The sequence below is a fragment of the Desulfofundulus australicus DSM 11792 genome (genome assembly GCF_900129285.1).
GTDB classification, from domain to species: domain Bacteria; phylum Bacillota; class Desulfotomaculia; order Desulfotomaculales; family Desulfovirgulaceae; genus Desulfofundulus; species Desulfofundulus australicus.
Genome location: NZ_FQUW01000007.1, coordinates 57,672 through 115,342, shown reverse-complemented (window position 1 = coordinate 115,342; position 57,671 = coordinate 57,672). Strand labels below are relative to the sequence as shown.

Genomic DNA, 57,671 nt, shown 5'->3' with positions numbered 1-57,671 from the left:
GAGGTGGATGCCCTCCCGGTGGTACGCCCCGTGGAGGAGGGCGACAAGACCAAAGAGCTGGAAGTCATCGGTCGCCTGAGTAAAACCAACATTACTCGCCTCTTTGTTGAGCTGGGAGAAGGAAACTAAGGGGGAGGTAACCATTACCACGACCAGTAATACACACCCGGTGATTTATATCATCTCCGATTCCATAGGTGAAACGGCGGAGCTGGTGGCCCGGGCGGCGGCCAGCCAGTTCAACTCCGGTGTAGGAGATATCCACCGGGTGCCATTCGTGCATGATGTGGAAGAAATCGTTGAAATCGTGCAGGAGGCCAGCACAAGGCCCAGTGTCATAGCCTATACCCTGGTTGTTCCAGAACTTCGGGAAGCACTGGAAAGGGAGGCACGTAAATACAACATACCTGCGGTAGACATATTGACTCCCATGCTGGATGCCTTAACCCGGGTGGGTGGTCAAAGGCCGAAAATGGAACCCGGGCTGGTTCGCCGCGTCGACGAGGATTACTTCCGGAAAGTAGAAGCAGTGGAGTTTGCTGTTAAGTACGATGACGGCAAGGATCCCCGGGGAATTTTGCGGGCCGATGTGGTGGTTATTGGTGTCAGCCGGACCTCTAAAACTCCTTTGTGTATGTACCTGGCTCACAAGGCCATAAAGGCGGCAAATGTTCCCCTGGTGCCGGAGGTGGCGCCGCCGGAAGAAATCTTTAAGTTACCACCTCACCGGATTATCGGCCTGACCATCCAGCCACAGCAGCTTAATGAAATTCGCCGGGAACGTCTTAAGGCTCTGGGGCTTGCATCCAGGGCAAATTACGCCAGCATGGAACGCATATTACAGGAGCTGGAATATGCCGAAGGTATTATGCGTCAGGTAAAATGCTCAATAATTGATGTTACCAACAAAGCGGTGGAAGAGACGGCCAGCCGCGTGCTGGAAATCTATTACAGGGGGGAAAGGCATGTCAAATAAAAAGTATGTCTACCTGTTTGAAGAAGGCCGTGCCGATATGAAAAATCTCCTTGGTGGTAAAGGGGCGAACCTGGCGGAGATGACCAATATCGGCCTGCCTGTCCCGCCCGGTATGATTATTACCACAGAGGCCTGCAAGGAGTTCTACCTTGGCGGCCGGCAATTCCCGCCCGGGATGGAAGAACAGGTGCGGGAAAAAATGCGGGTTCTGGAGGAAAAAACGGGCCGGCGGTTTGGCGATCCTGCCAATCCCCTGCTGGTTAGCGTGCGCTCGGGGGCACCTGTGTCCATGCCCGGAATGATGGATACAGTGCTCAACCTGGGGTTAAACGACCAGACGGTAGAAGGCCTGGGCCGGGCTGCCGGCAGGCGGTTTGCTTTTGACTGCTATCGCCGGTTCCTGAACATGTTTGGTGATGTGGTTCTGGGTATTGAACATGCCAGGTTTGAGCGCATTCTGGAAAAATGCAAGGAGCGCCGGGGAGTAAATCTTGATCAGGAATTGCCGGTTGAGGATCTGGAGCAGGTGGCTGCTGAATATAAGGCCCTGATAGAAAGGGAAACCGGGCGACCTTTCCCCCAGGATCCTGTTGAGCAGCTATTTATGGCTATTTATGCCGTATTTAACTCCTGGAATAATGACCGGGCCATAGTCTATCGCCGGATCAATAAGATCCCCGACGACCTTGGTACTGCCGTTAACATTCAGGTAATGGTTTTTGGTAACCTGGGAGATGACTGCGGTACCGGGGTGGCCTTCACCCGGGATCCGGCAACCGGTGCCCGGCAGCTTTACGGGGAATACCTGATCAACGCCCAGGGTGAAGACGTGGTGGCGGGTATTCGTACTCCACGGCCAATTTCTGACTTGGAGGTGGAAATGCCCGCAGTTTACCAGCAGTTTGTCTCCATATGCGAGCAGTTGGAGAAGCATTACCGGAACATGCAGGATATAGAGTTTACCATTGAACGGGGAAAGCTGTACATCCTGCAGACCCGGACCGGTAAACGTACCGCCCAGGCAGCCGTTAAAATTGCTGTTGATATGGTTCATGAAGGATTGATTAGTAAAGAAGAGGCCATCATGCGGGTTGAACCTGCCCAGCTGGATCAGCTGTTGCACCGTCGTATCGATCCCCGGAGCAGCGTGGAGGTGATTGCCAGGGGCCTGCCTGCTTCGCCCGGTGCAGCCAGCGGTAAAGTGGTTTTTGATGCCGATGAGGCGGAAATACTGGGCAACCAGGGGGAGAAGGTTATCCTGGTTCGTACAGAGACTACTCCTGACGACATACATGGTATAGTTGCTTCCCAGGGGGTGCTTACCTCCCGGGGAGGGATGACCAGCCACGCTGCAGTGGTGGCCCGGGGAATGGGCAAGCCCTGCGTTTGCGGTTGTGAGGCCATACGCATAGATTATGAGGCAGGCGAATTCCGCGTTAATGACCTGGTGATAAAAAAGGGAGATGTCATTTCCATTGACGGCTCCACCGGCCAGGTAATTCTCGGCGAGGTACCCCTAATTGATCCCGAGCTATCGCCCGAGTTTCTCGAATTGCTTCAATGGGCCGATGAAATTCGTACCCTGGGCGTAAGGGCCAATGCGGATACGCCGGAAGATGCAGCCAGGGCGCGTGCTTTTGGGGCAGAGGGGATCGGTCTCACCCGTACGGAACACATGTTTATGGCTCCCGACCGGTTGCCCATAGTTCAGGAAATGATCCTGGCCACCAGCACCCGGGAAAGGCAGGCCGCCCTGGATAAGCTATTACCCATGCAGCAGGGTGACTTTTACGGTATTTTAAAGGCCATGGAGGGTTTACCGGTAACCATCCGCCTGCTGGATCCCCCTCTCCATGAATTCCTGCCCAACGCGGAAGAGCTGGCGGTGGAAATTACCCGTCTCCGCCTCACCGGCGGCAATGATGAGGAGCTGCAGAAAAAAGAAGAATTGTTAAAGAAAGTAAGGGTGCTTGCTGAATTTAACCCTATGCTGGGCCACCGGGGTTGCCGCCTGGGTATAACTTTCCCGGAAGTTTACGCCATGCAGGCCAGGGCCATTTTCCAGGCTACGGCCCAGCTGGTGAAGGAGGGCGTGAGGGTTTTCCCGGAGGTGGAAATCCCTCTGGTTGGTGATGTGAAGGAGCTGGCTTTGCTCCGTCAACTGGTCAACGAAGTAGCCGAACAGGTAATGAAAGAGACAGGTGTAAATTTTGAGTACAGTGTGGGAACCATGATTGAAATACCCCGTGCGGCCCTGCTGGCCGATGAAATTGCCCGGGAAGCGGATTTCTTCTCCTTTGGTACCAATGACCTGACTCAGACTACCTTTGGTTTTTCCCGGGATGATGCCGAGGGCAAGTTCCTGCATGAATATGTAGAGAAAAAAATTCTGCCGGAAAACCCCTTCATCGTTCTGGATCAGACCGGCGTGGGTAAGTTAATGAAAATATGTGTCGATCTGGGCCGCCAGACCAAACCCGATCTGGTGATTGGTATCTGTGGTGAGCACGGCGGCGAGCCCAGCTCCATTGAATTCTGCCACCGTATAGGGCTGAATTATGTCAGCTGCTCTCCCTTCCGTGTTCCCATAGCCCGCCTGGCAGCAGCTCAGGCCAGGATAAAGAATGGCTAACAGTAACTTGCCCAAATTATTGAGCTAAACCTGAACCCAGATTGATGACAAACTCCCCATGTGCCCTGGTTTTAAAGGAGGAGCGACCTGGAGTGAGCGCTGCCGGGCCAGGCCCGTGCCGCGGACAGGATGTCCGCGGAGGCCACCTGAACACAGGATGTGTGAATGTGGCCGGTACCCGCCGAAGACCGGAGCCGGGGCCTTTTGGCCCGGCCAGCGATACGACCGGGAGCGACGACTAAAACCAGGGCACATCCCGGAAATACTTTGTCTACAAGCTGGAACCCTCCTTTATTGGGAGGGTTCATAATTTGCAGGACAGTTTACAGGAAAAAGGCGAAAAAGAGAGAAAATTAATAGCAGTCCTTTAACAGAAAGGGGACGCGGTATGGATGATGAAGGGGTATCTCTGGAAGAGCAGGTCTTGAACAACCTGCCCTGTCCGGTGCTGGTTATTGACCGCAGGGGGTATTTAATCTATTTTAACAGGGCATCAGAAAGGGAACTGGGAATAAATAAAGAAGAAGCCGCTTACCGTCCCCTGATCGACATCCTTTTTCAGGGCAAAAAATTTGATCGCAGGGGCAGGTATACCAGTGCCTTGATTGAAACCCTGGAAACAGGCCGGGAGTTTTCTTTACGCCTGGAAGAAATAAAAACAGGGTCACACATGCTACCCAAATTTTTCCTGGCTGATACTTCCCTTATAACTAACCGCAGCAAGAAGATATTGGGGGCCTGCGCTGTATATTACAATTTCTTCCAGAACCGGAATCTGCTGAAGAAAACAATTAGCAACCGTTTGACCACCATTTCGGAACAGTTTGAAACCATCTATGCTTTCGCCGAAGCCATTGGAGCACGGGATCAGTACACAATGGGCCATAGTGAAAAGGTGGCGGAATATGCCCGCATGATTGCGGAGGCTCTGGGTCTGGATGAGAAAGAAGTTGATCTGGCTTACATATGCGGCATTGTACACGACGTGGGTAAAATCGGTGTACCGGAAAATATTCTTAACAAGGCGGGAGCTTTGAGCGCAGATGAATTCAAGCTGATTACCAAACACCCTGAAATGGGGGCTGCCATCTTATCCCATATAAGCTGGCTGGGGGATGTAGTTCCGGTAGTCCTGGCCCATCATGAACGCTTTGATGGGAAGGGTTACCCGCAGGGGTTGCGGGGAGAGGAAATCCCCCTGTTAAGCCGGATTCTGGCTGTGGCCGACGCCTTTGATGCCATGACCTCCGATCGCCGTTACCGCCCGGCGTTGCCGTTACCGGAAGCCATCGAGGAGTTGAAGCGCAATGCCGGGAGCCAGTTTGACCCCCGGGTGGTTAAAGCCTTTTTACGCATGCTTGGTGAATATAGCGAGGAAGAGGAGGGAAGAGATGGGTAAAACCTTAAGGCTTTTCTGGGCCATAAATCTTCCCGATGAGATTAAAGACCGGCTCTGGGAGATTCAAAAGCAGCTGCGGGGAACAGGGGTGGATGCCAAATGGGTGGGAAGGGAAAACCTGCATTTAACTGTTCACTTTTTAGGTGAAGTGGATGTGGCTATAATTGACGCTCTCATTTCAGCGGTGCAGGGGGCTCTGCTTGACCGGAAATTTTTTACCCTGCAACTGGGTGGTCTGGGTGTATTCCCGGATGCCCGGCATCCCCGGGTACTCTGGGCGGGGGTTGCTGGCGGGGAGAATGAGTTGTGGGAAATTCACCGGTTGGTGGCCGGGGCGATGCTGCCATTCGGGATACCGCTACCGGGGCGGTCTTTTTCACCCCACCTGACCCTGGCCAGGTTGCGCTCACTCCGGGGGGCACCGGAATTGATGACCATGGTGCGCCAGCTTGGCCCTGACTATGATAATCTGGGCTGGATGCAGGTGGGTTCAGTGGACCTTATGCAAAGCAAGCTTACTCCCGGTGGTCCTATCTATACTTTAATGGCTCAAGTTCGCCTTAGAAGCCCTTAAAAGGTCTAAATTTATTTCACCGGGAATAATTTTTTTTAAAATTTTAAGGAAGGAAATTTTTTTTACAGGTAAAATAACATTGTTTAAGTTTTTTAAGAGAGGGTTTGAAGATGCTGGTTCTGGCTATTAACGGCAGTCCTCGCCGCACAGGCAGTACTGCCCAGATGCTGCTGGCCACCAGGGAAGTGGTGGAAGCTGCGGGTGCAAGATTTAACTTTTGTCAGGTTTCCGAGGTTCTGGCAGAATTAAAGGTTCCTTACTGTACTGTTTGCTCGGATCCCTGTACCGGGAAATGTTTTTCCGGAACCCGTCTGGAAGAGATTTTCAATTTAATGCGCCAGGCCGATGGTATCATTATGGGAAGCCCTGTTTATTTCAGCACTGTTTCCTCTCATTTAAAAGCTTTCTGGGATCGCACCCGTCTTTTGCGCCGGGAAAAAGCCCTTATTAATGTTGTCGGCGGGGCATTAACGGTAGGTGGCTCCCGCTTTGGCGGTCAGGAGACTGCCCTTAGAACAATGCACGATATGATGCTCTGCCAGGGAATGACCGTGGTGGGGGACGGTTACCTGGAGTATGATGCCGGGCATCAGGGCGCCTGCGCCCAGGATCCCGCCAGTGAGGATATCCTGGGATTGCAGCGGGCAAAAATTCTGGCCCGGCGGGTGGTGGAAGTGGCTCTGGCTACCCGGGATTTGCGTAAAAGGTCCCGGGCAGCGGGCGGATAGAGTCAATACCCCCGGTTTTTTAATACGGCCCCGGGGGTTTTTCGTCGGGGTGATAAAATGAACATTCGAGAACGTACCGAAAGGCTGGAGGAACAGCAGTTATCTCCCTATGCCTGTTGCAGCTCGGCCAGTGCCGGTCGTCTGTACCCCGAGGAACCCTGCCAGGTACGCACCGCTTTTCAGCGGGATAGGGATAGGATTATCCATTCCAAAAGTTTTCGCCGTTTAAAAGGAAAAACTCAAGTATTTATCATCCCTGAAGGCGATCATTACCGCACCCGGCTTACCCATACTCTTGAAGTGGCTCAAATTTCCCGCACGGTGGCCAAGGCGTTGCGCTTAAATGAAGACCTTACCGAAGCCATTGCCCTGGGACATGACCTGGGGCATACCCCTTTTGGTCATATTGGGGAAGAAGCTTTAAATGAAGTCTACCCCCCTGGCTTTCGCCATAACGAGCAGAGCTTGCGAATCGTGGATGAACTGGAAGGGGGAAAGGGTCTCAACCTTACCCGGGAAGTACGGGATGGGATTTTGAACCATACTGGCCCCGGCAGACCGGTTACTCTGGAAGGACAGGTGGTGAGAATTTGTGATCGCGTAGCCTATATTAACCATGACATTGACGATGCCATCCGGAGCGGCATTCTTACTTTAAATGATCTGCCCCGGGCCTGCCTTGATGTCCTGGGGCGTACACACCGGGAGCGCATTAATACCATGGTTCTGGATCTGATCAACAACAGCTGGGATAAACCGGTGATTTCCATGAGCTCCGAGGTCCAGCAGGCTACAGATGAATTGCGTGCCTTCCTTTTTGCTCGCGTTTATGTGGGCTCGGAGGCCAAAAAAGAGGAAGCTAAAGCCAAAAACGTGGTTCAGTACCTGTACTTCTATTTCACCAGGCACCCGGAAGCTTTACCCCCGGAACAACTTAAGAAAGTCGAGGAAATGGGAGTGGAAAGGGTTGTCTGTGATTACATTGCGGGTATGACCGATCATTTCGCTATTGCCCAGTTCTCCCGTCTCTTTATTCCCCGGGCTTTTCCCGTGTCGTAGAAAAATTGTCGAAGGTTTGGGGAGGAAAATCTATAGTGATAGCGAATACCTCTTTCACAGAGGGACGTGACGCTCCTGGGATGGGTTAGAAGGGTGATTCCCATGGGTGGCTTAATCCCTGATGAAGTGGTGGAATCCGTTCGCCAGGCTACTGATATTGTGCAGGTAATTGGTGAATATGTTCGCCTGGAGAAGAAGGGAAAAAATTTTGTCGGTATTTGCCCCTTTCACCAGGAGAGGGATCCGTCCTTTACCGTAAGCCCGGAGAAGCAAATCTTTTACTGTTTTGGCTGCGGGACGGGTGGTAACGTCTTTAAATTTTTAATGCTGCAGGAAAACCTTACTTTTCCCGAGGCGGTATACCGGCTGGCGAGGCAGGCCGGCATTACCGTACCACGTACTGAAAGGCACCGGGAGGGGACACGGGCCTGGCTGGAGGAACAGGCCTGGGAAATTAACGCTATGGTGCGGGACTTTTACCACCATTTTCTCATCCACCGGCCGGAGGCAGAGGAAGCCCGCAGCTACCTGGAAAGGCGGGGAGTGTCCCGGCATACCCGGGAGATATTTCAACTGGGTTATGCTCCTCCCGGGTGGGATACCCTGTTACAGTTTCTTGCCTCCCGCAACTGTTCTTTGCACCGGGCTGTGGATCTGGGTCTTTTAACCAGGGGGGAGCGGGGAAAGCTTTACGACCGGTTTAGAAACCGCCTGATCTTTCCCATATATAATGCCCAGGGAAGGGTAGTTGGTTTCGGGGGACGGGTGCTGGATGACAGCCAGCCAAAGTATTTGAATTCCCCTGAGAGTTCAATCTTCAATAAGGGGAAATTGCTTTTCGGCCTGCATCTGACCAGAGCTGCTATCCGGGAAAAGGGCTATGCCATCATCATGGAAGGGTATATGGATGTGATTACCGCCTACCAGCATGGTGTTCGTAACGTGGTGGCTTCCCTGGGGACCAGTCTTACTGCGGAACAGGGTCATCTTTTGTCCCGTTATACCAGGGATGTGGTAATTGCTTACGATGCGGATACAGCAGGAGTTGCCGCTTCTATCCGGGGACTGGATCTTTTGCAGCAGATTGGCTTTCGTGTGCGCGTGGTTACCATTCCCGAAGGAAAGGATCCGGATGAATATATCAGGCAGCATGGCGGAGAAAAATGGCAGCAACTGGTAGAAACGGCAGCTCCTTTACTGGATTATAAACTAAACCAGGCTGCAAAAAATGGTGGAAGTTCCGCTTCCCTGCTGGCTCAGGTCCTGCCAAACCTGGCGGCCATGCCCGGGGAAGCAGAGCGGGAAGAGGGTATCAGGCGGGTAGCTGCCCGCCTGAGCTTAAGCTGGGAAGCGGTGAGAGATGCTTTACGGCGATTTAATAAAAACCCGGGAAGAAAATGGTTAAATTCGGATAAAATTGCTAAAAATAAGCATAATATATTAGCAAACGCCTATAATAAGGCGGAATTGTTTCTTCTGCAGTTGTTGTTACATTATCCGGCTTATGTGCAGGAAGTACGCCAGCGCCTGGGAGAATCCTTCCCCCGGGAGCCCGGTTTGCGCCGGATTTTTACGCTTGTCTGCCGGGGAGAGAGGGTTGATCCAGCCGCGTGGATGGATGAGCTGAATGAAGAAGAGCAACACTTATTAAGCCGCTTGTTAATGGAAAAAATACCCGGGGGTGACCCGGTTAAAATGATTTCCGACCTGACCCGGGCTGTGGAAAGGAGCTATCTCCAGGAGCAGAGGGAAAGGCTGGTACAGGAGCTGGCCGAAGCAGAGCGGGTTGGTGATCAGGGGCGTATAGTCCGGGTGTTAGGCGACCTGCAGAAATTGTTACAGAAGAGTAAACCCTTGCTGGAAAGGGGGAATGAATAAATTGGGGGATGAATTGAATAAACTCGAGTGCGTCAAGGAATTAATCGAAAAAGGTAAGAAAAGAGGCATCCTGACCTATAGTGAAATTATGGATACCCTGCAAGGGGTTGAGCTAACGCCGGAACAAATTGACGATATTTATGAAAAACTGGCCAGTATGGGCATCGAGGTTGTACCCGAGGTTCCGGATCTGGAACCCATGGACGATGCCGTTATAGAACCTTCAGCGGAGGAAGATGTTGACCTTTCCATTCCCGAAGGTATCGCCATAGACGATCCCGTTAGAATGTACCTGAAAGAAATTGGTCGTATCCCCCTCTTAACACCGGAGGAAGAAATTGAACTGGCCAAGAGAATTGAGCAGGGGGACGAGGAAGCGAAACGGCGGCTGGCAGAAGCCAACCTGCGCCTGGTGGTAAGTATAGCCAAGCGTTATGTAGGCCGGGGGATGCTTTTTCTGGACCTAATCCAGGAAGGTAACCTGGGGCTAATCAAGGCTGTAGAAAAATTTGACTATCGCAAGGGATACAAGTTCAGTACCTATGCTACCTGGTGGATCCGGCAGGCCATTACCCGGGCCATTGCTGATCAGGCCAGGACCATCCGCATACCGGTGCACATGGTGGAAACCATCAACAAGCTGATCCGGGTTTCCCGCCAGCTCCTGCAGGAACTGGGCCGGGAACCAACTCCTGAGGAAATAGCCAAGGAGATGGGTATTTCTGAAGAAAAAGTACGTGAAATTATGAAGATAGCCCAGGAACCCGTTTCCCTGGAAACGCCTATTGGTGAAGAAGAGGATTCTCACCTGGGAGATTTCATTGAAGACCAGGACGCCAGGGCGCCGGCGGAAGAGGCCTCCTATACGCTTTTGCGGGAGCAGCTGGAGGAAGTTTTAAAAACCCTTACCGATCGGGAACAGAAGGTATTACGCCTGCGCTTTGGCCTGGACGACGGCCGTGCCCGGACTCTGGAGGAAGTTGGCCAGAAATTTGGAGTGACCCGGGAACGGATCCGTCAGATTGAAGCGAAAACACTGCGCAAGTTGCGGCATCCGAGCCGCAGCAAGAAACTCAAAGATTACTTAGATTAAAACACCAGCCCCGGGATAATTTTTCTTTACAAAGCCATTGACCGGGGCCGTAATTTTATGTATAATCATTAATGCATGTTATGTGTTTTAGTGCTTTGTGGGCCTATAGCTCAATTGGTAGAGCATCCGGCTCATAACCGGCTGGTTCCAGGTTCGAGTCCTGGTGGGCCCACCAGAATGGAAGTCGGAGGTCGGAAGTTGGAAGTCAGAGATTATCGTTGATTTTTAGGTCATTTTTTTTGGTATGATAGGTACAGGGGGCAATTATTTCTGGCTTCTGACTTCCGCGACTGACGATAGATTATGGCCCCATGGTCAAGTGGTCTAAGACACCGCCCTTTCACGGCGGTAACGCGGGTTCGAATCCCGCTGGGGTCACCATAAGGGCGATTAGCTCAGCTGGGAGAGCACATGCCTTACAAGCATGGGGTCGGCGGTTCAAATCCGTCATCGCCCACCAGTGAAATCAAGGCCTCCGTGAATCGGAGGCTTTCTCTTATAGAAGGTAGCTGGATAGATTGCGAAAAGGCAAATTGCACACTTTCGCACACCGGTAAAACCAGGGTCCCCTTGAAGAGGGGGCTCTTTTTTTCTTTCTAGCGCTTTAAGTCTCTCAAGAATATTAAGAAAAAATTTTTGTTATCACAGCAGGAAAAACCAAATGTCTGTCTAAATAATAACTCATCTATTGGAACCCATTTTATTATTTGGAACAAGGAGGGGAGACAGCATGACGGCGGGGAAAAAAATTAAGTTGCCCCTGGAGGGAATTAAGGTGCTGGATATATCCCGCGTCCTGACAGGACCTTTCTGCACCATGATTCTTGGTGATCTGGGGGCAGAAGTGATCAAGGTGGAAATGCCCGGGGTCGGGGATGAAACCCGGGGCTGGGGTCCACCCTTTGTTAACGGAGAAAGCGCCTATTTCTTAAGCGTCAACAGGAACAAGAAAAGCATTACCGTTAACATGAAATCCCCCAAGGGGCGGGAAATTATCTACAGGCTGGCCAGAGAAGCAGATGTGATGATTGAAAATTTCCTGCCCGGAACGGTGCAGCGCCTGGGTGTGGATTACGAGCGGATTAAAGAAATAAACCCGCAGATTATCTACTGCTCCCTGTCCGGATATGGTCAGGACGGTCCCTATCGCAATCATCCTGCTTATGACCTTCTCATGCAGGGTGAAGGTGGACTGATGTCCATCACGGGGGAAAAGGACGGCGAGCCCGTCCGCATTGGTGTGGCCTTAATTGATATTGGAGCGGGGATGTATGCCGTTATTGGGATCTTAAGCGCCCTGATGGCCCGCAAAGAAACCGGCAAAGGCCAGTACATCGACATCTCCCTTCTGGATACTGAGGTTTCCTGGTTGACCTATATGGCCAGCAACTATTTCGCGTCCGGGAAGGATCCCATCCGCATGGGTTCGGGTCACCCTTCCATCGTGCCGTACAGGGCTTTCCGAGCCAGGGACAAGTATTTCATTCTGGCCGTGGGTAACGACGCCATCTGGCAGCGTTTCTGTGCCGCTTTAGATCTCAAGTTTGTGGATGATCCCCGGTTCGTGACCAATGAGATGAGGGTAAAACACCGGGATGAGCTGGAGAAGCTGCTGGCTGAGATTTTCATCCAGAAAGAGGCCAGCTACTGGGTAAACTTGCTGCACGAGCACAAGGTGCCCTGCGGGATGATCAACGCCATTTCGGAGGTAGTCTCCCATCCCCAGGTTCTGCACCGGGGTATGGTGGTGGAAATGGATCATGAAAAAGCAGGTAAAATCAAAGTGCTCGGCAGTCCATTGAACTTCTCCGAAATGCCCATTGAATACCGCCTGCCGCCTCCCCTTCTCGGCCAGCATACCTGCGAAATTCTTACGAGTTTGGGGTATACTGCGGATGAAATTGAAGAGTTAAAGGCGTGTGGGGCAATCTAAATGGAAGTCGGAGGTGGGAAGTTAGAGGTCGGAAAATTAACTTTAATTTTTATATTTTTGCCGGGTTGCAGGGAAACAGAAAGGAATGTCTAAATAAAAAAAATACGTTTAGCTATTTATCGGAATCAATTTCGATATATGGAATGGTCTGATTCTGATGAGCAACACTCTGCGCAAGGGCCTGATTGTCCTTCAGGCTATTTCGGAAAAAGGATCCGAAAACGGCTTGTCCATAAGGGAGCTTTTTCACCTCACGGGTTTTCCACCCAGTACCATTCATCGTTTTTTGCAAACATTTAAAGAATTTGGGATAGTCGAACAGGATCCTGAAACTAAAAATTACCGCTTGGGTCCCCAGCTGTTAAAAATGGGCCTGCAGGTTAGAGGCACGCTGGATTTGAGGAAGGCAGCCCTGCCCGTTTTAAAGGAGCTTACCCTTTCTACCGGTGAAGATTCCTACCTTACCGTAGCTCAGGGTAAAATGGGTGTTTTCCTGGAAAGGGTTGAAGGACCCTATCCGGTAAAAGTAATGGAACTGGTGGGTAAAGAAGTGCCTTTGCACAGGGGTGCAGCAAGGAAAGCCCTGCTCTCCTTTATGGAAGACGATTTTATTCACCAGTATATCAAGGAAATGTCGGCAAGCCAGGAACTCCAGAATCCAGAAATTCTGCTGGAGGAGATTAAAAAAATCCGGGAACAGGGATACGCCATTACCTACGGCGATTATCTCGACCACGGTATAGGTATTGCCGCGCCGGTTTACGATTTTTCAGGTTCCGTCAGGGCTTCCATAGGGATCATTGGTATAGAAAGTCGCTTTCCCGAAGAACGATTACCGGTATTAATCCGGGAAGTGAAGCGGGCTGCGGAGACGTTATCCCGCAAACTGGGTTATTCCCAAACATAAAGAACCATATTACCCGGGGTACCGGGGAAAAAAGAATAAATCTGCCGGGAGGAGATCGTATGAATTTCGATTTACCGGAAGAATTGCAGGACATTAAAAGGCTGGCACGCGATTTTGCGGTAAGCGAAGTATTACCCACGGTGGACGCCGACGACAAGGCACACCGCTTTCGCCGGGATCTGGTGGAAAAGATGGGGGAACTGGGTTTTCTGGGCTGCGTCATTCCCGAAGAATACGGCGGGAACGGGCTGGGCTACCTGGCACTGGCCATTCTGGCTGAAGAAATAGCCCGGGTGCACAGCTCCCTGCGCATCATATTTGCGGCCAACACCCTTGGCCCGGCCATTACCATCTGGCGTCACGGCAGCGAGGAACTGAAGCAAAAGTACCTGCCGGGACTCACCAGCGGTAAGCTGCTGGGTTGTTTTGCCATGACCGAGCCCAATGCCGGCTCAGATGTGGCCTCCATGAAAGCCCGCGCTGTTTTGGAAGGAGATTATTACATTTTGAACGGCAGCAAGATGTGGATCTCCCTGGCACCCGTAGCCGACATAGCCCTGGTATACGCCTATACGGATCCCTCCCAGCGGGCCAAGGGCATGTCCGCCTTTATCGTGGATATGAAGAGCGAAGGCATTACCGTCGAAGCCATAACTGAAAAACTGGGCAACTGGTCTTCGCCCGTGGGTACCATTACTTTTGAAAACTGCAAGGTGCCCAAAGAAAACCTCCTGGGACGGGAAGGCCAGGGATTTGCCATCTGCATGCAGCAACTGGACAACACCCGCCTGGCCTCGGCCGCGGGCGCGGTGGGAGTGGCCCAGGCCTGCCTCGACGCCGCCATTGAATATGCCAATACCAGGGAGCAATTTGGCCAGCCCATCGGCAGGTTCCAGATGATCCAGGACATGATTGCCCAGATGTGCGTGGACATTGAAGCGGCCCGTCTATTAACCTACCGGGCGGCCTTCCTGAAGGACAAAGGGGTGCCCAATACCCTGGAAACCTCCATGGCCAAGCTTTTTGCCAGTGAAGCTGCCAATAAATGCGCTGACTATGCCCTGAGAATATACAGTGCCTACGGCTACTCCGAAGAATATCCCGTGGCCCGGTTCTTCCGTGACGCCAAATATTATCAGATAGTGGAAGGTACCAGCAACATCCACAAGCTCATTATCTCCCAGGATGCGCTGGGTTATCGCAAAGCCAACCGATCGTCCTGATCACATCTGGAGGAGGAAGCACAAATGGATCGTTACCAGGAACTCAAGGAGAAAAAAGAAAAAATACTGCAAATGGGTGGTTCCAAAGCGGTAGAACAACAGCGCAAAGCTGGCAAATGGACGGCCCGGGAAAGGATAGAATATTTCTTTGACCCCGGCACCTTCACGGAAATCGGCATGTTCGTCAAACACCGCACCACGGCCTTTGGGATGGATAAAAGGGAGGTTCCGGCTGAAGGCGTGGTGGTGGGTTACGGCAAGGTAAATGGCCGGAACGTGATGGTGGCGGCTGAAGACTACACCTCCATGGCCGGTACTTTTGGTGAATACCACGGGAAGAAATTCGCCCAGGCCATAGACATGGCCAAGGAAATGGGCATACCCTTTGTGGGCATGAACGACTCCGGCGGTGCCCGCCTTCAGGAAGGCATGGACACCCTGGAGGCCTATGCCTGGCTTTTTCGCTCCCAAATCCTTGCCTCCGGTATTATTCCCCAGATAGCCCTGTTGATGGGGCCCTGCCTGGGAGGGCAGGCCTATCACCCGGTGATGCAGGACTTCGTCTTCCAGTGCAAGAAGACCGGTTTCATGGGCATAGCCGGGCCGGCCTTTGTAAAGACCCAGCTGGGTGAAGAAATCAGCCTGGAAAATTTATGCGGGGTGCATGTTCACGCCACCAAGACCGGGCAGACCCATGTGGTGGCGGAAGATGACAGGGATTGCCTGGACAAAACCAAAGAGCTCCTGAGCTACCTGCCGCAAAATAACCGGGAGAAGCCGCCCCGGGTGGATACCGGCGACGAAGCAGAAAGGAAAATTCCCGAACTGGATGGCCTGGTACCCGAGGAAGGCCACATACCTTACGACATGCACCAGGTGATCTACAAAATAGTGGACAACGGTGTTTTCTTTGAAATCCTGAAAGATTTTGCTCCCAACGTGATTGTGGGGTTCGGCAGGATTGCCGGCCGGACGGTGGGGCTTGTGGCCAGCCAGCCCCTGTATATGGGCGGCGTGATCAACTGCGATGCTGCCGACAAGGTGGCCAGGTTTGTGCGCTTCTGCGACCTCTTCAACATTCCCCTGGTTAATTTCCACGACACCCCGGGTTACATGATTGGCTCCTACGAAGAACACAGGGGTATCTTAAGGCACGGGGCCAAAATGCTTTACGCCTACATCGACGCCACGGTGCCCAAGGTCACGGTAATCCTGCGCAAATCCTTTGCCGGTGCCTACCTGGGGATGTGCTGCAAGGACACCGGGGCCGATCTGGTCTACGCCTGGCCCATAGCCCAGGTCTCCATTGTGGGTGCGGAAACGGCGGCCAGCGTAATTTTTGCCAAGGAAATTAAAAATGCCGAAGACCCGGCCAGAGTAGCCGCCGAGAGAATCCAGCAATACCGGGAAATGTATGAAAACCCTTACCGCGGTGCGGAGCGCGGCTATATAGACGATATCATCATGCCCAGCGATACCAGGAAGTATATCGCCAGGGCGCTGGATATCCTGGAGAACAAACAGGTAACCAGGCCGTGGCGTAAGTACTCCAACATTAACCTGTAGGTAAAGTTATGACAAGGATGCGGTGCCGTCCTCGCCCAATCCAGTGCTTCGCGTAAAATGCGCACCGCATCCAACCTGGTTCACCGAAGATTTGCGCCTGCAATATAATTGCGCCGCTCTTACGTTTAAGGAGGGGGAAGATGAAGGTAGTAGTATTCACCAAACAAACCTTTGACACGGAAGCCAAAATCACCCTCGACGATCAGGGCAAAATCAACCCGGAAGGCGTCAGCCTGATCATAAACCCCTACGATGAATTTGCCGTGGAAGAAGCCCTGCGCATCAAGGAAAAAACCAAAGGAGAAGTAACCGTGGTCAGCATGGGCGGGCCAAAGGCCCAGGACGTCCTGCGCCAGGCCCTGGCCATGGGCGCCGACCGGGCCGTGCTCATCACCCCCGAACTGGAAGAAATGGACGAATACACCACGGCCACCATCCTGGCCAGAGCCGTATCCCGCATGGAATACGACCTCATTTTGGGCGGCTGGCGGGCCATTGACGACGGCTCCGCCCAGGTGGCCGGGCGGGTGGCGGAAATCCTGGGACTGCCGGTGGTCAACATGGTCATCAAGCTGGAAATAGACGGCGGCAGGGCCCTGGCCACCCGGGAAATTGAAGGGGGCAGCGAAGTGGTGGAAGTGCCCCTGCCCGCGGTGATCACCGCCCAGAAAGGGTTGAACGAACCCCGCTATCCCACCATGAAGGGCATTATGCAGGCCAAAAAGAAGCCCATGGAAAAACTCGCTCTGAGCGACCTGGGACTTACCGCGGAAGAAGTAGTGCCCAAAGTGCGCGCCCTCAAATACTTCCTGCCCTCCCCCAGGGCACAAGGAAAGATCGTACCCGGAGAACCGGCGGAAGCTGCCGCCGCCCTGGTGCGGCTTCTGCGGGAAGAAGCAAAGGTCATCTAAGGAAGGTGGAAGGAAATGGGGAAAGGAATCTGGGTTTACGCCGAACACAAAGACGGTAAGATTAAAAAAGTCACCTATGAAATGCTGGGTGTCGCCCGCCAGCTGGCTGACCAGCTGGCTGAAGAAGTTGCGGCTGTGATCATTGGCAAAGAAGTGGGCGAACTCGCGTCCGCCCTGGGGGAATACGGTGCCGACAAGGTATACGTGCTGGAAAATGACGCCCTGGCCGAATACACCACAGACGGGTACACCAGGGCCCTGGCCAGGCTGGCCTTAGAACACCAGCCCACGGCCATTTTCCTGGGCTGCACCGTACAGGGGCGTGACCTGGCGGCGCAGGTGGCCCAGCGGCTGCAGGCGGGGCTGTGCACCGACTGCACGAAGGTGGAACTGCAGGACGGCCAGATAACCCTGACGCGGCCCATTTACGCGGGCAAGGCCTTTGTCCAGGCGATCTCTCCGGAAGCCCGGCCGGTGATGGCCACCATCAGGCCCAACGTACTGCCGGTGCCCCAACCCCAGGGGGGACGCGCGGCGGAAGTGGTGCAGGTTGACGTGGAACCGGGGGATATCCGCCAGGTCATAAAAGAAGTGGTTCGCCAGGTATCTACCCGTCCCGAACTCACCGAAGCGGACATTATTGTCTCCGGGGGCCGGGGGATGAAATCGGCGGAGAACTTCAGGATACTGGAAGAGCTGGCGGACGTGCTGGGGGCGGCGGTGGGAGCCTCCCGGGCGGCGGTGGATGCGGGATATGCGCCGCACAGCATGCAGGTGGGTCAGACGGGTAAAACCGTATCCCCGCAGCTGTACATTGCCTGCGGCATCTCGGGGGCCATCCAGCACCTGGCGGGGATGGGCTCATCCAAGGTGATTGTGGCCATAAACAAGGACCCGGAAGCCAATATCTTCAAGGTGGCCGATTACGGGATCGTGGGCGACCTCTTTGAAGTGGTGCCCCTGCTTACCCGGGAGTTCAGAAAGCTCCTCGGGAAGGAAAAAGAGTGTTAAAGAGCTAATCCTGTAGATGTAGATAACGAGATGTAGATAACGCGATAGAATCCCATTACACAGGAGGTTTAGTTCCATGAGTGTTCCCGTCAACTCTCCCATGGTGGGCAAACTTATCTCGGTTGATGTCAAAGTAGGCGATCAGGTCAAGGAAAACGATCCCGTGGCTACCATCGAGGCCATGAAAATGTACGTTAAAATTTACGCCCCGGCCAGCGGTGTAGTCAAAGAGATTAAGGCCAACCCGGGCGATGTGGTTAATCCCGATACGGTAATTTTAACTCTAGAATAAGGTAAAGCCAGGGCTTATACAATTGTAACAGACCTGTTGATGTCGCAGTTTAAAAAAGAAGCGGTCATCAATCAAGGAGAGAGGCCTTCTAATTAAGGTTGAGAAGGCCCCTCTCCCGTCCTGTTCCAGGCCTGTTTACCCAGTGGCAGTCCCGATGACTGCACATTAAGAAAAAGCTTTTAAATACTTTAATTTTCAAAAATTAAAAAATATTGCATTGGTTCAGTATGTTTAAAATTTAAAAATCAAGGCAGAAGGGAGGGGAGTTCCAGGGATACCATTTTGCAGTTCTCCGGCGGCCTTAATCACCAAACAATTATTTCAAGGAGGTATTATGGTGGTGCCTTTCAGGAACAGGTTTAGGGTTTTGTTAGCCGTCACGCTGTCCATTTTGCTTGTTCTAGCCGTGGCCGGGTGCGGCGGTCAGGGCGGCGGTAAAGTGCAGCGGTTGTCCATTGCCACCGGCAGTACCGGGGGAACCTACTATCCTTATGGCGGCGCCATGGCGGGAATAATTAACAAGCACGTTCAGGGCGTTGAGGCTACGGCTGAAGTTACCGGTGCCTCCGTGGAAAACGCCCGCCTGCTGGACAGCAACGAGGCACAAATTGCACTGATGATGAACGACGTTGTTTACCACGCCATCAAGGGAGAGCAGGCTTTTAACAAGCCCATCGAGTTGCGTACCCTGTTTGCCATGTACCCCCACTTTTTCCACGTGGTGACGTTGAAAGACAGCAAAGTTAATTCCATGGCCGACTTGAAGGGCAAAAAAGTTTCCGTAGGAGCGCCGGGTAGCGGCACCGAGACCATGGCCAACCAGGTGTTAAACGCCCTCGGCCTGAGTTACGACCAGTTCCAGGTATTCCGTTTGTCCTTTACCGAAAATACTGAAGCCTTGCGGGATAAGGTAATTGACGTGGGCATATGGTCAGTCGGCCCTCCGACGTCCTCCATCATGGATCTCGCCACCACGCACCAGATCAAGCTTTTGAGCTTCAGCAAGGAAGAGATGGCCAAGGTACACGAGAAGTACCCCTATTACGGTGAGATGAAGCTGGAGGCCGGGACCTACAAAGGCGTCGACGAGGAAATAACGGCCCCGTCGGTATGGAACAGCGTGATGGTACACAAGAATATGTCCGAAGACCTGGCCTACAAGATTGTCAAAGCTATTTTTGAAAACAAAGAAGAAATCGTCCAGGTGTACTCCGGCGCCAAGTACACCACCCCCGAAAATTCCATCCAAAACGCTGTGGCACCCCTGCACCCCGGTGCGGTGAAATACTTTAAGGAAATTGGGTTGGAAGTTCCCCAGCATCTCATTCCCCCGGAGATGAAGTAGTTTGATCAAAGCCGGTAAATGTAAGGTTTGGGTGCCCGTGCCAGGCCTCTTCCTGATTTTTGTGTTGCTGGTGCCGGTGTTGGTTCTGCTAGGTTATCATATGGCCTCGCGACCACATGTGCTGCTGGTGCGTGAGGTTAATTCAGGCCGTGAGTTACGGGTGGGCTACATCAACCAGGGGGAGAAGTTTGAGATTCGTTACATACACTCCGTCGACCGCCTGCCCGTGTACGAAGAGTTTCAATTAATCAATGGCGAACTGGTTCTCACCGGCACCAGGTTCCTTTCTTTCGGAGCGGGGTTGGGGTACACTGGCGAGGGACTTTTGCGCGGCGAAGGCAAGTGGAACATCATCGAGGGCATGTACCGGCGAGTGGGTTCCCTGCCGTTGAGAGTAGGTACCATTGCCGACCATACCTTGCTTTACCGCGGGCGGGAAATTCACCTGGGCGACCACTTTGATGGGCAGGCGCTGGTGCGTATCGAAGTAAAATAGTTTTATTTGGAAAGGAGGAGCGCACTATGAGTGATCCCGCATTGAGCCCCAGCGGGGCAAGAAGGAAAAGGGATTTTCTAACTCCCCTTGCCATCACAGCCGTATCCCTGATCCTGACCTTCTTTCACCTTTATACTGCAGGTGTATCCATGCTTACGGCCTGGATACAAAGGGACATCCACCTGGTGTTGGTCCTTATTATAGTATTCCTGGCACTACCGGCACGCAGGGGCGGTGAACGGAACCGGGCCACCATTCTGGACTGGGTTCTTATTGCTTTAGCCCTGGCGTCGGGATCTTATATCGTGGTAAATTACCAGGACATTGTGCAGCGGTTGGGTGCGCCCAACACCGCCGACATTGTTTTTGGTATCATTATGATCGGATTGATTCTGGAAGCCACCCGCCGGGCTACCGGGTGGGTGCTGGTGATCATTGCCGGCACGTTTTTGCTTTATAACTTTATCGGGCCCTATATCCCGGGATTGCTGGGCCATAAGGGCTACTCCGTAAGCCGTGTTGTATCCCAGATGTATTTGACCACCGAGGGGATATTTGGCGTGCCCCTGGGGGTTTCGGCCAGTTATATTTTCCTGTTTATTTTCCTGACCTCCATGCTGGAAAAACTGGGCATGGGCGATTTCCTGCTCAAACTGGCCATGGCCCTGATGGGCCGCTTTGCCGGAGGACCGGCCAAAACGGCTGTGCTGGCCAGCGGGTTCATGGGCTCCATTTCGGGCAGCGCCGTGGCCAACGTGGTGGGTACCGGTACCTTTACCATACCCCTCATGAAGCGCAACGGCTACCAGCCGCACTTTGCCGGGGCGGTGGAAGCCTGTGCCTCCTCCGGCGGGCAGCTCATGCCGCCCGTTATGGGTGCGGCGGCCTTCATCATCGCGGAATTCCTGGGCATTCCCTACATTGACGTGGTGGTGGCGGCGATCATCCCAGCGCTTTTGTATTACCTGTGCGTTCTCTTCGGCGTTCACTTTGAAGCCTGCCGGCTGGGCTTAACCGGGTTACCCAGGGAGCAGTTGCCCAACGTCTGGAAGGTGTTGAGGGAGGGCGGCCATTTCCTGATCCCCCTGGTCGTCCTGGTCTACTTCCTGGCCGTGCTCCAGTACACACCCATCCGCTCCGGATTTTACGCCATTATCGCCATGTTCATTGTCTCCTTCTTTAATAAGGAGACCCGGATAAACTGGTCGCGCTTTAAAGAAGGAGCCGTGGCGGCTGCGCAAAATACGTGTACCGTGGCCCTGGCCTGTGCCGCGGCGGGCCTGGTGATCGGTAGCATCAATATCACGGGTGCCGGGTTGAAGATCTCCTCGTTCATTGTCGCCCTTTCCGCCGGCACCCTGTGGCTTGCGCTTTTGATGACAGCCGTGGTGGCCCTGATCATGGGTATGGGCCTGCCTACCACCGCCGCATATATCGTGACCGGTACCATGGCCGCGCCGGCGCTGATCAAGCTGGGCGTGCTGCCCCTGGCTGCCCACCTGTTTGTATTCTACTTTGCCATTATTTCCGCTATTACCCCGCCGGTGGCCCTGGCGGCCTATGCCGCGGCGGGTATTGCCAAGGACGATCCCATGAGAATAGGTTTCACGGCCTGTAAAATTGGCCTGGCCGCCTTTATCGTGCCCTTCATGTTTGCCTACGAGCCGACCCTGATCGCAGAAGGCGACTTCTGGCATATTGCCTGGGCCGTGCTGACTGCGGTTATCGGGGTAATGGCCCTGGCCGGGAGTACCATTGGCTTTGTGGTGCGGGCGGCCAGCGTACCGGAGAGAGCCTTGCTGCTGGCCGGTTCCCTGATGACCCTTCATCCGGGTATATACACAGATATCATCGGCTTAATCTTGATTGCTTTGGCCCTGGGTGCCAACATTATCAAGGGGAAAAAGCTGGTCGGGAAAGTTTCGGCCCAGAGCTTTATACCGTGATTGTGCGCACAATACCGGCAGGTTGCAAATAAACCGGAGGTTAAAGATTAGGTCCCCCGCCAGTGGGGGCCTTAGTTTTTTTGCCGCCCTTTTCTTGCGGTTGGGTGCTGGTAAATGTTACAATATACCGTAGCATAATGCCAGGGGTTGTCCCTCGTGCTCCGGTACTCCTGGTCGGCCCCCCCGGTTTAAACTTCGGCGTTTTATTTGACGTGACGCTTGTTAAAATAATCAACGAAGAAAGTGGAGGGACCTATTTATTGCGTTTAACCAGGCGCCTTGCAACCATTGCCGGCTATGTCCCCCCCGGTACGGTGGTGGCGGATATCGGGACCGATCACGCCCTGTTGCCTATCTACCTGGTGGTGAAGGGTATCTGTCCCCGGGCAGTGGCTACCGAACTTAATGCCGGGCCTTACCGCAGTGCCCGTACGGCGGTTCACCAGCATGGCCTGGACAGCAAAATCGACGTGCGCCGGGGCGACGGCCTGCAACCCCTTTCTCCCGGAGAAGCGCAGGTAATTGTGCTGGCCGGTCTGGGGGGAAACACCATCCGGGAGATCCTGGCGGCCTCTCCGGAGGTGCTGGCTGCCTCCAGGCGGTTGATCCTGCAGCCCATGGCGGATGAGGGGAATTTACGGTTGTGGCTGGTAGAGAATGGCTGGCGGCTGGTGGATGAAACACTGGTGGAAGATGACGGCCGTCTTTATGTGGTTATGGTGGCCGAGCCGGGTCCGGAAAAAGTAAACGATTCCTTCATACTGGAGATCGGGCCCCGCCTGGTGGAAGAAAAACATCCCCTCCTCCCTGTGTACATACATAAATTAATATCTGAATACCAGCATATTCTAGAGTCCCTGGCCCGGAGTAACAGTCCCAGAACTGAAAATAAGTTCCGGGAAATTACAACCAGACTGGCCCGTTTGCAGGAGGTGTTGAAAAAGTGCCAGTAAGTGGTGCAAGCGTTGCCAATATTATTGAAGAAATGGCTCCCCTGGAGTTGGCGGAACCATGGGACAACTCCGGCTGGCAGTTGGGGGATCCGGGGGCTCCAGTCCGGCGCATACTGCTCTGCCTGGACGTAAATGAGGCGGTATGCCGGGAAGCCCTGGAAAGGGATGTTCAGCTGATTGTGGCTCATCACCCCCTGTTTTTTAAAGAGTTAAAACAAATCCGGACGGACCGGCCCGGCGGGGCGCTGGTGGCCGGTCTCATCCGCGCCGGTATTTCCGTGTATGCCGCCCACACCAACCTGGACCGCTGTCGCGGCGGGGTAAATGACGTTCTCGCCCGGCGCTTGCGGTTGCGGGATGTCCAGGTGCTGAGTCCCGGAAAGGAACAATACTTGAAACTGGTGGTCTTTGTACCCCTGGATCACGTTGAGTCGGTGCGCTCAGCCATCGGGGCTGCCGGGGCTGGATGGATTGGGAATTACAGTGATTGTACCTTCGGGGTGGAGGGGACAGGTACCTTCAGGCCCCTGGAAGGGACCAATCCCTATATCGGCCAGCAGGGCCGCCTTGAGCAGGTAAGGGAGGTCCGGCTGGAAACCATCGTCCCCCAGAGGCTGGTGGAGCGGGTGGTGCGGGCCATGCTGGAGGCCCATCCCTACGAGGAGGTGGCCTACGATCTCTATCCCCTGGCCAATCAGGTTTCCCCTTCCAGCGGTTTGGGCAGGATAGGGACGCTGGAAGAGTCGCTACCCCTGAAGGATTTTGTTGCTTATGTGAAAGGAGTTCTGGATTTGTCTGCAGTGCGCTGGGGGGGAGAACAGGAGCGCCCGGTTAAACGGGTGGCCCTTTGCGGTGGCTCCGGCGGTGATCTCTGGAGCAGAGCCCGGTCACTTAAGGCAGACGTTTTTGTGACTGGAGATGTAGGCTACCATACCGCCCGGGATATGCTTGCGGCGGGGCTGGCTTTTGTGGATGCCGGTCACTTTGGTACCGAAAGGGTAATCCTGCCAGTTCTCCAGGAATATATACTCCAGGCATGCCGGAACAGAGGGCTGGAGGTAGAATGTTTGCTTAGCAGTACGGAGGAAGACTCTTATATCTACTCTTAAACTCCAGGCTAGCCGGTGGGGCAGTTGCCTGTTATCCCCAACGACAATATAGCTGGAATCCGGTAACCATAAATTACCGGATTTTTTTGTTTTTAAAAGCATCTTGTAGATTATGGCCTGTTAATCAAGCTATATTAAGCCCAACGGGAAAAACAGGTCGATTTTTTAACTGTTTAGCTGGATTTATGTATGCTATAATAACGGTAATGACAACCCATAAATAAATGCAAAGTTGTCAGGTATCTTTTAGAAATAATTTTGGGGAGTGATCAAATGAATAACCATTTGTGGGAAAGGTGGCAGGTAACCGAGGAGGAATGGAACGACTGGCGCTGGCACCTGAAGCATCGCATTACCACCGTGGATGAGCTGACCCGGTTTATTAAACTTACTGCCGGTGAAATGAGGGACATTGCAGCCTGCCTGAAAAAATTTCGCATGGCCTTAACGCCCTACTATGCCGGCTTAATGGATCCGGTCGATCATAAATGCCCCATACGGCTCCAGGCCGTACCGCAACCCGAAGAACTGCAAACGGTGCCCGGGGATATGCGTGACCCCCTTCATGAGGAAGTCGATTCACCGGTGCCCGGGCTGACGCACCGTTACCCCGACCGGGTGCTCCTTTTGGTCACCGATCGTTGTTTTATGTACTGCCGGCACTGTACCCGCCGGCGGTTGACCGGCCAGCGGGACCGGCCCTTGCCCAAATCCCACCTCGACAGGGCTATTGCCTATATCCAGAACAATCCGCGCGTTCGAGACGTGGTGATTTCCGGTGGGGACCCTCTCACCTTAACGGATGAGCAGCTGGAATACGTTCTGCGCAATTTGCGGGCCATTCATCACGTGGAAATCATCCGCATTGGTACCCGCGCTCCCGTGGTTCTGCCCCAGCGCATAACTCCGGAACTCTGTGCCATGCTGGAAAAATATCACCCCCTGTGGATTAATACCCATTTCAATCACCCCCGCGAAGTTACCCCCCAGGCAGCCAGGGCCTGTGCCCGCCTGGCCGGTGCCGGTATCCCCCTGGGCAACCAGTCGGTACTTTTAAGGGGGGTAAACGACCGGCCGGACGTCATGCTCCAATTGGTGCATAAGTTGCTGCAAATCAGGGTGCGCCCCTATTACCTGTACCAGTGCGATCTCTCCGAAGGAATAGGCCATTTCCGCACGCCGGTAAACACCGGGATAGAAATTATTGAAAGTCTGCGCGGTCATACCAGCGGGCTGGCCGTCCCCACCTTTGTCATTGACGCTCCGGGAGGAGGTGGCAAAATACCCCTGGGGCCGAACTACGTCTTATCCCAGGGGCAGGGGAAGATAGTCCTGCGCAACTTTGAAGGAAACATCCACGTCTACACGGAACCTGGCTGGGAGGAAAAGAGATACGCCGGCAAGGGCGCGGGAGTAGCCGGATTATTACAGGGAAAGGCGGTTACCTTCCAGGCAACCAAGGAGAGCAGGGTGGCCCAGGTCAAAGGGGGTACTTGACTTGGGTGACCGGGTAGTCAGGCATTATAGACAGGATTTTTGGGTGTCGGCCCGTTTGGACCAAACCAGCGAACGGATCTGGGTAATTGATTATCAGGCGGGGAATCCGGCGGCATTGCGCAGCTTTCTCAAGAAGCTGGCTTTAAGGCGGGGTATGGGTAAAATTATCTTTCCAGTCAAATCCGGGGATTTGCTCAAAATCCAGGGCGGCGGGTTTCATATGGAAGGCATGATCGATGGTTATTTTCAAGGGGAGAATGCCTATTTCCTGGCAGCCTTCCCCCGGGCAGAGCGGAGAGATTCCAGGGTTTTAAACCAGGAACAAAAAGTGCTCCGGGAGATACTGGCCTGCAAAAAGGACTGGCGGGGTAGTTTGCCGCCCGGATTCACCCTGCGCCAGGCGGGAGGGGATGACATATTCCCCATGGCCAGGTTGTTCAAAAAGGTTTTCCGCAGCTACCCCACGCCGGTATATGATCCCTTTTACCTGGCCTGCTCCATGAAAAAGGGAGATCTTTTCATGGTTGTTTATCACGGTGACCGGTTGGCGAGCGTGGCGGCAGCCGAAATTCAATGGGAGCAGCGCAGGGCCGAACTGACCAACTGTGCCACCGATCCCGCCTACCGGGGTATGGGTTTGAACAGCCTTTTGCTTTTGCACATCGAAAAAGAATGCCTTAAACGCAATATTCACTGTCTTTACAGCCTGGCCCGGGCTTCGTCTTACGGAATGAACCTGGTCTTTCACCGCCTGGGTTATGTCTTCCGGGGCACGCTCATCAACAACTGCCATATTGATGGCGGGTTTGAAAATATGAATATCTGGGTTAGACCGGTGAAATAAGAATTGGATGAAATAAGGGGGACTTAAAGTGGGAAAAAATAAGTGGCTTTCTTTATTGCTGGGTTTTGTCTTTGCGCTGGTCATCCTGGCCGGCTGCAATTCCGGTGGTGGTACGGAACAGGAGCCTGCCTTTACCTACGCCATGTCCGGGCAGTACCGTCCTTTTAACTACTTCGACGAAAACAACCAGCTCACCGGGTTTGACGTGGAAATTGGCCGGGCCCTGGCTGAAAAGATGGGCATGAAGCCCGTGCCCATTGCCACACCCTGGGAAGGATTGATCAGCGGCTTAAAGGCGAAAAAGTACGATGCCATTCTGGGCAGTATGACCATCACGCCGGAAAGGCAAAAGCAGGTGGACTTTTCCGATCCCTATTACGTTTCCGGCCCCCAACTTTTTGTACGTAACGATTCTAACATCAAGGATATCCAGGACATAAAAGACAACACGCCCGTGGGCGTGCTGATCTCCAGTGTTTACGACCAGGAAGCCCGGAAATATACCAAAAACATCAAGAATTACACCAGTGATGTGACCGCCCTGCAGGATCTGGCCCGGGGGAGGGTGGAGGCGGTAATTACCGACCGGTTTGTGGGTACGATTGCCGCCCGCGAGCAAAAGCTGGACATCAGGCCGGTGGGGGACCTGCTTTTTGTTGAAAACGTGGGCATAGCCTTTCGCAAGGGCGACCCGCTAAGGGAAAAGGTAAATCAAGCCCTGGAAGAAATCAAGGCCGACGGGACCTATCTGGCCATCAGCAAAAAATACTTCGGCACCGATATAAGTAAGTAGTGTTGTTTTTGCTCCGGTGCGCTGCCCGGATAGACATCACTTGCGGGAGGACGCAAAATGGACTTCTTATATTACCTGGTAACCTCCATACCCTTTTTTATCCGGGCTGCGGCGGTTACGGTGGAACTCACCGCTACCGCCCTGGCCATGGGCATGGTTATTGGACTGGTGTTTGCCCTCATGAAAATATCCGGGCGCAGATTCTGGCGTTGTATCGCCGACACGTATATTACCGTCATTCGCGGCACCCCCCTCATTGTACAGCTCTTTGCCATTTATTTTGGCCTGGCTACCATTGTGGACTTTGGCAGCTTCTGGTCGGCGGCCATCGCCCTGGCCGTGCATAACGGCGCTTACATTGCGGAGATTTTTCGCGGCGGTATTCAATCCATTGACCGGGGACAAATGGAGGCCGCCCGTTCCCTGGGCATGAGCTACGGCCTGGCCATGCGCCGCGTTATATTACCCCAGGCCTTTAAGCGGGTCGTACCTCCTTTAGGCAATCAGTTTATTATCGGTTTAAAAGATTCATCGCTGGCCGCCTTCGTAACTATGAAAGAGTTGTTTGGTGTTTCCATGCAATTGGCTTCCACCCACTTTGCGGAGCTGCAATTTTATACCATCGCCGGCCTGTATTACCTGGTCCTGGTTGTTCTCTTTACCTTCCTGGTCAACCGCCTGGAACGCCGTTTGAAAATAGAAAGTTAAGGGGGAAGGGGAAATGAGCCTGGTCAAGGTGCGCAATCTCAATAAGTGGTTTGGTCGCCTGCACGCCCTCAAGGACGTCAACCTGGAGGTGCGGGAGGGGGAGGTGGCGGTGCTGATCGGGGCCAGCGGTTCCGGCAAAAGCACGCTGCTGCGCTGCTTGAATTTCCTGGAACAGCCCGAACAGGGCCAGGTTATATTTGACGGGAAAGTGATCGACCCCCGGCGGGATGATCTCAATCTTTTGCGCCGGGAGGTAGGTATGGTCTTCCAGCATTTCAACCTTTTTCCCCATATGAGCGTGCTGGAAAATATTATCGAAGCACCGGTTATGGTGAAAAAGGTGCCCAGGGGAAAAGCCATAGAAGAAGCGCTGGCCCTCTTACACAAGGTGGGGCTGGCCGATAAGGTGGACGCCTATCCCTGTCAGCTTTCCGGCGGGCAGCAGCAGAGGGTGGCCATTGCCCGTGCCCTGGCCATGCACCCCCGGTTGATGCTTTTTGATGAGCCCACTTCAGCCCTGGACCCGGAGCTGGTGGGGGAAGTGCTGGCGGTAATGAAGCAACTGGCCAGGGAAGGCATGACCATGATCGTGGTCACCCACGAAATGGGTTTTGCCCGGGAGGTGGCAGACCGGGTGATCTTTATGGATGAGGGACGCATTGTGGAAGAAGGGGAGCCGGCCCGGGTTTTCAGCCGGCCACAAAAGAGCCGCACCAGGGATTTCTTGAGCAGGGTCCTCTGAAATTTCACTTAAATTCCCCACCACATTCATAGAAAAACTCCCTTTGCAGGCCAATTTGCGAAAGGGGGTTTTTCTTTGTTTAATTAACTATTTAAAAAATCTCCGACCAGTCATATTTTTCCTGCCAAAAAAATACTTTTATTACAAACTTGTCCCGGGAGTGATCCGTCGTGGAGACATTTCTCAATAAAATGGTGTTAATTTATTTTACGGCCCTGGGCATCCTGCTGGGGGCATCGCTGGTAGGGTCCCTGGCTGCCGTTCTGGTTCGGGAACCGCCGGTGATCACCATGCTTAAACTGGCCCGGGACATTAAAATCTGGGCCATTGCCGCCGCCATCGGGGGCACCTTTTCCACTTTTGAAATTTTAGAGAGCGGGCTTTTCCAGGGAGAAGTCCGCGCGGTGATCAAGCAGCTTTTTTATATTGTCAGTGCTCTGGCGGGAACCCAGACTGCTCACTATCTGATCCTGGCCCTGTGCGGAGGTAATAAATGAAAACTCGCTTAGTGGCGGCCATGCTGATAGGTATGCTTTCAGGCGGGGCCCTGGTCAATGCCCTGCTGGGACAGCAGGTGGACCGCCTTACCCTGGCCAACAACGAGTTGAAAGAAAAGCTGGCGGCCACGGAAAAGGAATTGCAGCAGGTGAAGGAAAATTTGGCCAGCCGCCGGCCTCAAACCATTACTGCCCTGGAGGTTAACGTCACGCTGGTCCAGGAAAAGGAAATACCCGGGTTGGATCAGACCCGGGCCCGTCTGGTTATAGAAAATCACGTGCGGGAGTGGCTGCATCCTTTACTGGGGCAGGAGGTGAGCCGCCTGGACCACCTGCTGATCCCGCGGGTGGTGGACCGGCGCCAGGTGGATGTGGACGGGAGAAAGTATGTGCTGGAAGTAAAACTGGTAGTGGTGGCCGAGCGGACCATTATTTACCTGGAAGCGTTGCCCCAGAAGAATACCCCTGTTCCCGGCATGTCCCCGCAGTAGAAGGCCTGGCCTTACCCCGCGGGGTATTTATTTTCTTTAATTTATTATTGCTGAGTCTTTTTATATAAGAGTATTGACAGGGTGGAAGCTGTATGCTAATCTATAATCACCATATACCCCTACAGGTATAGGTAGCTGAGTCCGGCCGGATTCACTGTTCCTGTTTTTACTTTTTAAACTCCGGGCTGGAAACCCGGTTATTTTACAAATTTAAAGGGGGGTAACAGATGCCCTTGTTATCGCGGCGGGATTTTATCAAGCGCACTCTGGCGGCAGGCGTAGCTTCCGGGTTGGTGCTGTTCGGGCTGGAAAAGACAGCAGGGGGTGCCGCCATTACCCCCCGGGGGACCTTCTATGATTTAACGAAATGTGACGGCTGCAAGGGATTGAAGGTACCCCGGTGTGTTAGCGCCTGCCGGGAGGAAAACAGTTTCAAGTTTCCAAAACCAGCCGAACACATTGAATACTACTGGCCCCACAAGAAGAAAGAAGACTGGCGGGACAAAAAGGATCTGACTGCACGCCTGACGCCCTATAACTGGACCTTTGTGCAGCATGTGCAGGTGAAACAGGATGGTCGCGCGGTGGATGTATTCATCCCCCGGCGGTGTATGCACTGTGATAACCCGCCCTGCGCCAATCTCTGTCCTTTCGGTGCCCAGGGCAAGACCTCCGAGGGTCCGGTAATCATCAACCCCAACCTTTGCCTTGGGGGTGCCAAGTGCCGGGATGTTTGTCCCTGGGGAATACCCGCCCGGCAGGCAGGGGTGGGACTGTACATGAAGTTAGCCCCCAGGTACGTGGGAGGCGGGGTAATGTACAAGTGCGACCTGTGCTACCACCGGGTTAAAGAAGGGAAAATCCCGGCTTGCGTGGAGGCCTGCCCCAGGGGTGCCATTGCCTTTGGCGATAAGGAAGAAATGCGGGAGCAGGCCTGGAAACGGGCCCGGGAAATTGGCGGTTATATTTACGGGGATAAGGAAAACGGCGGGACGTCCACCTTTTACGTTTCGCCAGTTTCCTTTGCCAAAATTCATGAGCAGTTGATGATGCAAAAAAACAGGCAACCGAACCCGGAAGCCCCGGGATTTCCCGCTATGCCGGAGGGTGTGGGAAACTTCCTTGATTCGGTTAACGGTATTGCCGGCGCCCTGCTGGCAGCTCCGCTGGCGGGAGCCTTTGCGGCCGGTTATGCTGCTTACAGGACCATAAAAGGGGGAGAAGACCATGGTGGATAGGATCCGGGAAAAAGATAAAAAAATTCGCCGGCATAGTGCCTCGGTGCTCTTTGTTCACTGGGCTGTAGCCATTTCAACCATTCTGCTTATCTTTAGCGGAATTGGTCAGATGCCCGTCTACAGGCGTTACATGATTTATAAAATTCCCGGCCTGGGCTGGTCGGCAGATTTTGCGGCAACCCTCTACTTGCATTATGTAGCTGCAGCTGTGTTGATGTTCGCGGTGGCATATCATATTGTGTTTCATGTCCTGCGCAGGGAATATGGTATCCTGCCCAGGAGGGGCGACCTTAAAGAATCATACATGATCATCAGGGCCATGTTTACCGGTGGTAAGGAACCACCCAGCGACAAGTTTCTGGCCGAGCAAAGACTGGCCTATGCCTATATTGGCTTCTGGCTTCTGGTTATCATTGTCACCGGGATCGTCAAGGTATTGAAAAATCTGCCGGGCATTAATTTCCCGGGCAACACCATGATCTGGGTCACCGATATACACACTTTTGCCACCTTTATGTTGATTTTCGGCATTCTGGCCCACCTGGCGGCCTTCCTTTTCAAGGCCAACAGGCCCCTTTTGCGGGGAATGTTTACCGGCAAGGTGGACCTGGAATACGTAAAACACCGGCATCCCCTGTGGTATGATCGCCTGGTTAAAAAGCGGGCCCCATCTCCAGGTTCCCGGGAACGGTCGGCTAATTTGCCACAGGACATGACGGTTTAATGCTGGTCAGCAAGGGGAGGTGAAGGGGATGGATGGGAAGACCATGCCCCTGGCGGGGCATCTTGGGGAACTGCGCAGAGTAGTTATTGTCTCAACCATAGCTTTAATAGCCTGTGCGATCATTACCTTCTTTGCCTTTGGCGATCAGCTGCTGGCCTTCTTGACCAGGCCCTTGAAAGAGCTGGATGTGCCTGTAATTGCCACCCGGGTGGGTGAGGCGTTCATAACCAAAATTAAGGTCAGCCTCCTGGCGGGATTCATCCTTGCGTTTCCGGTTATGGTGTGGCAGGTGCTGGGTTTTATCCTGCCCGCCCTCACCCGGGGGGAAAGGCGCCTTTTACTCGTGCTCTTTCCCCTCTCGGTGACCCTTTTTGCAACCGGGGTTGCTTTCGCCTACTTTACGGTCTTTCCCCTCACCGTACGGTTTTTGCTGGTACTGGTAACGGAAGGGCTGCAGCCCATGATCACCGTGCGCGATTATCTTTCTTTTGTGCTGGCTTTCTTCATTCCCTTTGGTCTGGTTTTCCAGTTGCCCCTGGCGGCCTTTGTTTTGACCCGGATGGGGCTGGTCACGCCCCGCTGGCTGGTGAAAAAACGCAAGTACGCTCTGTTGGTAAATTTCATTCTCGCGGCTGTCTTAACACCGGGTTCCGATGTTATCTCCCAGTTGATGATGGCCTTGCCCATGGTGCTGCTGTACGAGGCAGGTGTCGTGGTGTCCTACCTGGTCTACCGGTTCTACCGCTCTAAAGTGGGTAATAAAGCATGTATGTTGGAGGTTAGCACCTGATTTACAATCAGTAAAGGAGGGGTTTATATGTTTGGTATGGGACCGTGGGAGTTGATTTTAATTTTAATTATTGCCCTGGTGATTTTTGGACCGTCCAAACTGCCGGAAGTGGGGCAGGCTTTGGGAAAGGGCTTGAGGGAATTTCGTCGGGCGGCTAACCCGGTCAGAGAGGAGGATAAAGAGGGAGCAGTACCCGGTGAAGCCGTTAAGGAAAATGCGGTTCGGTGAAGCCGCCCCCTCAGGCTGTCGTAAAAACTTCTTATATGCCCTGGTTTTATGGGAGGAACGACCTGGAGTGAGCGCCGCCGGACCAGGCCCCGGCCAGCAATACGACCCGGGAGCGACGACTAAAACCAGGGCACATCCCGAAATACTTTCTTCAAGTTGAGGCGGTGAAACTGTTCCGGTGTCCTGGCCGGACGGTTTTATAATAACAAAATTGCTCCGGGCGTTCCGTTGCGGGATATTTTACCGGGGGTGATTTAATGGGTGGCGAAGACTTAGAAAAACAAATAATTCTTTTGAAAGAAGAAATTGATGAATTAAAGAGACGCTGGCCGGCTCATTCTGTGAAAGCAGAAATGGTAGAGCGGCTTGAAGAACTGGAGGAGAAACTGGAGCGCTTACGACTGCTGCAGGAAAGTAAGTAACAAGGCATGAAATTTGCATAAATAAAACATTTGAAAAGGCAATTCGAATGTGTTATAATCCTTTAAGCATGAGAGTTGCTGTGAGTAAACCGGGTGATCGCGGGCACCTTGCAGGTGCCTGAGGAAAGTCCGAGCTCCACAGGGCAGGGTGCTGGGTAACACCCAGTGGGGGCGACCCCAAGGAAAGTGCCACAGAAATGCAGACCGCCCGGCACTTTAGCCGCTGGGCTGTGTGCCGGGCAAGGGTGGAACGGTGCGGTAAGAGCGCACCAGCGGCCACGGCGACGGGCCGGCTAGGTAAACCCCACCTGGAGCAAGACCGAATAGGGGGACAATGGGGTGGCCCGCTCCGTCCCCGGGTAAAGGTCGCTAGAGGCGTCAGGCAACTGGCGTCCCAGATAGATGATCACCCAAGACAGAACTCGGCTTACAGGTTTGCTCACAGCATAAAAGACCGGACTGTTGAAAATGACAGTCCGGTTTCGTGTTTTTAATGTTTTTAAATAGGCTGTTATATTTAAGAAAATTTTTAATGGGAGTCGGATTTTTCGCTGGCCAGTTGCCGGGAAGTTGTATTTGCCCAGGTCCAGCGATTATTGGCATAATAATTCCATGCTGTGGAAGCAAGAATTCCTGCCCCGTTCGCCAGGATGGCCGGTATGCGCAGGTAACAGTGTAAAGCGCTTAAAACAGCCACATTAATAACCATGCCCGCGCCGGAGCAAAGATAAAATTTTATGGCACGGTTTAGCAGGTGATCCTCTTTTTGCTGTGTCCAGGTAAAGAAATCGTTAAGCATAAAATTCCCAAAAATAGCCAGACTGGTGGCCAGGAGAGCGGAAAGTACCACGTCCAGGGAAAACAAACGATTGAAGAGAAGGAAGAAAAACATATTGACCATTACTCCAGCAGTTCCCACCAGGCAAAATTTCCAGAAACGCAAGTCTTCCGGGCTGCTTAATACCAGGCGCACCAGGTGGCGCAGGTAATTAACCTGTTCAGTTATATTCATTTTGGAGTGGTTACCCCGGCGACGTTCGAAGATATAGGGTATTTCGGCCGTCCGGTGATAACGCCCCCGTACCAGTATTTCCATAAGTATTTTCCACCCCAGAGGGGAGAGGGTAACACCATCAATAACTTTTCTTTTCAACATAAAAAATCCGCTCACGGGATCCTTTACCGGTCGCACTTTTTTGAGGGCCAACCGTCCAATTAAACGGGCCGTCAGGGATATCAGTTTTCTTAAAGGGGATAGACCGCCGTCATCTCCGCCAGGCACAAAGCGGGAGGCTATGACCAGATCATTCCCCTCCCTGATGCTCTTCAGCATGTGGGGGAGTATTTCCGGTGGGTGCTGAAGATCTGCGTCCATAACAGCCAGTATATTCCCCCTGGCTGCTTTGAACCCCTCTACCACGGCGGTGGCCAGGCCCCGCTGGTTATGCCGGTGGATGAATCTGATTTGTGGATTTTTATGGCTCAGTTCTTCCAGAACCCTGGGGGTTCCATCGTTGCTGTCATCGACGAACAGGATTTCAAAGGCTTGTCCCTGCAGGGAGCTACAAATAAGTTCGGTTAGAGGTATGATATTTTGCTCTTCGTTACGTGTTGGAATGATTATCGTAAGCAAGGTTAAATACCTCCCTACTCAAGCAATCCAGTGCCCGCGGGTAAACAGCAGGTAAAGGAGAAAAAACAGAGATGAATTCAGGGCAAGAATAAAATTATGTCCAGCTTCTCCTTTAACCAGCCGGGCCAGCGTCAGGTAGAACGGAAACAACACCATTACGAAGCGGGGCATGCTCATTAAAGGGGCGTGGGATGCCGGAGAGAAAAGGGGTAACCAGAGACCGGCCAGGCTAAACAATGTATAGGAAGTGCGTTCCTTGCCCAGGGACAGGAAGAACATGACCAGCCCCGCCAGGGTAAAGGAAAGGTCCAGTAACTGGCGGCTGAAGTGCTTATTTTCCCATAACAATATCACTGTCCGTTCAAAACTTGTCCAGGGCCAGGCAAAGTTGCGATGCCAGAATTGCTGGGCATCAATAAAAGCCAGGGGGTTACCCATTTCTATTTGCAGGAAAATCATATAGAACGCCAGGCCTGCGGGAATTAAGGCCAGGAAAAGAATGTCCTTGCTTATTTTCCCTTTCGCGGCCTCAAAGTATTCCCACAGGGCGGGAAAAAGCAAAAAAACACCTATGTTTCGCGTGGATGCAGCCAGCATACCGCAAAGTCCGGCCTGAAGCCATCGTTTCTGGCGCAGGAAATAAAAGGTAAGGAGTGCCAGGAGGAGGAAAAGGGATTCAGTATAAATGGCGGATAAATAAAAGGCAGTGGGGAAAAGGGCCAGGTACCATGTAGCCCTCCGGGAAGTGGACGGGTCGTGGTCCATCCTGGCCAGCCGGTGGAAAATAAAAAGTATGCCCATTAAAGAAAGGTTGGAGATGAGGATACCGGCTGCTGCCGGGTTCATCCCCAGACGGGTGAGCAGGTATATGAGCAGGGGGTAGAAGGGGAAAAAAGCGGCTGATTTTTCGTTATAACCTTCCCGGGCTATCCTCAAGTACCAGCCGGCATCCCAGCGGTTAAGGCCCTGACCCGCAATGGCAAAAAACTCTTTTGGGTGGTAATGGCCGGGGAAAAAAATTTCTGCGGCGTATCCGGCCAGTATTATTAACAGCTGGTGGGTCAGGTAAATTGTAATCGGTTCCAGATGTAACCGGGAAAACCATTGTTTGCTCATGGCTGTTTTCTCTGGGAACCTTAAATCCCTCCCGGCAAGTTTCGGTTTTATTTATTTCTGAATTGACGGAGATGGAAGTGGTTATGCTGGATATGCAAAACATGCCGCGTCCCGCACCGGGAGCAGGTAAGGGATTGCCCGTCCGCAAAGCGGATTTCACCTGTATACTGGCCGCAGCAGGTAATTTCTACACTGAGCAGTCGTCCATCCGGAAGGTAATTGACCCGGTAATCTACCGGGGGTTTCTGGTTCACGGGGAATCACTCCTCAAGGGTATTTTTTCTATTATAGCGAAAAATCTATAACAAGTAAATTTATTCGGTTAACTCAGCCCGGTAAATATTGTATAATGGGCTTAGGGAGCAAAGTACCGGAGAAAGGAAGGTTTTGGGCCTTGGAACAGAGGAAAGGGAGCGGTATTCGGAGAAAACGCCGGCCTCGATTTCGCCCTTCGAAGTTTATTTTACCTGCAGGCCCTTTTAAACTTGATCGTTTTCAGGAAGAGGCCATAGCTGCTTTGCTGGAGGGTTATACCGTTCTGGTAGCTGCTCCTACGGGAACGGGCAAAACGCTAATCGCCGAGAAACTGCTGGAACACGTACTGGCCAGGGGTAAAGGGGCGGTGTATACGTCGCCCATTAAAGCTCTCTCCAACCAGAAATTCCGGGATTTCAGGCAGCTTTTCGGTTCAGACAAAGTAGGTTTAATTACGGGAGATCTCTCCATTAACGAGCGGGCGCCGCTGCTGGTGATGACCACGGAAATCTTCCGTAACTGGTGCTTTGCCAATCCTGAAGAACTGGAGCAGACCACGCACGTTATATTTGACGAAATGCATTACCTGGATGACCCCGAGCGGGGTACGGCCTGGGAGGAAAGCATTATTTTTGCCCCGCCCCATATAAAAATTCTGGGTCTTTCCGCTACTGTACCCAATATTCATGAGATTTCTTCCTGGGTAGCTGAGGTGCGGGGGGAAGAAGTTAAGGTGATAGAAGAGAGGTGCCGGGCTGTCCCCCTGGAAATTTCCTGGATTGCGCCGGGAGGAGATGTGCTGAACGAGGAAGAGGCGCGGGAGGAAATTGCTGAAAGACAGGAAATTCGTCGCTGGCGCCGGCATCGCTGGGATAGGATGACAGCTGCTGGATGGGAGCAGGATCACTAAAAGGAAAAGACAGGTGGTGTAAATTTGGCGGTTGTATTTTCCAGCCCGACCTGTAATGAAGTAATTGAAGCCATACAGGATTACCTGCCGGCCCTGTATTTTGCCTTTAGCCGCGGGCGTACGGAATTGCTGGCCGAAGAGCTGGGGCGGGAGTGGGATTTTCTTACTTCCAGGGAGAAGCGGCTTGTCCGGCAGATGATTCAGGAGGCGGAAGAGAACGCGCCCGGCCTTTTTAGCCCCCGGCGCCAGAACCTGCGTCGCTTGCTGCTTCAGGGCATTGGATATCACCATGCCGGCCTGCCGCCGCTGCTTAAAGATCTGGTGGAAAGGCTCTATGAATCCCGGCTGGTCTATGTTCTCTTTTGTACGGAAACCTTTGCTGTGGGGGTAAACTTTCCCGCTGCCAGTACGGTTTTTGACTCCTGTCGTAAATGGGACGGTCAGGAGTTTCGCCCCCTTTTAAACCGGGAGTTTTTTCAAATGGCCGGCCGTGCGGGCAGGCGCGGCTATGATGAGGTGGGGCGTGTTTTCGTTCGTATAGATGAGCGTTTTCCCGACCAGACCGGCTTTTACCAGGAGGATGAGGTGGAACCTGTCCGGGGCAGGCTGGTTATCTCCCCCAATACGGTATTAAGCCTGTTATGCTGGAAAACCGATGCAGAAATCCAGCGCTTACTGGAAAAGAATTTATCTGTCTACCAGAGCACTAAGGAGAGCCGCCAGCTTCGCCAGGAGGTAGAAAAGCTGGAAAATAAAGCCGCGGAGCTATCCCGTTGTTTCTGTCCTGATCGGGGCCAGGAGCGCTGCGAACTTTACCGGGTTAAGCTGCGCAAAGAACTGAATCAGCTTAAGAAAAGCAAGTATCGCCATCGTGCTGATATTAAGATGAGGCGGCAGGAGATTCAAATCCTGCTCCAAAAAGGGCGCAAGAAATGCCCTTATAAAACCTGTCTGGATGCGTCACGGAAAATACGCCGTCTGGAAGAAAGAATTCACCTGCTGCATAAACGTTTGAAACAGTTGAATAAGCATGCCCGGGACTACGTCCGGGATTTTGAAAGCGTATGGGTTCTCCTGGAAAAGCTGGGCTATGTGCAGGGCCGGGAACTTTTACCTCGGGGAAAATTTGCCCTTTACATACACGTACAGGAAATACTGGTCACCGAGCTGGTTTTTTCCGGTATATTACTGGAATCTCCTCCCGTTGAGGTAGCCGCTATCCTGGCCGGTGTGGATTACCAGCCCGGCCGGGATGAACAGGTGAGCCCACCGCCTTTTTCCCTGGAGAAGGTGGAAAAACTGCGCCGCTTTTTAATTGAAAGCGGCGTGCCGGAACATTTTTGTATCTGGTCACCCCTCCCTGCCGCTCTGGCTGCAGCCTGGTACCAGGGGACCGGTTTTGAACAGCTTTTGGAAATGACCAATCTCCAGGAAGGGGATATCTTTTCCATCATACGTCGGGAGATCGATCTTCTGCGCCAGATTGAACGGGCGGCCGGGGAAGACCGTGCTCTGGCCGGGCTGGCCAGGGATATACGCCGGCAGCTGGACCGTGATGAGGTGGCCGTGGTGGGGGTGTAAAGAAAAAAGCGGGCTTTTCGCCCGTTATATTTTTGCTATCAAACAGGAGTTGTGAATGAGCTGGCTGTTAAGGAGTTGTGTTCAGAATGACCACCGGTGGCGCTCCAGCAGTAGCTTTTTCTCTCTAGCTTATACCTGGCTTTTACTTGACCTTACTTACGCAGTTCTTCGGGCACTTCCGGTTGGTACCACGTGACCCAACTGGCGGGATAAATACCCGTGGCGGCCATTACCATGGCTAAAGTAGCTACGGCCCCCAAGAGCCAGTGCTTAAGCCGCATTGTTCACACCTCCTTTACCTGATATAAGTATAGAGTGCAGCCGGCCCAGGAGAACGTCCAGCCACTCCATGAAGCGGTAGCCGGCCGGGGTGACGGTAAAGGATTGAAAGGCCAGGCCCAGGGCGCTGGCGGCCACCAAGTCCCCCCGCAGGGGAAGGAACCAGGTAACTGCTATGTAGCAGAGGGCTACCATCAGAGAGATTATTTTCAGCGCCCGCCGGTAGCCCTCGCCGGTGATTGGTTTGGCCGGGGTGTCCGCCGGTGCCCAGATTAAGGCAACTATAACGGCGAAAAGGGCTGCGGCCAGAGCTATACCCTGGACAGGAATGTTTGTTTCCGGGAGCCAGCGGGCCAGAAAGCCCAGGCACGTAAAGGTGACCAACGAACCTACGAGGCAGCGATAGTAGGCGGTGCAGTGGGCACCTCCGGCCGCCAGGCGGAAAACCACACTGGCCAGCAGGACCGCCATCACCTGGTGGAAAATGCCCAAAATCAACGGTATCGTCACAAAGCATACCACTTTCACCACTGCGCCCAGGAGCAGCTCCAGGCCGTAGGCCATCACCGCCGCCCGCTCCTCCTGCTGCAGTTCTTGGCCCAACCAGGAGGCGATTTTCTGGGCCAGGTTGTGGATCATCACTCTCCACCTGCCTTGGGTAGGGTTACCGTAAAGATGGTGGGCGGGGAGGAGACCTTTATCTTCCCGCCGTGCTGCTGCACAATCTCCCGCACAATGGCCAGCCCCAGGCCCCGGTTTTCCCCCTTGGTGGAGAATCCCGGTTCAAAGATCTTTTCCATCAGGTCCTCCCTGATGCCGGGGCCGGAATTGCCTACCGAGAGGATGTAGCATTGCTCGTTTTCTCTTATTTCCAGCCTGACGTAGCGGTCTTTTGTCGCTAAAAACATTACCGCATCCATGGCGTTGTCCAGCAGGTTGCCCAGTATGCGGTTCAGGTTGTGGGGGCGCACGGCCAGTTTGGCCAGGTCGGATTCAATAACCAGGCCGAAGCTTATGTTGCGGCCGGCCGCCAGGGCCGCCTTTTGCTGGACCAGGGCGGCCACCTCGGGTGATTTCAGCTTCAGGGTCTGGGTGAGGATGCGGATGTCCCCCGTCACCTCGGCCAGGTACTCCCGGGCGCTTTCAAGCTTGCCCATCTGCAGCATGCCGTACACGGCCTGCAGGTGGCTGATGAAGTCGTGGCGCTGGGCCCGGATGTTCCGGATCATTTCCTCCAGGTTCTGAATGTGCCTGGCCTGCTGGCGTATTAAATTGTCCTGTTCTTCTAAAACTAGTGACTTTCGTAATAAAATAAATCCCAAGACAGTATTGCCAAAAATTACCATGTCAACTATTACTATCCAACCCAGTGGAATAGAAGTATTGAAATAAACCAGGTACTGAGTAAAAAGACAAATAAGCAATGCCTGACCCAAACTAAAAACTGCCATTAAATAGTTTGGAAATGATAGTGTACTCATCGCTTAATCAGACTCCCGGTCTCTTGTTCGGTTAGAAAAGTAAAATCTTGGTGACCTTAATGTAAACTTTTTTCTTATACACCAAAACGTTATTAGAGCCAGCACAATTAGTTCCGGGATGGCTAATAAAATTCGAAGGGTTTTAGATTCCCAAATTTCAGTGATTGTTTTGCCCATAAGAAACAACAATAAAGGACATAGAAGCATTTCCACTGTTGCCAGGATAACAATCCCTATCATTGCCACACAGATGGCAATAGGAATAGAGGTTTTAAAAAAGATATGCACAAGAACAGCAATTGCAATTATCCCGATTAAAGTATGTACCCCATAGGGTATGGGTAGTTCACGTACAAAATATGAACATAATGAAGAAATTACCGCTGCCGGAATAATCCGCTGCCATTTAATTTCAACGCCCATGAGGGTTAACCCCAGGGTCAGGATGAGGATGCTTTCGGGGATAGACTGAAAAATTAGGGCTATTAAAGGCATTTTGTCCATGGTTGTCTCTCCACGTAAGAATAAGTGTGCAATCAAGAACTACACCACCCATCGTGCTTCACGCCCCGGCACAGTCTTCCCCATATAATGCCATTTAAAGTTATTCTTTGGCATATATTTCTGTAGAATCTAAAAATCTCCTTCATTTCCACAAAAATTTTTTTTAATTTTCTACACAAAATAATTTCCCTTGAAAGTCTTATTTAAGGGAAGACCTGCCGGTTTTTATTAAGGGGAGGAAGAAGAAGACAGGTTGAGCCTGTAATCCCCGGCCCGTTGCCTGTAAATAAGGGCCAGTTTTTCGAGCTTTTCCATTTCCTGTGCCGAGATCTGCCGTATCACCCGGGCTGGTGAACCCAGAGCCAGGCATCCGGGGGGTATTTCCTGGCCTTCTACCACCAGTGCGCCTGCGCCTACCACTGATCCTTTGCCAATCCGGGCTCCGTTGAGAATAATAGCTCCCATACCAATGAGTGAGCCATCTTCAATGGTACATCCGTGGAGAATGGCCCCGTGGCCAACCGTAACCCGGTTTCCAATTTTCAAAGGATAGCCCGGATCCTCATGCAACTGGCATCCATCCTGAATGTTTGTCTCTTCGCCAATTGTTACCCTGTCCGCATCTCCCCGGATTACCGTATTAAACCATACGCTGCTGTTGCGGCCTATTTCCACGCGGCCAATAATTCTGGCTCCCGGAGCGATAAATACATCTTCCGCCAGCTGAGGTTTAAAGCCCTTGAATTCGTAAATGCCCATGATTCGTCCCTCCTTAAATTGCCCGTAGAAATTATCCCGTTGGTAAAAGAATTACCGCTAACCTGTATTCAAAAAGCAGGCAATATAATTATACCTCACAAGTACCAATTATGGTTATGTTATGAAGGTGCATACAGTATATAAGAAAAAATTGCCCCCATTTCCGGGGGCTTTGCTGGGGAAAGGAGAGGCGGTTTTGTGAATGCTTTCACATAACAGTATACAAAAAACTTCCACCTCCGTCAATAAAAAATTTTTAATCCACCAGGGAATTCTGGTAGGTAAGATCCTCAAAAGCTTTAACATGAACCTTGCTTACCCTCTTACCAAACCGTACCATTAACATGTTTGCGGGATGTTCCAGAATTTCCGGATCATCGGTTCCCCGTCTTTTAAAACCCGCACTTCCAAAGAGCCGGGTCAGCATGCGCTGGTAGCCAAAGGTGTCAAGGCCACTTCCCTCCAGATCCCAGTGCCAGAAAAATTCAGTGGTTATAACCACATAATCCTCCAGCATTTCATTTTTGAAAGCCTGCTGCAGCAATTCTTTTGCTATCCCCATTCTCTGCCAGCTCCGGCTGACTTCTATGGCTCCCAGCTCCAGCAGGCGGGGATGCCTGCTCCAGCGGGTATATTCGCTGGGTTTGTGAAAGAGCACATACCCAATAATTTCCTGGGCATGCCGGGCAATGTATACCAGACCTTCCGGGGAGCTGGCAGCAATCATTAGAGCCTCTTTTTGCCGTGCGGGGTTGCGGAAATTACGCAGCCGGTCATTCATGTTAAGGGTGGCCAGGTATTCCTTGCTGACCGGTCCTTCAATAAAAACCATGCCCCGTGGTGTGATTAATTGTTTTGTTTCGGTTATTTTGTCACTGGCTGTTAACATGGTTACCCACCGATCTTTCATTTAAAATTCTCTTTAATTTGCCCCAACCTTTACCGGCCAGGCGAGGTTCCTCCGGTTATAAAAATATTCTGATAAAATTACCCAAAATCCTGCTGCCGGAAAAAGTTTTTCCGGCTTTTTTAAGGTGACAGGCTTCCTGTAAATTGAATCCTGTTAATTGATAATACCATATTTCTGCGCGCGGTATAAGAGGGCCGAGCGGGTAATGCCCAGCAACTGGGCGGCACGGGTTTGATTACCCCCGCTTTTCTGAAGTGCTTTAATGATCAGTTCTTTTTCCACCTGTTCCAAAGATATGCCCTCATCGGGGAAGTTGATTACCAGTTCCTTTTCAGCCGGGGAGGTATGGAGCAGTTCCTTGGGCAGGTGTTCGGGTAATATTTCATTGCCCTGGCAAATAATAGCCGCCCGCTCAATAACGTTCTGCAGTTCTCGAATATTCCCCGGCCAGTGGTAGCTACATAAAAGTTTCATAGCTGCCGGGGAGATTTTATTAACCAGGTATTTGGGTCGTAATTTTTCAAGAAAATGGTTGGCCAGAAGAGGGATATCTTCCTTTCTCTCCCTTAAGGGTGGCAGGTGGATCTGGAAAACATTGAGGCGATAATATAAATCTTCCCGGAAAATGCCCTTTTCTATAGCTTCGGTCAAGTTTCTGTTAGTCGCAGCAATTACCCGAACATCCACATGAATTGTTTCCGTACCCCCCACCCGCTCGAAGGACATTTCCTGAAGTACCCTTAATAGCTTGGCCTGCATGGAGAGGGGCATTTCGGTAATTTCGTCCAGGAAAATGGTGCCCCGGTCAGCCAGTTCAAATCGGCCCAGCTTGCGGGCAGTGGCTCCGGTGAATGCCCCCTTTTCATGGCCAAAAAGTTCACTTTCCAGCAGGTTTTCGGGCAGGGCTGCGCAGTTAACGGCAATAAAGGGTCCATCCCGGCGGGGGCTATTCTGGTGAATGGCTACTGCGGCCACTTCTTTACCGGTACCGCTTTCTCCGGTGATCAATACAGTGGCATCGCTTATGGCCACCCGCTCAATTAATTTTTTGACTTCTTGAATGGCCGGGCTGTTTCCCACCAGCTTGCCATATTTTTTGGTCAATTCGGAGCGCAGGAAATTAACTTCCGTGGTCAGCTGGGTAATCACCAGGTTCTGTTTGATGACCATTTTTAACTCGTCCAGATCAAAAGGCTTGGTGAGGTAATCGGCCGCCCCTATTTTCATAGCTTCTATAGCCGTTTCTATGGTGCCGTGGGCAGTGAGGATGACCACCGGAATTTTGGGCTGTATTTCCCTGGCCTTGCGGAGCACATCCATACCATCCATTTCAGGCATTTTCAGGTCAAGAATTACCAGAGAAGGTTGTTTCTCGCGGATGAGTTCCAGCCCCTTTAAGGGGGAAGTTGTGGATAGGGCATGATATCCCTCCTGTTGCATGGCCCTTTCCAGGGCCCAGCAGAGGTGCTGTTCGTCATCAATGATTAGAATTGTTGGTACCATGGTTGGCTTGCCCTCCCGTCAATTCCGTAATGGGTAAACATATGGTGAAGGTGGCTCCCTTTTCCGTGGAGGTCACATCAATGGTCCCGCCATGGCTGGTAATAATCTGGTGGCTGATGGACAGGCCCAGACCCGTTCCATCTTTCCGGGTGGTGTAAAAAGGGTCGAAGATCCGTGAAATATCCTCGCTGGCGATTCCCTGTCCGGTATCGGTGAACTGGATCCATACCCGGTTGTTGCAAGTACCCGTTTTAATGGTAAGGCTGCCGCCACCGGGCATGGCCTGAATGGCATTCAGGATTAAATTGACGAATACCTGCTTGATACGTTCACTGTCCACTTCGATAAGCGGAATATCGGGGTCTTTTACCACGTTGAGCCGTACCCCGTGCTGTCTCAGCATGGGGGTAGTAAAAGTGAGCACTTTGTCCAGCAGGGAATTTATCGACACCGGGTGAACAAAGTTTTTGGCTGGCCGGCCAAAATCCAGTAATTCCTGAATAATCCTGTTCTGCTTGTCAACCTGTTCTTTGATGATGGAAGTATACTGCTTTATATCAGGGATAGTTTTAAATTCCTGTTCCATTACCTGGATGATGGTTTTTACCACAGAGATGGGATTGCGCAGTTCATGGGCGATGCCGGTTACCAGGCGGCCAAGGGCGGCCAGGCGTTCGTTTCTATGCAGTTGTTCCTCCAGCTTTTCTTTTTCAGCGATGGTGCAGGCCATACGATTTATGGCCCGGGCAATTTGACCGGCTTCCCCGGGTAAATCCGGAAGCAGGTGGTTTAAATCTTTTTCCAGGTAGCTTAAGCCTTCTTTAATCTGGTTAACAGATTTTACCAGGTTATGAACCAGGAAGAGAACTCCGCCGGTGCAGACAAAGAAAACAAACAGGGTCACGTAGCGGGAAATTAGCCGGAAGTAACGGCTCTGGGCAAAAATGGGATGAAGGCGTTCATCAACCCATGCTACCGCAGCCAGCTTTCCATCAATGATTACGGGTGTCAGGTATTCAAAAGTTTCATCGTTCAAGCTGGTGGTGAGGCGGGCCAGGGGACGCTTGCTGGCCACTACAGCCATTAAACCGGAGTCAGCCTCAGTTAGAATGCGCCTTTCCCTTTCCCGGCTTTCCTGGGGAGAAAGCTGGCGGTATTCGTGCAGAAAGCCCTGCACAAAAATCTGCTTTTGTTCAGGAAGATAAAGGCCGAATCTTACACCGGGATGGTTTGGGACCAGGGGTTTGGTAACTTCTTCGAAGCTGGAATGCAGATATCTGACCTGTGTTTCGGGTTCCAGGTTGTGAAAATTTTTACCCTCCAGCTTTTTCTGTAAAGCTTGCTCCAGGCCGGGGACAACTTGCTTGTGCAGTAGAGAACCCAGTCGTTCTTCCAGGGAGCTGATCATTGCTTCTTCGCTTCTGGTTGCAAAAATAAGGTCATAAAGAAGCAATAGAACTGGAATCAGCAATAGTACCACAGTTATGGCCATAATTTGAAAACGCAGGCTGCGCCAGTTTGCCTTGAACATACTCCACCCCTTTCATCCGGCCAGGGTGATGGATAACAGACACCTGTTGTCTGAAAACAGACAGCGCCATGTTTATGTAATCACCTTCACATATTACTTATTACCCAAGTGTTTTGCTTATTTTTAAGGACTGTATGTTTTTAAACATACCCCTCTGGCCGCAAAGCAAAACTCCCTATATTTTTCGGGGCCTGTAGCTGGTATGTAAAATGCATTAGGAATTTATAACTTTTTTCACAAGCCCCTGTCTGTATTATATCATGCACGGGCCCTTTTAGGAACCTCTAAGAAGCATCGCTGGAGACTATTTCCTGAAGTATTTATAGCCACCCATGTGCATGGGGTTACAAGCACATACTTTTGCGGTACTGGTCTGGTGAGGTGAGGAAGGGTTATGGCAGAGAGGGACATCGTACAACTATTCAACCGGTATAAAGAAGAGTTTCTAAAAAAATTTTCCCAGCAGGACGGGGGAGATGGAGAAGAAAGGACCAGGGTATGGCAGGAATTTAAGAAGTTTTTGGACCGGTTTGAGCACTGGCTCCAGAGCGAGGATAGTGAAGGCATAGAAGAAGATACTTCCCTCCCCGGGGAAAAATCTTTTGATCAATTTTTAGATGAGGTGCTGGCCGAAACCAAGCGGATCCTGGCTGAACAGAATATCGATGTTACTTATACTTTACCCGGTCAAAACCTGGGCATCAGCGAATCGTGGAAATGTGTAAAGGTTTTTGGTAATAACAATATTTACTATCGGATAGGACGGACCCGGCCACGTAAGGGACCTTACCGGGGTCAGGAGTTGCTGGTTATTGACCTGGTAATGGATGGCTATAAAAAGCAGGTTTTTCTCCCACTTTTAGAACTGAAGTCGGAAATAGAAAAGCGTATAGGAGCTATGCTGGAAAGAGAACTGCCCAGAGTGGAGGCGACAGGTAAATACCGCCTGAAAGTAATCCTGCCATTTGAGGTGGTCCACAAGGGAGATACCTGGCTGGCAGCTCGCAAGTTCGCCGATTTTGTTGCTGTAACCAAACCGCTAATTAACAGTTTGGGTATACACTAACCAGCATTAATAATCCGGGGCTTAAAGATGGCAGTGAAGAGGGGGTGGAATGGCTGGCAAATAATGACAATAGGAAAGGGCAGTTCTGGTAAACTACCCGGATATGAACGAGATTTAAGGCCACACTGATTTTAAGATTCTGGAGGGATAGGAATGTTTGATTGGTTGGCTGCCTTTGCAGGTGGAGGCCTGGCGGCTAAGGCAACTGCAGCAGTTACCACCACTGGAGTAGCGGTAAGCAATGCTGCCGGAAATACAGCTATACCCTGGTGGGTGTGGCCGTTACTCCTGTTTGTTACTACTTTTGTCCTGGGTATTGTGGCAGTTCTTGGAGGCGTGGGCGGCGGTGTCTTATTTGTACCTATTGTAGGTAGCTTTTTCCCCTTTAACCTGGACTTTGTGCGTGGGGCCGGGTTGCTGGTAGCTCTTGCCGGAGCCCTGGCGGCGGGACCGGGGCTGTTAAAACTCAACCTGGCCAATCTAAGGCTTGCCCTGCCGGTGGCCCTGATCGCCTCCACTTTCAGTGTGGTGGGAGCCTTTATTGGCCTGGCTTTGCCCAATAATGTGGTTCAGGCTGCCCTGGGCCTGACGATTGTACTTATTGCCATTTTATTCGTTATTTCGAAAAATACCGAGTTTCCCCAAGTGGGGAATAGCGATAGATTGGCCCGGTTTCTGAACCTGGGCGGTACTTATTATGAGCACTCTTCCGGAAAAACGGTGAACTGGTCGGTATGGCGAACACCGCAAGGTTTTCTCCTGTTTATTGCCATAGGTATTATGGCCGGTATGTTTGGTCTGGGTGCCGGATGGGCAAACGTTCCGGTGCTGAACCTGCTCATGGGTGCACCCCTGAAAGTAGCTGTAGGCACCAGTAAATTTCTCCTTTCCATTACTGATACTTCAGCAGCCTGGGTTTATTTGAACCAGGGAGCTGTATTGCCCGTTATAGCTGTACCTTCTGTCGTGGGTATTATGCTGGGTTCCTTTGTGGGGGTAAGGCTGCTGGCTAAAGCCAAACCTAAAGCCGTAAAATATCTGGTTATTATCCTGCTGCTGGCTTCCGGCTTGAGATCTTTACTTAAGGGTCTGGGAATCTGGAACTAGTCTTAAAAAACGGTATCTAAAAATTGAGGGAGGAGGGAGAAAAATGGCCAAACCGCAGGCAGAAATGCTGAAGAGCCATGCTCCGAAAGAAGCAGTGGTAAAAGCACCTGCCGTGCCCAAGGTGGAAGTAGCACCGGAACAGCTTGTTTATGCCAACGTACTTCTATATGGATCCTGGTTGGGTATTGCTCTTTTGCTCTTAACCAATGTTATTTATCTAACTGGTCTGGTCAGGCCGTATATTGAGCCGTCCATGCTTCCACAGTACTGGGGAATGAAGGCCAGTGAATTTGTCCAGGTAGCGCATATACCCACCGGATGGGGCTGGATAAGCATGCTCGGTTACAGCGATTTTCTGAATTTTATAGGTATGGCGCTTCTGGGCGCACTGACTATTATCGGGTACTTGATCCTGTTGCCGGCCTACTTATCTAAAAAGGATATGCCCTATACTTTTATAGTTCTCACCGAGATAGTGGTGCTGGTACTGGCGGCTTCAGGTATTCTTGCAGTGGGCGGGCACTGATAAAGAGCGGGAGAGCAGTTTTATGAATGCGGCCCTGGTGCCAGGTGTTCCAAGATCCGGGCAAGAGGGTCGTTTTCTTCTGGCCGATATGTAATTGATATCACAAGATCAATGAATGAAATATTTCACAAGACCATATATGCAGAGAACGGTGGGTATGCTCAGGGTGAGTACGGGCAGGAGAATTTGCCATTGATTAACCCGAGCATCCTTTTCCGCCCGTAAAGCCCGGGAAATTTCAATTGCTGCAAATGGGTGGCTCAGTTTTTTTTCCCAGTTGCCCGGAGGTAAAAATGCCGGGGGTACCACCGGATAACTGGAAGATGGAAACAAATAGATGAGATTTTTTCTCCGGTGGAAAGCAGGTTGTTTTTTCCGTTGCTGGCTGCTGTTAAAAATGACCCGTAACATACCTTCGCCCCCCTTTTTACGGATATATTTTATTTAACATATTAAAAATTTTTCTGAAAAGTATGGTTTAAAAACAGGTTGATCATGGTAGCCAGGGCCGGTCCCAGCATTAGCATGATGGTATAAGCTGGTGTCAATCCGGATGCCAGGCTGCCAAGCAGTATTATGGCGGAACTAAATCCCCAGCAGGCAAAAGTAATATTATTTTCCGGGTTTTGCTGTAATTTCCAATGGTGATGCCGGAATTGGATGTAGCCGACCAGGTAACCGCAGCAAAGATAGGTGATGGTAGCTCCTGACCCTGGAAAGGTGAACAGATCAGGAAGATAAATAAGCAGGGCAAATGCACCGGTCAAGTACAGGATAAAAGATGCGGTGGCGTGGGCCCGGCGGCGGGGCAAACCGGTTATGTACATCAAAAGTGGTTCCAGAAAGGTGCGGGTGTTTAAACCAAGCAATCCTGTACCAAGACCGAGAAGCGCACCTACCAGTCCCGTTCTACCTATGGTGAGATATCTGGGAAAGGCAAAACCGGGTACTGCAAGGGGATTTTTCTTAAGTAATGGGACTGACGGGAGGGTTTGGGATGCGTCCCTGGGAAGTGAATGGTGGTAGTACCACCAGTAACGCCCGCCCGCTATTAGTGCAGCGGTAAGGAGAATAATACTGTAGATAAAAAGGATAAACCCTTTACCCTGAAGCATTGTATCCAACCAGAGAAGAAGCTGTTTTCCCGTTAATATAAATGGAATGGTTACAGCGGATATGGTTATACCTGTTCGCTTAAGGGCCTGGCGGGTAATATCGGGCTGGTATATTAACTTGAGTTTTCCGGCTGCGTTGAGGAGAATACCGATGGCTACAGCTGCGGGTAAGGGGAAACCAATTATTATTAAGAGGGGAACGGTTAATAGCCGGTAGGCCGGTCCGCCGGCGCGCAATAAATATCCTCCGGCAATGCCGGTCAGGAAACAAAGAGCTGGATTCATGGAAAACCCTCCCCGGTTTCCTGGAAGCAGAAAAGTCACCGGGTTGTGTGCATGTGATAACTAGCACATATTTTTACGCTATAATACCATAAGTTAATTATTATTGCAACGGCTGGACAGGTGGAAAGCCCCATTTTTTATCGATAATTTTATTGGGCAGGAGTTTTAATGCAAAAACTGGCGTGACAAGAGCAAGAACGGGCCGGGTCCGGGCAACCGGGCAGGCTAAATGTGACATAAAGCACTATGCGCTGAAAAGCTGCCACCCCATCCCTTTTCCGGGTGGTTTTAAAATTTAAGAATTTACAATTTGCTTTGAACCGGGAATGAAGGAGTTAAACTTCTTGTATAGAACTTTTATTATTTAAATATTCCGGTAGGGATGCTTTGTTTGTTTCAAGGAGGGATTACAAACATGTATTCGTTATTACCCCCTTGCAGTGCCAGCTGTCCGGTCCATACTGATGTACCGGGTTATCTGGCGGCCATTGTTCGAGGAGATTATAAGAAAGCCGCAGGCTTAATCCGGGCCAACAATGTTTTTGCCTCGGTTTGCGGTTGGGTCTGCCCTCATCCCTGTGAAGAACATTGCCGGCGGGGACAGGTGGATGCCCCCCTTTCAATAAGGGCTTTGAAAAAGTTTGCCCTGGAAAAGGCCGGGAAAGAGGAGGTTCTTCCTGCCCCGGTTTTGGAATCCCTTCCTTACCGGGTGGCCATAGTAGGGGCTGGCCCGGCGGGATTGACTGCGGCCTGGGATCTGGCCAGGGCCGGGTATTCCGTGACGGTTTTTGAGCGCCAGCCGGAGGCCGGGGGGCATTTATATACTTCATTACCCACTTACCGTCTGCCCCGCCGGGTGGTGAGAGAAGATGTGGGCCGCATCATTGCTGCCGGTGTGGAAATTCGTACGGGTGTTGAAGTCGGGAAAGATGTTTCATTAAATGATCTGATCAAGGAATTCAATGCGTTAATCCTGGCTGCAGGTCTTTCTAAAAGCCGGAGCTTGAATTTGCCGGGATTTGATCACCCCGATGTACTGCTGGCTCTCCCTTTCCTGCAGGGTGTTAATATGGGCCGGCCGGTGAAAATTAGAAAACGGGTGATTGTCATCGGCGGCGGCGACGTGGCCATGGATGTAGCCCGTACTGCTTTGCGTTTGGGTGCCCGGGAGGTACGGGTGGTCTGCCTGGAGACCCGCGATATTATGCCCGCTCATCCCTGGGAAGTGCGCGAAGCCCTGGAAGAAGGGATTGAACTGCACCCCGGTTGGGGGCCCCTGGAGGCGGTGGTAGAGAACGGGTTGCTTAAGGGACTCCAGGTAAAAGGTGTTCTGTCGGTATTTGACGAACGCGGATGTTTTAACCCCTCTTTTGACGAAAGGAAAACATCATTTATTCCCGGGGAAATGATTATCCAGGCTATCGGCCAGTGCGCTGATCTATCGTTCCTGGCGGGTAGCCCTGTGGCAGTGGAAAACGGGCGGTTGGTGGTGAACCGTGATACCCTGGAAACCAGTGTGCCCGGGATATTTGCCTGCGGGGAATTGGCCTGCGGCCCCGGTGCGGCTATTGCTGCTGTGGCCAGCGGCCACCGTGCCGCAGCTGCCGTACGGGCTTACCTGGAAGGAACATCCCCTGCGGTCCATAATGTGGTAAGTATTGGTGATTTACCCGCAAGAATTCGCACCCGCCTGCCTTCTTTCCCGCGGGAAGAAGTACCTGTTCTTCCTGCAGAACAGCGCTGCTCTTCCTTTGTAGTACAGGAGTTGGAATTTCCCCGGGTCCAGGCCCTGCGGGAAGCAGAACGCTGCCTGCGTTGTGGTTTGGGGGCAGAGGTGATTAAAGAACGTTGTGCTGCCTGCCTGACCTGCCAGCGGGTTTGCCCCTACGGGGTGCCACTGGTGGAAGGGAGGGCAAGTATACCGGTTGAAGCTTGCCAGGGATGTGGTATCTGTGCAGCAGCCTGTCCGGCCGGGGCTATTGTAATCAAAGGGCTACCGGAGAAAGAGATGGCTTTGTCCTGGAATGAAGAGGTAAATCCTGAGCTTGATCCCCCACTGGCAGTTTTTGTCTGCCAGCGAGCATATTTTCAGGGGCTGGATTTGGAAGCTCTCTATTCTACCCCGGGATTGAGCCGGGCCCGCGTGGTAGCGCTGCCCACTGCCGGTGCTCTTGACCCCCTGTGGTTGCTGAAAGCCCTGGAGGCAGGGGCCTGGGGAGTGGCTGTAATCACCTGTGATGAAGACAGTTGCCGTCATAAAGGAGGGGCGGCCCGGGTTAAAAAGCAACTGGAGCGTTTCAGGAAGTTATTTGAGGAGATAGGGTACGATCCCTCCCGTTTACAATGGCATAGCCTGGGTGCAAGCGGGGATCCACTGGCCTGGCTCAGTGAATTTGCCCGGGATCTCGTGCGGGCAGGTAGATCCTGAATTCACTGCCTGCCCCCTCCTGGCTGCTAACCTCAATTCTACCGCCATGGTTTTCTATAATGCGGTAGGAGATGGTTAATCCCATGCCGGTTCCAGCGTTCTTGGTGGTGAAAAATGGTGTGCTGAGCCGGGATAAAATCTCATCGGACATGCCCAGTCCTGTATCCCTAACAACCACCAGCACTTCACTGGTACCGGCTGACCAGCGGGAAATAATGGTCAAGTTTCTCACCGGTTGCCTCTCCATGGCCTGCAGGGCATTGTGGATTAAATTCAGCAGCACCTGTTTAATCTGGTCCGGTTGTGCTTTGATGGATGGTAGTTCCGGGGCAAGATCCAGGATGAGCTTTACCTGAGCCAGGAGACACTGGCTTTCAACCAGGGGTAAAAGCTCATGGATCAGTAAATTCAGGTTAACCTCCTCCTCCCTGCGGGCAGGATGGGGGCGGGCCAGTACCAGAAAATCACTGATAATTTCGTTTGTTCGATTCACTTCCTGGATAATTACGTCCAGGAACTCTTTGTTTTTGGCGTCTTTCACCCGTTCACTGAGAATCTGGGCAAATCCTTTAATGGATGTAAGTGGGTTGCGCAGTTCATGGGCCATGCCGGCAGCCATCTGGCCAACCACAGCCAGCTTTTCCTGGTTGTTTTGCAATTCCTGCTGACGATGAATTTCTGTGACATCCTGGATAACGGTAACAGCGCCGCTTATCCGACCATGTCTGTCCCGGAGGACATCGGAACGGATCAGCAGATGGAAGTTTTTGTTGTTAATTTTATAGCATAATTCCAGGGGGCCTACTGCTTGCCCTTTTTGCAGGGCCACCATGGTTACCAGTTTATTTTTGTCCATATCCGGGAAAATATCCCAAATAAATTTACCCGTTAGATCTTCTTGTTCCTGTCCTGTGAGCCGTTTTATTTCCTGGTTGGCGATTTGTATTTTCCCGGTGGAGTCAACAACAATTACTCCACCCACCATTTGGTGCAGGATGGTATCAAAAATGAGTTTTAGTTGCTCATAATTAACCCGGACCTTAATATCCTGGAGATAAATAACTATGCCTTCTCTGATGTTTCCGGGTATGAGGGATTTTGCTTCCAGGACTGCGTGGATTGCGGCACCGTTTTTGCCGATAATTTCAACTTCCCGGTAAAGGGGGAGGGACAGGTTATCTTTTAAGTTATGAAGGCCGGTATTATTTTCTTTCAAAAGGGTTTTAAATAATTCCGTTAATTTTTTTCCCACCACTTCTTCAGCAGTATATCCTGTCATATTTTGCCACGCATCGTTGACGTAGCTTACATTTAACTTACCGTCTACAATCATTATTGCCAGGGGCGTGGTATCAAGTACGTTATAAATTTTCTGGCGTGCCCGGGATCTGGCACGGCCGGCAATAGCGGGGAGTTGAAACCGGTGCAGTTGGCGGCGTTTGTATCTGGTAAAAATAAGAACTATCGTTCCCAGGATTAATATGAAGTAACCCAGGGGAGTGATAAAATTCCTGGAAATGTCAAGTAAATCATGTCTGGATAAGGAAGAAATTAAAGAATAGATCAGATAAGATAAACCAATTAAAGGAATTGTTTTCAGGACCGGTAACCAGATGCGAGCAAACAACCTGTTTTCACCCTTTGCTCAACCTTTCAAAGAACTAATTTTTCAACGCATATTAACATTTTCCTGCCTTTGGTGTCAGACATTTCCTGATAATAATCGAGATTTTATTTTTCATCGTCCTATGGTATAAAAGAATATGGCCATCTTAATTAAGTAAACGGAGGTGGGATGTTGAACAGGACACAGAAACAGATCATTCGAGCTCTAATGGCCGGGCCCAGCTCATACTGGAGACTCATCAGGGAACAGGATGGACACCTGGCCAGTTTTACGCAGGAAATCAAAGATATGTTTCGCCGGGGCCTGATCAAATATCATAACGGGTATATTCATCTCACCCCGGAAGGAGAAATGGAGGGTCACAACCAGGGTCTGTCGCCTTTGCAACCGCTGACCTGCCCTGTATGTGCCGGAAAAACTGTCACCCTGCAGGGCAGCTTTTCCCGCATACTTAAAGAATTTGAGAAGATAGTCCGGCAGAGGCCGCCGGCCCGGGCTGAATTTGACCAGGGCTATGTGGATCCCGTGAGCACCGTAGCCCGGGTAGCTGTTATGTATCAGCGGGGCGATCTGGAAAATCAGGATATTTTGCTTATAGGAGATGATGATTTAACCAGCATTGCTATTGCGCTTACCGGTATGGCCAGGCGGATCACTGTTCTGGAGATTGATGAACGACTGGTTGAATTCATAGCTTTACAGGCCAGAGAAAAGGGCTGGACCAATCTTTCCGTTTACAGGTATGATGTGCGCGATCCACTCCCCCGGGAACTCGAGGGACAGTTTGATACATTTTTAATCGACCCGGTGGAAACCCTGCCGGGAATCCGGCTGTTTCTTTCCCGCTGTGCTCTCTCCCTGCGCGGCAGGGGTAGTGCCGGTTATTTTGGGTTAACTCACCTGGAGGCTTCCAGAGATAAGTGGCATGCTATACAAAGATTGATATTAAGTATGAATTTTGTGATTACCGATATCATCCACGATTTCCAGGAATACGAACTGGAAAGGGAAGGCTTTATCAATAAAAACTACCCGCTGGTTCAAAAATCCTTCGGTCCCTTACCGGTACCGGACATCAACTGGTATACTTCTAACTTTTTCCGCCTGGAAGCAATAGCCAGGCCTGATATACCCGAACAGGAAAATGTCCCGGCCGGGCGTGAATTATACTTTGATGACGAAGCTTACGCCACTCTTCCTTAGTATCCGCTACTTGCGCACTCAATCTTGCATGGGCGGTCGGTTTATGTTAGAATACATCCTGGTGTGAATTACACACGCCGCCAGACTTCTACAGGGGTGCCCGAAAGGGCTGTGTAGAAGAATGATGGCGGCGGAGGAATAAAACCAGCAGGGGAGGAGGTGTGAGGGTGGCTATCATTTCCATGAAACAGCTTCTGGAGGCGGGAGTTCATTTTGGACACCAGACCCGTCGGTGGAATCCCAAAATGGCTCCGTACATTTTTACGGACCGGAACGGGATTTACATTATTGATTTGCAAAAAACTGTGCGCAAAATAGAAGAGGCCTATAATTTTGTACGCAATCTGGCCGCCGAAGGGGGAACAATTCTCTTCGTAGGCACCAAAAAGCAGGCGCAGGAATCGGTAAAAGAGGAAGCTGAGCGCTGCGGCATGTTTTACGTTAACCAGCGCTGGCTGGGTGGGATGCTGACCAATTTCCAGACCATCCGCCGGCGCATCGAGCGCCTGCATGAGCTGGAGCGTATGGAAGCTGACGGGACGCTGGCCGTGCTGCCGAAAAAGGAAGTAGCCGAGCTCATGCATGAAAAAGAGAGATTGCAGAAGTTTCTCGGCGGCATTAAAAATATGCGCAAATTACCCGATGCTGTTTTTATCATTGACCCCCGTAAAGAGCGCATTGCAGTGGCTGAAGCCCGGAAGCTGAAAATACCCATTGTAGCCATTGTGGATACTAACTGTGATCCTGACGAAATTGATTATGTGATCCCGGGTAATGACGATGCCATCAGGGCAGTTCGCCTGCTTACCAGTAAAATTGCCGATGCTGTCCTGGAGGGGCGGCAGGGGGAACAGGTTGAGGCAGCAGCGCAATAAGGGTGGATTTTGGTGGGGGCCCCCGCAGGAGATCACTGCTTTTGGGGAACCCCTGCTTTTTTCTGAGGCCTCTTGTTTGATCTGCTTTTTTAATGGATATAATAACGAAGGAAAAACCTGGCATAATTAAAGGGGGGGTAATCAATGGCTGAAATCACAGCGGCCATGGTCAAAGAATTAAGAGAGCGCACAGGTGCGGGCATGATGGATTGTAAGAAGGCCCTTATGGAAGCCAATGGAGATCTGGAAAAAGCAGTAGACCTGTTGCGCGAGAAAGGTCTGGCTGCAGCGGCCAAAAAAGCCGGCCGTATTGCTGCCGAGGGCGTGGTGGATGCTTACATTCACGGAGGAGGACGTATTGGAGTTTTAGTTGAAGTGAACTGTGAAACCGACTTCGTGGCCAAGACTGATGAATTTAGACTTTTTGTACGTGATATTGCCCTGCAGGTGGCTGCAGCCCGGCCTGAATATGTAAGGCGCGAAGATGTACCTGAACACGTAATTGCCCGGGAAAAAGAAATCTTAAAGGCCCAGGCGGCCAATGAAGGAAAGCCGGAAAAAATAATCGATAAAATAGTACAGGGACGGCTGGAAAAATTCTTTAAAGAGGTATGCTTGCTGGAACAGCCTTTTATTAAAAATCCCGATATTACAGTGCAGGATTTGTTGAATGAGAAAATTGCTAAAATTGGTGAGAATATTGTTATTCGCCGTTTTACCCGTTATGAGCTGGGTGAAGGGCTGGCCAAACGGCAGGACGATTTTGCAGAACAGGTTGCGGCTATGGCCAGGAGTTGATATAGGATAAAATTCCCGTCCTGGCAAAAGGATTTTTCCTGACGCTGTAGAAGTAAAACTGGGTAAATTGGAGGTTCTGCCGGTGACTCAGGTACCCAGGTATAAACGTGTAGTTTTGAAACTCAGCGGTGAGGCTCTGGCCGGCAGCCAGGGTTATGGTATAGACCCCGATGTAGTCAAGTCCATTGCCAGGCAGATAGACGAGCTTGTGCGTATGGGTGTGCAGGTGGCGGTTGTAGTTGGCGGAGGGAATATCTGGCGCGGAGTGGCCGGCAGTGCCAAGGGGATGGACCGGGCTACCGCTGACTATATGGGTATGCTGGCCACAGTAATCAATTCCCTGGCCCTGCAGGATGCCCTGGAGAAGCAAGGGGTGAACACGCGGGTGCAAACGGCCATTGAAATGCGGGAAGTAGCCGAACCTTACATTCGCCGGCGGGCCATAAGGCACCTGGAAAAAGGACGAGTGGTTATCTTTGCGGCGGGGACCGGGAATCCTTACTTTTCCACCGATACCACCGCTGCTTTGCGGGCAGCTGAAATAGAAGCGGATGTCATTTTGATGGCCAAAAGGGTTAATGGGGTTTACGACTCTGACCCGCTTAAGAACCCCAATGCCCGGCGCTATGAACGGCTTACATATATTGAACTCCTTAATAAAGGGCTGGCCGTTATGGATTCTACAGCTACTTCCCTGTGCATGGATAACCGGATCCCCCTGGTGGTTTTTAACCTTAATCAGGAAGGAAATATTAAACGTGCGGTACTGGGTGAAAATGTAGGTACCTATGTCGGGGGTGAATATGGTGGTTAATGCCAGAATTGCCGAGGCAGAAAGCAATATGAAAAAAACCGTGGAGCTGGTAAAAAAGGAATTTGCATCCTTGAGGGCAGGTCGTGCCACCCCTGCCCTTCTGGATAAGATTATGGTATCTTATTACGGTACCCCTACCCCGATCAACCAGCTGGCCACTATATCTGTGCCCGAACCACGTCTTCTGGTGATTCAGCCCTGGGATAAAAGCGTTCTTCCGGAAATTGAACGGGCTATTTTAAAATCTGACCTGGGGATTACACCTGCCAGCGATGGAACTGTTATACGCCTGGCTATTCCCCAGCTAACCCAGGAGCGCAGGGCTGAACTGGTTAAGGTAGTCAAGAAGAAAGCAGAAGA

General features: G+C 51.8%; 58 protein-coding genes, 3 tRNA genes and 1 other RNA gene (2 of these 62 cut by a window edge). 49 read left to right on the top strand and 13 right to left on the bottom strand.

All coding sequences use genetic code 11. From position 1 onward, the window contains the following. The 37 genes from ccpN to rnpB all read left to right on the top strand — a co-directional run. A protein-coding gene (gene ccpN, locus BUB44_RS03030) for a transcriptional regulator CcpN (protein ID WP_027355529.1) crosses the window boundary here: on the top strand, positions 1-129 show its 3' end. It extends 510 nt beyond the left edge of the window; 129 of the gene's 639 nt are visible here — the last part of the coding sequence; its start codon lies beyond the left edge, outside the window; the stop codon is at positions 127-129. A gap of 40 nt (positions 130-169) precedes the next feature. Continuing rightward, positions 170-976 (top strand): pyruvate, water dikinase regulatory protein, encoded by an 807-nt coding sequence (locus BUB44_RS03025; RefSeq protein WP_242655814.1) that lies wholly within the window; start codon positions 170-172, stop codon positions 974-976. Continuing rightward, positions 966-3,608 carry a pyruvate, phosphate dikinase gene (gene ppdK, locus BUB44_RS03020; RefSeq protein ID WP_073163099.1) on the top strand — a complete coding sequence of 881 codons (2,643 nt, stop codon included), beginning with the start codon at positions 966-968 and terminating at the stop codon, positions 3,606-3,608. Before BUB44_RS03025 ends, ppdK begins: the two co-directional genes overlap by 11 nt. A gap of 388 nt (positions 3,609-3,996) precedes the next feature. Beyond that, on the top strand, positions 3,997-5,007 hold the full coding sequence (locus BUB44_RS03015) for an HD-GYP domain-containing protein (protein ID WP_073163097.1): 1,011 nt from the start codon (positions 3,997-3,999) through the stop codon (positions 5,005-5,007). After that, the gene (thpR, locus tag BUB44_RS03010) at positions 5,000-5,581 is read left to right on the top strand and encodes an RNA 2',3'-cyclic phosphodiesterase (RefSeq protein WP_073163095.1); all 582 of its coding nucleotides are present in this window, start codon (positions 5,000-5,002) and stop codon (positions 5,579-5,581) included. Before BUB44_RS03015 ends, thpR begins: the two co-directional genes overlap by 8 nt. Positions 5,582-5,691: 110 nt before the next feature. Further along, the gene (locus BUB44_RS03005; RefSeq protein ID WP_073163094.1) at positions 5,692-6,309 is read left to right on the top strand and encodes a flavodoxin family protein; all 618 of its coding nucleotides are present in this window, start codon (positions 5,692-5,694) and stop codon (positions 6,307-6,309) included. A gap of 57 nt (positions 6,310-6,366) precedes the next feature. Beyond that, complete coding sequence (locus tag BUB44_RS03000) at positions 6,367-7,368, top strand: deoxyguanosinetriphosphate triphosphohydrolase (RefSeq protein WP_027355524.1); 1,002 nt, start codon at positions 6,367-6,369, stop codon at positions 7,366-7,368. Positions 7,369-7,470: 102 nt separating this feature from the next. Next, positions 7,471-9,246 (top strand): DNA primase, encoded by a 1,776-nt coding sequence (dnaG, locus tag BUB44_RS02995; RefSeq protein WP_073163159.1) that lies wholly within the window; start codon positions 7,471-7,473, stop codon positions 9,244-9,246. Further along, a complete protein-coding gene (gene rpoD, locus BUB44_RS02990) occupies positions 9,239-10,339 on the top strand; it encodes an RNA polymerase sigma factor RpoD (protein ID WP_207545612.1) in 1,101 nt (366 codons plus the stop codon). Before dnaG ends, rpoD begins: the two co-directional genes overlap by 8 nt. Before the next feature lie 99 nt (positions 10,340-10,438). Next, positions 10,439-10,514 (top strand) — tRNA-Ile (locus BUB44_RS02985). 130 nt (positions 10,515-10,644) lie between these two features. Next, positions 10,645-10,720 (top strand) — tRNA-Glu (locus tag BUB44_RS02980). 3 nt (positions 10,721-10,723) lie between these two features. Continuing rightward, a tRNA-Val gene (locus tag BUB44_RS02975) sits at positions 10,724-10,799 on the top strand. Positions 10,800-11,069: 270 nt separating this feature from the next. Further along, entirely contained in the window at positions 11,070-12,272 is a 1,203-nt protein-coding gene (locus tag BUB44_RS02970; protein WP_073163090.1) for a CaiB/BaiF CoA transferase family protein, read from the top strand. Positions 12,273-12,429: 157 nt separating this feature from the next. Then, positions 12,430-13,179, top strand: a complete 750-nt coding sequence (locus BUB44_RS02965; protein WP_073163089.1) for an IclR family transcriptional regulator — start codon at positions 12,430-12,432, stop codon at positions 13,177-13,179. A gap of 59 nt (positions 13,180-13,238) precedes the next feature. Then, positions 13,239-14,402, top strand: a complete 1,164-nt coding sequence (gene acd / locus BUB44_RS02960) for a glutaryl-CoA dehydrogenase Acd (protein WP_073163087.1) — start codon at positions 13,239-13,241, stop codon at positions 14,400-14,402. A 24-nt stretch (positions 14,403-14,426) separates the two neighbouring features. Then, entirely contained in the window at positions 14,427-15,968 is a 1,542-nt protein-coding gene (locus BUB44_RS02955) for an acyl-CoA carboxylase subunit beta (protein ID WP_073163085.1), read from the top strand. Between the two features lie 140 nt (positions 15,969-16,108). Then, the gene (locus tag BUB44_RS02950; protein ID WP_073163083.1) at positions 16,109-16,879 is read left to right on the top strand and encodes an electron transfer flavoprotein subunit beta/FixA family protein; all 771 of its coding nucleotides are present in this window, start codon (positions 16,109-16,111) and stop codon (positions 16,877-16,879) included. A gap of 15 nt (positions 16,880-16,894) precedes the next feature. Next, a complete protein-coding gene (locus tag BUB44_RS02945) occupies positions 16,895-17,890 on the top strand; it encodes an electron transfer flavoprotein subunit alpha/FixB family protein (protein WP_073163081.1) in 996 nt (331 codons plus the stop codon). 76 nt (positions 17,891-17,966) lie between these two features. After that, on the top strand, positions 17,967-18,182 hold the full coding sequence (locus tag BUB44_RS02940; RefSeq protein ID WP_041282950.1) for a biotin/lipoyl-containing protein: 216 nt from the start codon (positions 17,967-17,969) through the stop codon (positions 18,180-18,182). 340 nt (positions 18,183-18,522) lie between these two features. Then, positions 18,523-19,527 (top strand): TAXI family TRAP transporter solute-binding subunit, encoded by a 1,005-nt coding sequence (locus tag BUB44_RS02935; protein ID WP_165610994.1) that lies wholly within the window; start codon positions 18,523-18,525, stop codon positions 19,525-19,527. Between the two features lies 1 nt (position 19,528). After that, positions 19,529-20,023, top strand: coding sequence for a DUF1850 domain-containing protein (locus BUB44_RS02930; protein ID WP_073163077.1), 495 nt, complete (start codon positions 19,529-19,531; stop codon positions 20,021-20,023). Between the two features lie 26 nt (positions 20,024-20,049). Further along, positions 20,050-21,969: a TRAP transporter permease gene (locus tag BUB44_RS02925; RefSeq protein WP_073163074.1), complete on the top strand. Its 1,920-nt coding sequence runs from the start codon at positions 20,050-20,052 to the stop codon at positions 21,967-21,969. A gap of 260 nt (positions 21,970-22,229) precedes the next feature. Continuing rightward, complete coding sequence (locus tag BUB44_RS02920) at positions 22,230-22,922, top strand: tRNA (adenine(22)-N(1))-methyltransferase (protein ID WP_114362061.1); 693 nt, start codon at positions 22,230-22,232, stop codon at positions 22,920-22,922. After that, complete coding sequence (locus BUB44_RS02915) at positions 22,913-24,031, top strand: Nif3-like dinuclear metal center hexameric protein (RefSeq protein ID WP_073163071.1); 1,119 nt, start codon at positions 22,913-22,915, stop codon at positions 24,029-24,031. The genes BUB44_RS02920 and BUB44_RS02915 overlap by 10 nt, the downstream gene beginning before the upstream one ends. Positions 24,032-24,304: 273 nt before the next feature. Continuing rightward, on the top strand, positions 24,305-25,528 hold the full coding sequence (gene kamA, locus BUB44_RS02910; protein ID WP_073163069.1) for a lysine 2,3-aminomutase: 1,224 nt from the start codon (positions 24,305-24,307) through the stop codon (positions 25,526-25,528). A 55-nt stretch (positions 25,529-25,583) separates the two neighbouring features. Continuing rightward, positions 25,584-26,372 carry a putative beta-lysine N-acetyltransferase gene (ablB, locus tag BUB44_RS02905; RefSeq protein WP_242655813.1) on the top strand — a complete coding sequence of 263 codons (789 nt, stop codon included), beginning with the start codon at positions 25,584-25,586 and terminating at the stop codon, positions 26,370-26,372. 28 nt (positions 26,373-26,400) lie between these two features. Then, positions 26,401-27,165, top strand: coding sequence for an ABC transporter substrate-binding protein (locus BUB44_RS02900; RefSeq protein WP_073163063.1), 765 nt, complete (start codon positions 26,401-26,403; stop codon positions 27,163-27,165). A 57-nt stretch (positions 27,166-27,222) separates the two neighbouring features. Then, on the top strand, positions 27,223-27,873 hold the full coding sequence (locus BUB44_RS02895) for an amino acid ABC transporter permease (RefSeq protein WP_073163061.1): 651 nt from the start codon (positions 27,223-27,225) through the stop codon (positions 27,871-27,873). 13 nt (positions 27,874-27,886) lie between these two features. Then, complete coding sequence (locus BUB44_RS02890) at positions 27,887-28,615, top strand: amino acid ABC transporter ATP-binding protein (RefSeq protein WP_073163059.1); 729 nt, start codon at positions 27,887-27,889, stop codon at positions 28,613-28,615. A 170-nt stretch (positions 28,616-28,785) separates the two neighbouring features. Continuing rightward, entirely contained in the window at positions 28,786-29,112 is a 327-nt protein-coding gene (locus BUB44_RS02885) for a YtrH family sporulation protein (protein ID WP_013823627.1), read from the top strand. Beyond that, positions 29,109-29,603: a sporulation membrane protein YtrI gene (locus BUB44_RS02880; protein ID WP_073163057.1), complete on the top strand. Its 495-nt coding sequence runs from the start codon at positions 29,109-29,111 to the stop codon at positions 29,601-29,603. Before BUB44_RS02885 ends, BUB44_RS02880 begins: the two co-directional genes overlap by 4 nt. Positions 29,604-29,830: 227 nt before the next feature. Next, positions 29,831-30,841, top strand: coding sequence for a 4Fe-4S dicluster domain-containing protein (locus BUB44_RS02875; protein ID WP_073163055.1), 1,011 nt, complete (start codon positions 29,831-29,833; stop codon positions 30,839-30,841). Continuing rightward, entirely contained in the window at positions 30,831-31,565 is a 735-nt protein-coding gene (locus BUB44_RS02870) for a formate dehydrogenase subunit gamma (RefSeq protein ID WP_073163053.1), read from the top strand. The genes BUB44_RS02875 and BUB44_RS02870 overlap by 11 nt, the downstream gene beginning before the upstream one ends. A 28-nt stretch (positions 31,566-31,593) precedes the next feature. Continuing rightward, positions 31,594-32,355: a twin-arginine translocase subunit TatC gene (gene tatC / locus BUB44_RS02865; protein ID WP_073163051.1), complete on the top strand. Its 762-nt coding sequence runs from the start codon at positions 31,594-31,596 to the stop codon at positions 32,353-32,355. Between the two features lie 27 nt (positions 32,356-32,382). Continuing rightward, positions 32,383-32,583 carry a Sec-independent protein translocase subunit TatA/TatB gene (locus BUB44_RS02860; protein WP_073163049.1) on the top strand — a complete coding sequence of 67 codons (201 nt, stop codon included), beginning with the start codon at positions 32,383-32,385 and terminating at the stop codon, positions 32,581-32,583. Between the two features lie 257 nt (positions 32,584-32,840). Next, positions 32,841-33,005, top strand: coding sequence for a histidine kinase (locus BUB44_RS02855; protein WP_073163047.1), 165 nt, complete (start codon positions 32,841-32,843; stop codon positions 33,003-33,005). Positions 33,006-33,086: 81 nt separating this feature from the next. After that, an RNA gene (rnpB, locus tag BUB44_RS02850) (RNase P RNA component class A) lies at positions 33,087-33,451 on the top strand. Between the two features lie 83 nt (positions 33,452-33,534). Here the strand turns inward: rnpB and BUB44_RS02845 are convergent. Both BUB44_RS02845 and BUB44_RS02840 read right to left on the bottom strand, forming a co-directional pair. Next, positions 33,535-34,638, bottom strand: a complete 1,104-nt coding sequence (locus BUB44_RS02845) for a glycosyltransferase (RefSeq protein ID WP_073163046.1) — start codon at positions 34,636-34,638, stop codon at positions 33,535-33,537. A gap of 18 nt (positions 34,639-34,656) precedes the next feature. Next, complete coding sequence (locus BUB44_RS02840; RefSeq protein ID WP_073163044.1) at positions 34,657-35,754, bottom strand: mannosyltransferase family protein; 1,098 nt, start codon at positions 35,752-35,754, stop codon at positions 34,657-34,659. Positions 35,755-35,837: 83 nt separating this feature from the next. Between BUB44_RS02840 and BUB44_RS16035 the strand changes: the two genes are divergently transcribed. The 3 genes from BUB44_RS16035 (at position 35,838) to BUB44_RS02825 (ending at position 38,500) form a co-directional block, all read left to right on the top strand. After that, positions 35,838-36,059, top strand: a complete 222-nt coding sequence (locus BUB44_RS16035) for a hypothetical protein (RefSeq protein WP_165610993.1) — start codon at positions 35,838-35,840, stop codon at positions 36,057-36,059. 89 nt (positions 36,060-36,148) lie between these two features. After that, the gene (locus tag BUB44_RS02830; protein ID WP_073163040.1) at positions 36,149-36,919 is read left to right on the top strand and encodes a DEAD/DEAH box helicase; all 771 of its coding nucleotides are present in this window, start codon (positions 36,149-36,151) and stop codon (positions 36,917-36,919) included. 24 nt (positions 36,920-36,943) lie between these two features. Next, positions 36,944-38,500 (top strand): helicase-related protein, encoded by a 1,557-nt coding sequence (locus tag BUB44_RS02825; RefSeq protein ID WP_073163031.1) that lies wholly within the window; start codon positions 36,944-36,946, stop codon positions 38,498-38,500. 152 nt (positions 38,501-38,652) lie between these two features. Here the strand turns inward: BUB44_RS02825 and BUB44_RS02820 are convergent, their stop codons facing one another. The 8 genes from BUB44_RS02820 to BUB44_RS02785 form a co-directional block, all read right to left on the bottom strand. Continuing rightward, positions 38,653-38,781 (bottom strand): cyclic lactone autoinducer peptide, encoded by a 129-nt coding sequence (locus tag BUB44_RS02820; RefSeq protein WP_083543050.1) that lies wholly within the window; start codon positions 38,779-38,781, stop codon positions 38,653-38,655. Continuing rightward, positions 38,771-39,418, bottom strand: coding sequence for an accessory gene regulator ArgB-like protein (locus BUB44_RS02815; RefSeq protein WP_073163029.1), 648 nt, complete (start codon positions 39,416-39,418; stop codon positions 38,771-38,773). The genes BUB44_RS02820 and BUB44_RS02815 overlap by 11 nt, the downstream gene beginning before the upstream one ends. Then, entirely contained in the window at positions 39,418-40,215 is a 798-nt protein-coding gene (locus BUB44_RS02810) for a sensor histidine kinase (RefSeq protein WP_165610992.1), read from the bottom strand. The genes BUB44_RS02815 and BUB44_RS02810 overlap by 1 nt, the downstream gene beginning before the upstream one ends. Positions 40,216-40,263: 48 nt before the next feature. Then, complete coding sequence (locus BUB44_RS02805; protein ID WP_131821570.1) at positions 40,264-40,800, bottom strand: hypothetical protein; 537 nt, start codon at positions 40,798-40,800, stop codon at positions 40,264-40,266. Positions 40,801-40,992: 192 nt separating this feature from the next. Further along, entirely contained in the window at positions 40,993-41,523 is a 531-nt protein-coding gene (locus BUB44_RS02800; RefSeq protein ID WP_073163026.1) for a gamma carbonic anhydrase family protein, read from the bottom strand. 256 nt (positions 41,524-41,779) lie between these two features. Further along, positions 41,780-42,412: a GNAT family N-acetyltransferase gene (locus BUB44_RS02795; RefSeq protein ID WP_027355476.1), complete on the bottom strand. Its 633-nt coding sequence runs from the start codon at positions 42,410-42,412 to the stop codon at positions 41,780-41,782. Positions 42,413-42,586: 174 nt separating this feature from the next. Next, entirely contained in the window at positions 42,587-43,936 is a 1,350-nt protein-coding gene (locus BUB44_RS02790; protein WP_027355475.1) for a sigma-54-dependent transcriptional regulator, read from the bottom strand. After that, on the bottom strand, positions 43,911-45,467 hold the full coding sequence (locus BUB44_RS02785; protein ID WP_073163025.1) for an ATP-binding protein: 1,557 nt from the start codon (positions 45,465-45,467) through the stop codon (positions 43,911-43,913). The genes BUB44_RS02790 and BUB44_RS02785 overlap by 26 nt, the downstream gene beginning before the upstream one ends. Before the next feature lie 394 nt (positions 45,468-45,861). On the opposite strand from BUB44_RS02785, the gene BUB44_RS02780 reads away from it, so the two are divergent. The 3 genes from BUB44_RS02780 (at position 45,862) to BUB44_RS02770 (ending at position 48,166) form a co-directional block, all read left to right on the top strand. Continuing rightward, the gene (locus tag BUB44_RS02780; protein ID WP_073163023.1) at positions 45,862-46,533 is read left to right on the top strand and encodes a hypothetical protein; all 672 of its coding nucleotides are present in this window, start codon (positions 45,862-45,864) and stop codon (positions 46,531-46,533) included. Positions 46,534-46,686: 153 nt separating this feature from the next. Beyond that, positions 46,687-47,640, top strand: coding sequence for a sulfite exporter TauE/SafE family protein (locus BUB44_RS02775; RefSeq protein WP_073163021.1), 954 nt, complete (start codon positions 46,687-46,689; stop codon positions 47,638-47,640). A gap of 43 nt (positions 47,641-47,683) precedes the next feature. After that, positions 47,684-48,166 carry a DUF1634 domain-containing protein gene (locus BUB44_RS02770; protein ID WP_083543048.1) on the top strand — a complete coding sequence of 161 codons (483 nt, stop codon included), beginning with the start codon at positions 47,684-47,686 and terminating at the stop codon, positions 48,164-48,166. A gap of 108 nt (positions 48,167-48,274) precedes the next feature. On the opposite strand, the gene BUB44_RS02765 is transcribed toward BUB44_RS02770, so the two are convergent. Beyond that, positions 48,275-48,577, bottom strand: coding sequence for a hypothetical protein (locus BUB44_RS02765; protein WP_073163019.1), 303 nt, complete (start codon positions 48,575-48,577; stop codon positions 48,275-48,277). A 41-nt stretch (positions 48,578-48,618) separates the two neighbouring features. Beyond that, on the bottom strand, positions 48,619-49,566 hold the full coding sequence (locus tag BUB44_RS02760; RefSeq protein ID WP_073163017.1) for a TSUP family transporter: 948 nt from the start codon (positions 49,564-49,566) through the stop codon (positions 48,619-48,621). A 415-nt stretch (positions 49,567-49,981) separates the two neighbouring features. Between BUB44_RS02760 and BUB44_RS02755 the strand changes: the two genes are divergently transcribed. Then, positions 49,982-51,994: an FAD-dependent oxidoreductase gene (locus tag BUB44_RS02755; protein WP_073163016.1), complete on the top strand. Its 2,013-nt coding sequence runs from the start codon at positions 49,982-49,984 to the stop codon at positions 51,992-51,994. Here the strand turns inward: BUB44_RS02755 and BUB44_RS02750 are convergent. Continuing rightward, positions 51,951-53,621, bottom strand: a complete 1,671-nt coding sequence (locus BUB44_RS02750; RefSeq protein ID WP_073163014.1) for a PAS domain-containing sensor histidine kinase — start codon at positions 53,619-53,621, stop codon at positions 51,951-51,953. The two genes, BUB44_RS02755 and BUB44_RS02750, sit on opposite strands and share 44 nt — an antisense overlap. Positions 53,622-53,792: 171 nt before the next feature. Between BUB44_RS02750 and BUB44_RS02745 the strand changes: the two genes are divergently transcribed. The 5 genes from BUB44_RS02745 to frr all read left to right on the top strand — a co-directional run. Further along, positions 53,793-54,824 carry a bis-aminopropyl spermidine synthase family protein gene (locus tag BUB44_RS02745; RefSeq protein ID WP_165610991.1) on the top strand — a complete coding sequence of 344 codons (1,032 nt, stop codon included), beginning with the start codon at positions 53,793-53,795 and terminating at the stop codon, positions 54,822-54,824. A gap of 167 nt (positions 54,825-54,991) precedes the next feature. Next, positions 54,992-55,699, top strand: coding sequence for a 30S ribosomal protein S2 (rpsB, locus tag BUB44_RS02740; RefSeq protein ID WP_027355466.1), 708 nt, complete (start codon positions 54,992-54,994; stop codon positions 55,697-55,699). 144 nt (positions 55,700-55,843) lie between these two features. Beyond that, positions 55,844-56,497, top strand: coding sequence for a translation elongation factor Ts (gene tsf / locus BUB44_RS02735; protein ID WP_027355465.1), 654 nt, complete (start codon positions 55,844-55,846; stop codon positions 56,495-56,497). Positions 56,498-56,579: 82 nt separating this feature from the next. Continuing rightward, a complete protein-coding gene (gene pyrH, locus BUB44_RS02730; protein ID WP_027355464.1) occupies positions 56,580-57,311 on the top strand; it encodes a UMP kinase in 732 nt (243 codons plus the stop codon). Continuing rightward, positions 57,301-57,671, top strand: the 5' portion of a protein-coding gene (gene frr, locus BUB44_RS02725; RefSeq protein WP_207545611.1) for a ribosome recycling factor. It continues 190 nt past the right edge of the window; the window shows 371 of its 561 coding nt (coding positions 1-371); the start codon lies at positions 57,301-57,303; its stop codon lies off the right edge, out of view. Before pyrH ends, frr begins: the two co-directional genes overlap by 11 nt.

Bases quoted from the DNA above. Each gene is read 5' to 3' on its own strand.
- BUB44_RS02790 (WP_027355475.1), bottom strand. From the start codon at position 43,936: ATGGTACCAACAATTCTAATCATTGATGACGAACAGCACCTCTGCTGG.
- BUB44_RS02775 (WP_073163021.1), top strand. From the start codon at position 46,687: ATGTTTGATTGGTTGGCTGCCTTTGCAGGTGGAGGCCTGGCGGCTAAG.
- BUB44_RS03005 (WP_073163094.1), top strand. From the start codon at position 5,692: ATGCTGGTTCTGGCTATTAACGGCAGTCCTCGCCGCACAGGCAGTACT.
- BUB44_RS02785 (WP_073163025.1), bottom strand. From the start codon at position 45,467: ATGTTCAAGGCAAACTGGCGCAGCCTGCGTTTTCAAATTATGGCCATA.
- BUB44_RS02940 (WP_041282950.1), top strand. From the start codon at position 17,967: ATGAGTGTTCCCGTCAACTCTCCCATGGTGGGCAAACTTATCTCGGTT.
- BUB44_RS02770 (WP_083543048.1), top strand. From the start codon at position 47,684: ATGGCCAAACCGCAGGCAGAAATGCTGAAGAGCCATGCTCCGAAAGAA.
- BUB44_RS02780 (WP_073163023.1), top strand. From the start codon at position 45,862: ATGGCAGAGAGGGACATCGTACAACTATTCAACCGGTATAAAGAAGAG.
- BUB44_RS02815 (WP_073163029.1), bottom strand. From the start codon at position 39,418: ATGATCCACAACCTGGCCCAGAAAATCGCCTCCTGGTTGGGCCAAGAA.
- BUB44_RS02755 (WP_073163016.1), top strand. From the start codon at position 49,982: ATGTATTCGTTATTACCCCCTTGCAGTGCCAGCTGTCCGGTCCATACT.
- BUB44_RS02760 (WP_073163017.1), bottom strand. From the start codon at position 49,566: ATGAATCCAGCTCTTTGTTTCCTGACCGGCATTGCCGGAGGATATTTA.
- BUB44_RS02970 (WP_073163090.1), top strand. From the start codon at position 11,070: ATGACGGCGGGGAAAAAAATTAAGTTGCCCCTGGAGGGAATTAAGGTG.
- BUB44_RS02955 (WP_073163085.1), top strand. From the start codon at position 14,427: ATGGATCGTTACCAGGAACTCAAGGAGAAAAAAGAAAAAATACTGCAA.
- BUB44_RS03000 (WP_027355524.1), top strand. From the start codon at position 6,367: ATGAACATTCGAGAACGTACCGAAAGGCTGGAGGAACAGCAGTTATCT.
- BUB44_RS02795 (WP_027355476.1), bottom strand. From the start codon at position 42,412: ATGTTAACAGCCAGTGACAAAATAACCGAAACAAAACAATTAATCACA.
- BUB44_RS02875 (WP_073163055.1), top strand. From the start codon at position 29,831: ATGCCCTTGTTATCGCGGCGGGATTTTATCAAGCGCACTCTGGCGGCA.
- thpR (WP_073163095.1), top strand. From the start codon at position 5,000: ATGGGTAAAACCTTAAGGCTTTTCTGGGCCATAAATCTTCCCGATGAG.
- BUB44_RS02950 (WP_073163083.1), top strand. From the start codon at position 16,109: ATGAAGGTAGTAGTATTCACCAAACAAACCTTTGACACGGAAGCCAAA.
- BUB44_RS16035 (WP_165610993.1), top strand. From the start codon at position 35,838: ATGCTGGATATGCAAAACATGCCGCGTCCCGCACCGGGAGCAGGTAAG.
- BUB44_RS02870 (WP_073163053.1), top strand. From the start codon at position 30,831: ATGGTGGATAGGATCCGGGAAAAAGATAAAAAAATTCGCCGGCATAGT.
- BUB44_RS03015 (WP_073163097.1), top strand. From the start codon at position 3,997: ATGGATGATGAAGGGGTATCTCTGGAAGAGCAGGTCTTGAACAACCTG.
- dnaG (WP_073163159.1), top strand. From the start codon at position 7,471: ATGGGTGGCTTAATCCCTGATGAAGTGGTGGAATCCGTTCGCCAGGCT.
- BUB44_RS02895 (WP_073163061.1), top strand. From the start codon at position 27,223: ATGGACTTCTTATATTACCTGGTAACCTCCATACCCTTTTTTATCCGG.
- BUB44_RS02840 (WP_073163044.1), bottom strand. From the start codon at position 35,754: ATGAGCAAACAATGGTTTTCCCGGTTACATCTGGAACCGATTACAATT.
- BUB44_RS02880 (WP_073163057.1), top strand. From the start codon at position 29,109: ATGAAAACTCGCTTAGTGGCGGCCATGCTGATAGGTATGCTTTCAGGC.
- BUB44_RS02925 (WP_073163074.1), top strand. From the start codon at position 20,050: ATGAGTGATCCCGCATTGAGCCCCAGCGGGGCAAGAAGGAAAAGGGAT.
- BUB44_RS02890 (WP_073163059.1), top strand. From the start codon at position 27,887: ATGAGCCTGGTCAAGGTGCGCAATCTCAATAAGTGGTTTGGTCGCCTG.
- tatC (WP_073163051.1), top strand. From the start codon at position 31,594: ATGGATGGGAAGACCATGCCCCTGGCGGGGCATCTTGGGGAACTGCGC.
- BUB44_RS02860 (WP_073163049.1), top strand. From the start codon at position 32,383: ATGTTTGGTATGGGACCGTGGGAGTTGATTTTAATTTTAATTATTGCC.
- BUB44_RS02820 (WP_083543050.1), bottom strand. From the start codon at position 38,781: ATGCGGCTTAAGCACTGGCTCTTGGGGGCCGTAGCTACTTTAGCCATG.
- rpoD (WP_207545612.1), top strand. From the start codon at position 9,239: ATGAATAAATTGGGGGATGAATTGAATAAACTCGAGTGCGTCAAGGAA.
- BUB44_RS02800 (WP_073163026.1), bottom strand. From the start codon at position 41,523: ATGGGCATTTACGAATTCAAGGGCTTTAAACCTCAGCTGGCGGAAGAT.
- BUB44_RS02945 (WP_073163081.1), top strand. From the start codon at position 16,895: ATGGGGAAAGGAATCTGGGTTTACGCCGAACACAAAGACGGTAAGATT.
- acd (WP_073163087.1), top strand. From the start codon at position 13,239: ATGAATTTCGATTTACCGGAAGAATTGCAGGACATTAAAAGGCTGGCA.
- tsf (WP_027355465.1), top strand. From the start codon at position 55,844: ATGGCTGAAATCACAGCGGCCATGGTCAAAGAATTAAGAGAGCGCACA.
- kamA (WP_073163069.1), top strand. From the start codon at position 24,305: ATGAATAACCATTTGTGGGAAAGGTGGCAGGTAACCGAGGAGGAATGG.
- BUB44_RS02765 (WP_073163019.1), bottom strand. From the start codon at position 48,577: ATGTTACGGGTCATTTTTAACAGCAGCCAGCAACGGAAAAAACAACCT.
- BUB44_RS02855 (WP_073163047.1), top strand. From the start codon at position 32,841: ATGGGTGGCGAAGACTTAGAAAAACAAATAATTCTTTTGAAAGAAGAA.
- BUB44_RS02965 (WP_073163089.1), top strand. From the start codon at position 12,430: ATGAGCAACACTCTGCGCAAGGGCCTGATTGTCCTTCAGGCTATTTCG.
- ppdK (WP_073163099.1), top strand. From the start codon at position 966: ATGTCAAATAAAAAGTATGTCTACCTGTTTGAAGAAGGCCGTGCCGAT.